At 68.7% G+C, this 55,740-nt stretch carries 50 protein-coding genes and 9 pseudogenes; 24 read left to right on the top strand and 35 right to left on the bottom strand.

The window, feature by feature from the left end:
• Positions 1–490 precede the first annotated feature (490 nt).
• The 8 genes and pseudogenes from AOK00_RS36935 to AOK00_RS10980 all read right to left on the bottom strand — a co-directional run.
• A pseudogene (locus AOK00_RS36935) lies at positions 491–939 on the bottom strand (IS5 family transposase); the annotation flags it as partial.
• A 544-nt stretch (positions 940–1,483) separates the two neighbouring features.
• Positions 1,484–1,813 (bottom strand): hypothetical protein, encoded by a 330-nt coding sequence (locus AOK00_RS11005; protein ID WP_055600123.1) that lies wholly within the window; start codon positions 1,811–1,813, stop codon positions 1,484–1,486.
• Positions 1,810–2,145: a helix-turn-helix domain-containing protein gene (locus AOK00_RS11000; RefSeq protein ID WP_055600122.1), complete on the bottom strand. Its 336-nt coding sequence runs from the start codon at positions 2,143–2,145 to the stop codon at positions 1,810–1,812. Before AOK00_RS11000 ends, AOK00_RS11005 begins: the two co-directional genes overlap by 4 nt.
• Complete coding sequence (locus tag AOK00_RS41370) at positions 2,139–2,666, bottom strand: tyrosine-type recombinase/integrase (RefSeq protein WP_367870030.1); 528 nt, start codon at positions 2,664–2,666, stop codon at positions 2,139–2,141. The genes AOK00_RS11000 and AOK00_RS41370 overlap by 7 nt, the downstream gene beginning before the upstream one ends.
• Before the next feature lie 185 nt (positions 2,667–2,851).
• Positions 2,852–3,298 (bottom strand): hypothetical protein, encoded by a 447-nt coding sequence (locus AOK00_RS41365; RefSeq protein WP_367870029.1) that lies wholly within the window; start codon positions 3,296–3,298, stop codon positions 2,852–2,854.
• A gap of 136 nt (positions 3,299–3,434) precedes the next feature.
• Positions 3,435–3,768: pseudogene (locus AOK00_RS40160) on the bottom strand (HNH endonuclease); the annotation flags it as partial.
• Positions 3,769–4,444: 676 nt separating this feature from the next.
• The gene (locus tag AOK00_RS10985) at positions 4,445–7,195 is read right to left on the bottom strand and encodes a hypothetical protein (protein WP_055600120.1); all 2,751 of its coding nucleotides are present in this window, start codon (positions 7,193–7,195) and stop codon (positions 4,445–4,447) included.
• A 794-nt stretch (positions 7,196–7,989) separates the two neighbouring features.
• Complete coding sequence (locus AOK00_RS10980) at positions 7,990–9,051, bottom strand: Lrp/AsnC family transcriptional regulator (protein ID WP_055600119.1); 1,062 nt, start codon at positions 9,049–9,051, stop codon at positions 7,990–7,992.
• Between the two features lie 104 nt (positions 9,052–9,155).
• On the opposite strand from AOK00_RS10980, the gene AOK00_RS10975 reads away from it, so the two are divergent.
• From AOK00_RS10975 to AOK00_RS36925, 3 genes and pseudogenes are all read left to right on the top strand, one after another.
• On the top strand, positions 9,156–10,358 hold the full coding sequence (locus AOK00_RS10975) for a M20 metallopeptidase family protein (RefSeq protein WP_055600118.1): 1,203 nt from the start codon (positions 9,156–9,158) through the stop codon (positions 10,356–10,358).
• Complete coding sequence (locus AOK00_RS10970; RefSeq protein WP_254047321.1) at positions 10,355–11,833, top strand: MFS transporter; 1,479 nt, start codon at positions 10,355–10,357, stop codon at positions 11,831–11,833. The genes AOK00_RS10975 and AOK00_RS10970 overlap by 4 nt, the downstream gene beginning before the upstream one ends.
• Before the next feature lie 363 nt (positions 11,834–12,196).
• A pseudogene (locus AOK00_RS36925) lies at positions 12,197–12,943 on the top strand (transposase family protein); the annotation flags it as partial.
• A 722-nt stretch (positions 12,944–13,665) separates the two neighbouring features.
• Here AOK00_RS36925 and AOK00_RS10955 read toward each other — a convergent pair.
• The 9 genes from AOK00_RS10955 to AOK00_RS10915 all read right to left on the bottom strand — a co-directional run bounded on the left by AOK00_RS10955 (position 13,666) and on the right by AOK00_RS10915 (position 23,171).
• The gene (locus AOK00_RS10955) at positions 13,666–14,319 is read right to left on the bottom strand and encodes a hypothetical protein (RefSeq protein ID WP_055600115.1); all 654 of its coding nucleotides are present in this window, start codon (positions 14,317–14,319) and stop codon (positions 13,666–13,668) included.
• On the bottom strand, positions 14,316–14,936 hold the full coding sequence (locus tag AOK00_RS10950) for a hypothetical protein (protein WP_079041930.1): 621 nt from the start codon (positions 14,934–14,936) through the stop codon (positions 14,316–14,318). The genes AOK00_RS10955 and AOK00_RS10950 overlap by 4 nt, the downstream gene beginning before the upstream one ends.
• An 81-nt stretch (positions 14,937–15,017) precedes the next feature.
• Complete coding sequence (locus AOK00_RS40150) at positions 15,018–15,419, bottom strand: hypothetical protein (protein WP_254047320.1); 402 nt, start codon at positions 15,417–15,419, stop codon at positions 15,018–15,020.
• Positions 15,420–15,521: 102 nt separating this feature from the next.
• On the bottom strand, positions 15,522–15,665 hold the full coding sequence (locus tag AOK00_RS10940) for a hypothetical protein (RefSeq protein WP_159041730.1): 144 nt from the start codon (positions 15,663–15,665) through the stop codon (positions 15,522–15,524).
• Between the two features lie 71 nt (positions 15,666–15,736).
• Positions 15,737–16,168, bottom strand: a complete 432-nt coding sequence (locus AOK00_RS10935) for a PASTA domain-containing protein (protein ID WP_055600112.1) — start codon at positions 16,166–16,168, stop codon at positions 15,737–15,739.
• Between the two features lie 229 nt (positions 16,169–16,397).
• Positions 16,398–16,985, bottom strand: a complete 588-nt coding sequence (locus tag AOK00_RS10930) for an SMI1/KNR4 family protein (protein ID WP_055600111.1) — start codon at positions 16,983–16,985, stop codon at positions 16,398–16,400.
• Positions 16,986–17,028: 43 nt separating this feature from the next.
• Positions 17,029–17,580: a transposase gene (locus AOK00_RS10925; RefSeq protein ID WP_254047319.1), complete on the bottom strand. Its 552-nt coding sequence runs from the start codon at positions 17,578–17,580 to the stop codon at positions 17,029–17,031.
• A gap of 1,155 nt (positions 17,581–18,735) precedes the next feature.
• Complete coding sequence (locus AOK00_RS10920) at positions 18,736–19,248, bottom strand: hypothetical protein (RefSeq protein ID WP_055600110.1); 513 nt, start codon at positions 19,246–19,248, stop codon at positions 18,736–18,738.
• Between the two features lie 8 nt (positions 19,249–19,256).
• A complete protein-coding gene (locus AOK00_RS10915; protein ID WP_055600109.1) occupies positions 19,257–23,171 on the bottom strand; it encodes a polymorphic toxin-type HINT domain-containing protein in 3,915 nt (1,304 codons plus the stop codon).
• A 529-nt stretch (positions 23,172–23,700) separates the two neighbouring features.
• Between AOK00_RS10915 and AOK00_RS10910 the strand changes: the two genes are divergently transcribed.
• On the top strand, positions 23,701–25,752 hold the full coding sequence (locus tag AOK00_RS10910) for a trypsin-like serine protease (RefSeq protein ID WP_055600108.1): 2,052 nt from the start codon (positions 23,701–23,703) through the stop codon (positions 25,750–25,752).
• A gap of 650 nt (positions 25,753–26,402) precedes the next feature.
• Here AOK00_RS10910 and AOK00_RS10905 read toward each other — a convergent pair.
• Together AOK00_RS10905 and AOK00_RS10900 are read right to left on the bottom strand one after the other, a co-directional pair.
• On the bottom strand, positions 26,403–26,705 hold the full coding sequence (locus tag AOK00_RS10905; protein WP_055600107.1) for a hypothetical protein: 303 nt from the start codon (positions 26,703–26,705) through the stop codon (positions 26,403–26,405).
• A 52-nt stretch (positions 26,706–26,757) separates the two neighbouring features.
• A pseudogene (locus AOK00_RS10900) lies at positions 26,758–27,997 on the bottom strand (IS110 family transposase).
• Positions 27,998–28,783: 786 nt separating this feature from the next.
• Here AOK00_RS10900 and AOK00_RS10895 point away from each other — a divergent pair.
• From AOK00_RS10895 to AOK00_RS38975, 3 genes are all read left to right on the top strand, one after another.
• Entirely contained in the window at positions 28,784–29,344 is a 561-nt protein-coding gene (locus AOK00_RS10895; RefSeq protein ID WP_055600106.1) for an SUKH-4 family immunity protein, read from the top strand.
• 78 nt (positions 29,345–29,422) lie between these two features.
• The gene (locus AOK00_RS10890; protein WP_107097358.1) at positions 29,423–30,193 is read left to right on the top strand and encodes a transposase; all 771 of its coding nucleotides are present in this window, start codon (positions 29,423–29,425) and stop codon (positions 30,191–30,193) included.
• 723 nt (positions 30,194–30,916) lie between these two features.
• On the top strand, positions 30,917–31,348 hold the full coding sequence (locus AOK00_RS38975) for a hypothetical protein (protein WP_159041729.1): 432 nt from the start codon (positions 30,917–30,919) through the stop codon (positions 31,346–31,348).
• A gap of 842 nt (positions 31,349–32,190) precedes the next feature.
• Here AOK00_RS38975 and AOK00_RS10885 read toward each other — a convergent pair.
• Together AOK00_RS10885 and AOK00_RS10880 are read right to left on the bottom strand one after the other, a co-directional pair.
• Positions 32,191–33,336, bottom strand: a complete 1,146-nt coding sequence (locus AOK00_RS10885) for an SMI1/KNR4 family protein (RefSeq protein ID WP_055600104.1) — start codon at positions 33,334–33,336, stop codon at positions 32,191–32,193.
• Between the two features lie 240 nt (positions 33,337–33,576).
• The gene (locus AOK00_RS10880) at positions 33,577–33,789 is read right to left on the bottom strand and encodes a hypothetical protein (protein WP_159041728.1); all 213 of its coding nucleotides are present in this window, start codon (positions 33,787–33,789) and stop codon (positions 33,577–33,579) included.
• Between the two features lie 209 nt (positions 33,790–33,998).
• On the opposite strand from AOK00_RS10880, the gene AOK00_RS10875 reads away from it, so the two are divergent.
• From AOK00_RS10875 to AOK00_RS10865, 3 genes are read left to right on the top strand one after another with little or no spacing between them, the layout of a single operon-like run.
• A complete protein-coding gene (locus tag AOK00_RS10875) occupies positions 33,999–34,403 on the top strand; it encodes a hypothetical protein (RefSeq protein WP_254047318.1) in 405 nt (134 codons plus the stop codon).
• 15 nt (positions 34,404–34,418) lie between these two features.
• Positions 34,419–34,919: a winged helix-turn-helix domain-containing protein gene (locus AOK00_RS10870; RefSeq protein ID WP_107097357.1), complete on the top strand. Its 501-nt coding sequence runs from the start codon at positions 34,419–34,421 to the stop codon at positions 34,917–34,919.
• Positions 34,916–35,491, top strand: a complete 576-nt coding sequence (locus AOK00_RS10865; protein WP_055600101.1) for an IS630 family transposase — start codon at positions 34,916–34,918, stop codon at positions 35,489–35,491. Before AOK00_RS10870 ends, AOK00_RS10865 begins: the two co-directional genes overlap by 4 nt.
• Before the next feature lie 73 nt (positions 35,492–35,564).
• Here the strand turns inward: AOK00_RS10865 and AOK00_RS10860 are convergent, their stop codons facing one another.
• Positions 35,565–36,335, bottom strand: coding sequence for an IS5/IS1182 family transposase (locus AOK00_RS10860; protein WP_055600100.1), 771 nt, complete (start codon positions 36,333–36,335; stop codon positions 35,565–35,567).
• Between the two features lie 484 nt (positions 36,336–36,819).
• Between AOK00_RS10860 and AOK00_RS10855 the strand changes: the two genes are divergently transcribed.
• Positions 36,820–37,251 (top strand): cupin domain-containing protein, encoded by a 432-nt coding sequence (locus tag AOK00_RS10855; protein ID WP_055600099.1) that lies wholly within the window; start codon positions 36,820–36,822, stop codon positions 37,249–37,251.
• Positions 37,252–37,845: 594 nt separating this feature from the next.
• On the opposite strand, the gene AOK00_RS10850 is transcribed toward AOK00_RS10855, so the two are convergent.
• The 4 genes and pseudogenes from AOK00_RS10850 to AOK00_RS10840 form a co-directional block, all read right to left on the bottom strand.
• A complete protein-coding gene (locus AOK00_RS10850; protein ID WP_055600098.1) occupies positions 37,846–38,319 on the bottom strand; it encodes a hypothetical protein in 474 nt (157 codons plus the stop codon).
• Positions 38,320–38,447: 128 nt separating this feature from the next.
• Positions 38,448–38,572: pseudogene (locus AOK00_RS38970) on the bottom strand (WhiB family transcriptional regulator); the annotation flags it as partial.
• A gap of 302 nt (positions 38,573–38,874) precedes the next feature.
• On the bottom strand, positions 38,875–40,104 hold the full coding sequence (locus tag AOK00_RS10845; RefSeq protein ID WP_055600097.1) for an MFS transporter: 1,230 nt from the start codon (positions 40,102–40,104) through the stop codon (positions 38,875–38,877).
• Positions 40,101–41,477 carry an NAD(P)-binding domain-containing protein gene (locus AOK00_RS10840; protein WP_055600096.1) on the bottom strand — a complete coding sequence of 459 codons (1,377 nt, stop codon included), beginning with the start codon at positions 41,475–41,477 and terminating at the stop codon, positions 40,101–40,103. Before AOK00_RS10840 ends, AOK00_RS10845 begins: the two co-directional genes overlap by 4 nt.
• A 107-nt stretch (positions 41,478–41,584) precedes the next feature.
• Here AOK00_RS10840 and AOK00_RS40140 point away from each other — a divergent pair, with 107 nt between their 5' ends.
• The 4 genes from AOK00_RS40140 (at position 41,585) to AOK00_RS10825 (ending at position 43,477) form a co-directional block, all read left to right on the top strand.
• Complete coding sequence (locus AOK00_RS40140) at positions 41,585–41,815, top strand: FAD-dependent oxidoreductase (protein WP_254047317.1); 231 nt, start codon at positions 41,585–41,587, stop codon at positions 41,813–41,815.
• Positions 41,707–42,687 carry an NAD(P)-binding domain-containing protein gene (locus AOK00_RS10835; RefSeq protein ID WP_254047316.1) on the top strand — a complete coding sequence of 327 codons (981 nt, stop codon included), beginning with the start codon at positions 41,707–41,709 and terminating at the stop codon, positions 42,685–42,687. Before AOK00_RS40140 ends, AOK00_RS10835 begins: the two co-directional genes overlap by 109 nt.
• Positions 42,675–43,037: an ArsR/SmtB family transcription factor gene (locus tag AOK00_RS10830; RefSeq protein ID WP_055600095.1), complete on the top strand. Its 363-nt coding sequence runs from the start codon at positions 42,675–42,677 to the stop codon at positions 43,035–43,037. The genes AOK00_RS10835 and AOK00_RS10830 overlap by 13 nt, the downstream gene beginning before the upstream one ends.
• A 101-nt stretch (positions 43,038–43,138) precedes the next feature.
• Entirely contained in the window at positions 43,139–43,477 is a 339-nt protein-coding gene (locus AOK00_RS10825; RefSeq protein ID WP_055600094.1) for a hypothetical protein, read from the top strand.
• A gap of 75 nt (positions 43,478–43,552) precedes the next feature.
• Here AOK00_RS10825 and AOK00_RS10820 read toward each other — a convergent pair whose 3' ends face one another.
• The 3 genes from AOK00_RS10820 to AOK00_RS10810 are packed head-to-tail and all read right to left on the bottom strand — an operon-like array spanning position 43,553 to position 45,723.
• On the bottom strand, positions 43,553–44,614 hold the full coding sequence (locus tag AOK00_RS10820) for an ArsO family NAD(P)H-dependent flavin-containing monooxygenase (RefSeq protein WP_055600093.1): 1,062 nt from the start codon (positions 44,612–44,614) through the stop codon (positions 43,553–43,555).
• A complete protein-coding gene (locus AOK00_RS10815; RefSeq protein WP_055600092.1) occupies positions 44,611–45,381 on the bottom strand; it encodes an aquaporin in 771 nt (256 codons plus the stop codon). The genes AOK00_RS10820 and AOK00_RS10815 overlap by 4 nt, the downstream gene beginning before the upstream one ends.
• 33 nt (positions 45,382–45,414) lie before the next feature.
• Positions 45,415–45,723, bottom strand: coding sequence for an ArsR/SmtB family transcription factor (locus AOK00_RS10810; RefSeq protein ID WP_055600091.1), 309 nt, complete (start codon positions 45,721–45,723; stop codon positions 45,415–45,417).
• 74 nt (positions 45,724–45,797) lie between these two features.
• On the opposite strand from AOK00_RS10810, the gene AOK00_RS41360 reads away from it, so the two are divergent.
• The 4 genes from AOK00_RS41360 to trxB are packed head-to-tail and all read left to right on the top strand — an operon-like array spanning position 45,798 to position 47,918.
• Positions 45,798–46,124: a three-helix bundle dimerization domain-containing protein gene (locus tag AOK00_RS41360; RefSeq protein ID WP_063886580.1), complete on the top strand. Its 327-nt coding sequence runs from the start codon at positions 45,798–45,800 to the stop codon at positions 46,122–46,124.
• A complete protein-coding gene (locus AOK00_RS39655) occupies positions 46,052–46,468 on the top strand; it encodes a low molecular weight phosphatase family protein (protein WP_254047315.1) in 417 nt (138 codons plus the stop codon). Before AOK00_RS41360 ends, AOK00_RS39655 begins: the two co-directional genes overlap by 73 nt.
• Positions 46,469–46,512: 44 nt before the next feature.
• Positions 46,513–46,929, top strand: coding sequence for an arsenate reductase ArsC (locus AOK00_RS10800; protein ID WP_055600090.1), 417 nt, complete (start codon positions 46,513–46,515; stop codon positions 46,927–46,929).
• Positions 46,926–47,918 (top strand): thioredoxin-disulfide reductase, encoded by a 993-nt coding sequence (trxB, locus tag AOK00_RS10795; protein ID WP_055600089.1) that lies wholly within the window; start codon positions 46,926–46,928, stop codon positions 47,916–47,918. Before AOK00_RS10800 ends, trxB begins: the two co-directional genes overlap by 4 nt.
• Before the next feature lie 106 nt (positions 47,919–48,024).
• Here the strand turns inward: trxB and AOK00_RS10790 are convergent, their stop codons facing one another.
• On the bottom strand, positions 48,025–48,303 hold the full coding sequence (locus tag AOK00_RS10790) for a hypothetical protein (protein WP_055600088.1): 279 nt from the start codon (positions 48,301–48,303) through the stop codon (positions 48,025–48,027).
• A 1,084-nt stretch (positions 48,304–49,387) separates the two neighbouring features.
• Here AOK00_RS10790 and AOK00_RS10780 point away from each other — a divergent pair.
• The 3 genes and pseudogenes from AOK00_RS10780 to AOK00_RS10770 all read left to right on the top strand — a co-directional run.
• Complete coding sequence (locus tag AOK00_RS10780; protein ID WP_254047325.1) at positions 49,388–49,972, top strand: hypothetical protein; 585 nt, start codon at positions 49,388–49,390, stop codon at positions 49,970–49,972.
• Positions 49,973–50,226: 254 nt separating this feature from the next.
• Positions 50,227–50,994 carry a glutaminyl-peptide cyclotransferase gene (locus AOK00_RS10775; RefSeq protein ID WP_055600085.1) on the top strand — a complete coding sequence of 256 codons (768 nt, stop codon included), beginning with the start codon at positions 50,227–50,229 and terminating at the stop codon, positions 50,992–50,994.
• A 337-nt stretch (positions 50,995–51,331) separates the two neighbouring features.
• A pseudogene (locus AOK00_RS10770) lies at positions 51,332–51,706 on the top strand (hypothetical protein); the annotation flags it as partial.
• Positions 51,707–51,711: 5 nt separating this feature from the next.
• Here AOK00_RS10770 and AOK00_RS39650 read toward each other — a convergent pair.
• Both AOK00_RS39650 and AOK00_RS40135 read right to left on the bottom strand, forming a co-directional pair.
• Positions 51,712–51,843, bottom strand: a pseudogene (locus AOK00_RS39650) (carbohydrate ABC transporter permease); the annotation flags it as partial.
• A gap of 54 nt (positions 51,844–51,897) precedes the next feature.
• Positions 51,898–52,056, bottom strand: a pseudogene (locus AOK00_RS40135) (DUF2716 domain-containing protein); the annotation flags it as partial.
• Between the two features lie 279 nt (positions 52,057–52,335).
• On the opposite strand from AOK00_RS40135, the gene AOK00_RS10760 reads away from it, so the two are divergent.
• Entirely contained in the window at positions 52,336–53,034 is a 699-nt protein-coding gene (locus AOK00_RS10760; protein WP_055600084.1) for a hypothetical protein, read from the top strand.
• A gap of 118 nt (positions 53,035–53,152) precedes the next feature.
• On the opposite strand, the pseudogene AOK00_RS36900 reads toward AOK00_RS10760, so the two are convergent.
• Positions 53,153–53,332: pseudogene (locus AOK00_RS36900) on the bottom strand (transposase); the annotation flags it as partial.
• Positions 53,333–53,503: 171 nt separating this feature from the next.
• Positions 53,504–54,298 (bottom strand): SMI1/KNR4 family protein, encoded by a 795-nt coding sequence (locus tag AOK00_RS10755; RefSeq protein ID WP_055600135.1) that lies wholly within the window; start codon positions 54,296–54,298, stop codon positions 53,504–53,506.
• 236 nt (positions 54,299–54,534) lie between these two features.
• On the opposite strand from AOK00_RS10755, the gene AOK00_RS10750 reads away from it, so the two are divergent.
• The gene (locus AOK00_RS10750) at positions 54,535–55,146 is read left to right on the top strand and encodes a hypothetical protein (RefSeq protein WP_055600083.1); all 612 of its coding nucleotides are present in this window, start codon (positions 54,535–54,537) and stop codon (positions 55,144–55,146) included.
• 53 nt (positions 55,147–55,199) lie between these two features.
• Here the strand turns inward: AOK00_RS10750 and AOK00_RS36895 are convergent, their stop codons facing one another.
• Positions 55,200–55,550, bottom strand: a complete 351-nt coding sequence (locus tag AOK00_RS36895) for a transposase (protein WP_254047314.1) — start codon at positions 55,548–55,550, stop codon at positions 55,200–55,202.
• Positions 55,551–55,740 lie beyond the last annotated feature (190 nt).

Below are 55,740 nucleotides of genomic sequence, written 5' to 3'. Positions count from 1 at the left end.
TCCCCACCCTGAAAAGACCGAGGAAAGGACCGGGAGAGGCCGAGAGGCGCGGAGATCACCGAACAGACGGCTCGGCAGGATGCGAATCGTGTCGAGGCACGGCCGTAGCGCATCTACACAGCCGCGATGACCGCGACCCAGGGGGCCGAAGCGAGACTCGCCAATGCCGGGCCCGCCTCGTAACGCGCGATGACTCAAACGCCGCCAACACCCCACACTCCCGCGCTCTTCACATTCGCCATGCTCACGCACTCCAGCCCACTCGAGAACCATCAAAGAACACCACAGACACACTCCAACACCGGAGGCCGGGGCCCTGACAGCTAACGCCCCGTGGAACTCCATCCACTCCCCATCAGCGGTGGAAGCAGCCCGGCCATTCCCCACAGGGCCCCGGTCACAGATCCGACAGGCTCGCCAACAAGGCGCTGGGGGCAAGCGGCCTGGCACGGCCCCCGCCTGAGTCGGGCGCTAGGGGGTGTCTCGGCGATCATGTGTCGAGCCGGATGAGGGTGCTGGCGAGGGTAATGGCGGCGAGGTAGCGGTCGGGGCGTTTGTCGTGCGGGTGGCGATGCCGCGCCATTGCTTGAGGCGGTGGAAGCAGCGCTCGACGACGTTGCGGCGCCGGTAAACAGTCTTGTCGAACCCGCAGGGCCGTTCACGACGCCGCTTCCGGCCGGCGAGTTGGTCGACGCGTTCGGGGATCGTCATCTTGATCCCGCGCCGGCGGAGGTAGGCCCGGAAGGTACGGGACGAGTAGCCCTTGTCCGCGACCACGTGGTCGGGCCGGGTCCGGGGTCGTCCGGAGCCCGGACCCGGGACACGGATCTTGCTGATGACGGCCTCGGCCTGGGTGCAGTCGTTGCGGTTGCCCGCGGTGATGAGGAAGGCCAGGGAGCGGCCTCGGCCGTCGCAGGCGAGGTGGATTTTGCTGGTCAGGTGTGGCGTTACGGTGCGGGGATGTCTGGCGTGGGACAGAAGGGCCGTCTCCGCGCGGGGGTCGCTCTGTTCTCCAAGAGCGACCAGCACCTCGGTGAGGACGGCGACGTCCGTCTCCGCGGCCGCCCAGTCGGTGAACAGGTCGAGAGCGGGACCAGCGAACGCGTCCTCATCGCTGTCGTCGAACAGATGAATAAGGCCTGCGCAGGGCCCGCAGACCCGGTGCCGGTCGACGCGGCCGATCAGTACCCGGGTCCGCTTGCAGACCGGGCAGGGCGGTCCGGTAGCAGGGGAGGCAGACCGGGCCGAGGGGCCATCGTGCGGTCGCGGGTGCGGTGGTGTGGCAGAGCGCGCATGCGATCACCGGCCGGGGGCGGCAGTTCGAGCAGGGGTCCAGTTCGGCCGGTTTGCCACAGGCCGAGCAGGTGCGGGTCGCCGCGGCCTGTCTGCGGCGGCAGGCCGCGCAGGTGTTCCGGCTCGGTCGTGGTCCGATGGTTCCGCAGACTGTGCAGGCGCCGATGTTGCCGCGGCTGGCGAGGATCCCTTAGCAGCCGAGACAGACCCGGCCGCCCGGGACGGCCCGGCGTAGCGGCCGGACGCGTCCGCAGCGCAGGCAGGCCGGGGCCCGCACTCCGGTGACCCCGTGGTTGGCCAGGGTGGTGATGAGGGCCTGGACGGACCGGGGTGCGGCGGATGCGCCGCTGACCAGGGCGTCGGGGTAGGCGGTGAGGTGGGCCCGGATGCGGCCGCGGGCGGCCGGGGTCAGGTCGGCGACGATCCGGGCCGCGTCCGGATCGGCAAGGTCGGGGAGGGATGCGGTCATCAGGCGGGCGAGTTCCCGCCAGGTGTCCGGGGCGGAGCCGGGGGCGGTCATCGGTCCCCGGGTCGGGTCAGGCGTACGCGGCGTGCCGGCGGGGCCTTCGCGGCGGTGGTGGTCTCGCCGGTCGCGGTCGGCTTGGCGACCTGGACGTGGGTCTCGGTGACGGTGATCAGGTCTGCCGGGGTGACGTGCAGGATCGAGCAGAGTGCGGCCAGCACGTCCATCGACAGCCTCTGCGGTACCTGGGCGACGAGGCGGTAGACCTGCTCGCGGGAGAGATGGACCCCGTGCTCGGCCAGGGCCGGGATCAGATCGGTGGTCTGGAACATGTCCCGCTCGGCCATCAGCCGGCGCAGGTTCCACACGATCCCCATACGCTTCACCACGACAGCGCCACCTCCTTCTTCGTGCCGGGCTCCAGCCGTCGCCGCAGTGCGCTCTCGATCAGCCGGTTGCGGTACTCATCAGACACCCACGTGTACAAGGCCGTCGTCGAGCCGTAGGCGTGTCCGACCTGCTGCTGCACGAACCGCTCCGGATACCCGAACTCGACGAGGTGCGTGATGTAGGTGTGCCGCAGGCAGTGCAGGTCCAGCTCACCCGGCAGCCCGGCGCGCTCGCGCACCGTGGCGAACTCCTCGTCCAGGCGCCGGACCCCGATCCGGCCGCACCGCTCCGTCACCCACAACGCCGGATGACGCCCAGGAGAGAAGCCGGGCCTCACCTCGGCCACCCACTCCTCGATGAGGCGGACGATCCACTCGGCCTCCGGGACCCTCAGCACCGTCCGCCGTTTCGGTGGGCTCCCCCACGACGCCTTCCCGAACCGCACCTCCACCGCACCCACCCGCCCGTACTGCGGCGCCCGCGGATTCCGCCGCAGGTCGGCCAGATCCAGCATCGCCATCTCTCGGCGCCGCGTCCCGGGCGTAGACCTGCTTGAGAAGGATCGCGTCCCGCCACGCCGCGAGCACCCCCTTGCGCTGCTTCCGGCGGGTCTCCTCGACCCGATCGTCTGCGGCATCGAAGAACGTCTGGAGCTCGTCGAACGTCAGCGCCGGCCGCCCGGGCCGGCCCTCGTACTCGACGACGTTAGCTGCGGTGTTCCAGTCGTGACACACCTGAACCGGGAACCGGCCGAACTCCTCCGAGCAGGCCGCAGCCCAGCCGTACCGCGCGTCGGTGATGAACGCACAGAACATCTCCAAGTCGCCCTGCTGCCCCCGAACCGTGGGCCACACCAGCTCGCCACGCGAGAGCCGGGCGGAGAAGTACGCCTCGACGTCCTCGGGGGGTCCAGTCCCACGGGTAGGTGCCGGTGAACTCGGCGAACCGCCGCACCAGACTGAGCCGGTCGGTGATCGTCTTCTTCGTCAGCAGCCGGCTGCGCTGCTGCTGTTCCCACCCGGTCAGCATCGCGGTGAACATCACTGCCTCCGGATCCAGCGCGGCCACATTCGCCGCCCGCACGAGCCGGATCGCCCCCGGCAAACTCGCCCCGCTCAACGCCACCTCCGAGGGTTGCATCAGATGCAACATCGTGGCGTTGACTGCCCCGCCGCAGGTCAGAACTCACCCACCGTCACCTCGACGAGCGACAACCCCCTCCCCCACCTGCCCCAAGCCGTCAGCACGCGGGAGCAGAGTGATGCATCGCGCCCAACTCCGCCTACTTGGAGTCCCACGCCTCGGCAAGCGGGACCATGTGGTCGATGTCGAGCTTCCCCGGGTCGGGTGACCTCCGCCGCGTCGTAGTAGCTGATCCAGCGGCCGCCGGAGAGCTTGCAGCCCGCCTCGACCGCCTCGGCCAGCCGGACCTCGGCGCGGGTGTTACAGCCGTCGGCGGGGTCGAGTCCCTAGTTCCAGTGCCTGAAGGAGTCACGGGTGTAGCCGGTGCGGGACTCGTCCGCGACCGGGAGGAGTTCGGCGGCATCAGCGAGCGGCAGGACCGCCGCGGCCGCCGGCGCAGCCTGAGCGGCCGCGGCCGGAGCGGCGACAGTGAGGAGAGCGAGGGGAGCGCGGCACTGCGGCGCGCAAAGTTCATGATCACGATCGCAGAGCCTGCCCGACCGGGAGCCTGCGGCGTACGGAAACGCACCGAATAGGTCCGTCATCTGGGTGGCGGGTTCACCGCCGAAACCACGACGCCAGGCTGCATAGCCTGGGGGCCGTAGGGTCTCGCTGCCTGTGGCGCAGGTCGTGCACGCTGACCAGCAGTTCTTCTGCTGTCCCAGCTCGATGGCACAGCTGGTCGGTCTCACGACCGTGGCACTTCCTCACGGTCCTGGCTGAACTGTGGCTGCCGTTCGACAGGCCGCACCATGTGCTCGCTCTCCCAGCGGGCCCTCCGTATGCGCTGGCGGCCATGAGCGGGGCGGCGCCGGCCGCGGGGGCTGCGCCAGAAACAGAGGGCGCTGAGCAGATGGGCCCGGCTTCTCGCGCAGACGTTCCCTTCGCTGACGACGTCCGGCGCCTTCACCCTCACAGCCCGCGGGAACGCTCCAGCCCGCGAGCGCGGTGCTCCTTACAGCACGGCCCGTGGGCTGGGGAGGAAGGGCTCGGGTCAGCCGGCCAGGATTGCCGGAGCCCCGGGGGGCCGCCGATTACGGCCAGGCTTGCGCAGTACGAGGGAAGCGCGTGGGACACGTCACGCCATTTCAGCCAGGGCTTGCCCGCAGCGCCGGGCTAGTTGATGATGCCTTCCTGTAGGGTGCCACCCGCGTAGGAGTTGCCGTCGTCCTTTGCTTTCACGAGGATGTAGCGGAGCTTGCCGTGGTCCAGCGCCTCCTCCAGGTCGTGCGCCAGCTCGCCGTCCCGCGGGGTCTTCGGCGCACGCTCCTTCATCGCCTCGATGATCGTCTCCACGTACTCCCTGGTCATCTGCTGGACCATCTTGTTCTTGTGTCGGCCCTTCCCCTGACGCCAGCCGAGGGCGCTCGATGGCGCCTTGGCCTCGACGATGAGCAGCGTGCCGTCCTTGAGCCGGTACAGCTGGTCGAACCTATCGGCACCATTGGGGGTTTTGGGCAGGGTGATCCACTGGGCTCCCGGGAATTGGTCCGGAATGACGTGGTAGCGTGCCGCGCTCTCGCCGAGCCGCTCGGGTATGGAGCTGTTGTTGGGCGTGACGCCTAGTTCCTTCCGGTAGTGCTGCAATGCCTTGTCGCGTGTCCGCCCATTGGCCACGCTCTGGGTCTTCTGGAACTTCCGCTCCGCGTTGGTGAGATCCACCGACGTCTTGCGATGGTCTGCGATCTTGTTGAGCAGGCTGCTCCGTTTTCTGTCACCGACCGAGACCGGGCCGACGAACTTCGCGGGGGACAGCTTCGCGCCGGGGGCCGAGGGCAGCTTGTCTTTGGAGATCCAGTGGTTCTCGTTGTCCTTGGCGAGTTTCGGCAGCGCGATGCCGTTCTCCGTGGTGGTCTCGCTCCTTCGGCGGCCGTCGCTGATGTAGTTGGCGGAGTACCAGACCGGGTCGTTGTTGGCCTTCCAGACCATCTCGTCCTGGATGTAATTGTGGTGGTCGACGGAACTGCTCAGTAGCTCGTTGCAGCTGAACACGCTGTTCGTACGCTGCGGGGTGCCGTCCGGGCCGGGCGGATAGGTGGTGAACACGGCCGTGTCGAAGGCGGGCCCGCCCGCGCCGTTGCAGTACTTCCCGAGCTTGAGCTTCTTGAACTCCTTCGCCAGTGCCTGCCGGTCACTTCCGGCCAGGACGGTGGAGGCGTTCGGGTCGATGTCGATCCAGGCGACCTTGTCGAAGCCGGGCGGGACCACCCCGGTACCGGAGAGTTCGTTGATCGCCGCCGCGAAGTCGTTCACGACCGCGTCCGTGCCGCCGGACACGGCCTTGCGCTGGATGGTCTGTTTGCCAGTCAGGTTCTGGAGGTCCGCCTTGTACCCGTCCGTGGAACCCTCGGGTTTGTAGGTGTTACCCCACACGACCTTGTTCCCCGCCCGCGCCAGATCGCTCGCATACTGCAGCGTCCGCCGGTCGGAGACGGAGAGCTGGGCTGTCTTGGCTGTCAGTTCGGCAATGCCGCTCTCGCCGGAAACGGTCAGGTTGTCGGTGTTCACGGCTAGGTCGTAGAACGGCTCGAACGCTCCCTGCTGCTTCAGATTGGCCACTGTCCTGCCGACATTGCTGAGCCGGCTCTTGCGGACCTCGGGGCTGGTCCGCGGGCCGATGTCGGGCGTCATGGCGTCGAGGAGCTGCAGGACGGGCTTACCCTTGCTGTCGTTGGCCCGCTGGTCGCCCAGTGGCTCATTGAGCTGGAAGCCGCGGCCCATCAGCCGTTTGACGAGCGCCAGGTCGTCGCCCATGACGCTCGCTTCGTAGAAGACCGCGGACCAGCTCACCCGGATCGTCTGGCCAGGCGGTGCCACGTTCCTCGCCGCCGTCGTCAGCGTGCGGCTTCCGCCGGGCGGCACGGAAACAGGACTGTTCAGGGGCGTCTGTCCGGCTACGGTCACTATCACCGTGCCGCTGGCCGGAGCGGTGCCCTGGTTGGTCACGTTCACGGTGGCCGGGCAGCTCGGGGTGCTGCAGAACGATGTCGAGAGCTGTACGGCCACATCCGCCTGGGCCGCCACACGTTGGCTCAGCGGTTCGGCCTGCTCGTGAGAGGCGCCGACCCGGCGTACGTTCTCCGTTGTGCTCTGGACCTGGGCCCTGTCGGGCTCGCTGACCGCGGACGACAGGGCCGGGGCGGGCGCGGGATCACCCACCGCCGCCGGCACCTGACCTGCGGACTGCACATGGCCCGCGGACCGTGCGGCACCGTCCTGCGGGCCGGAGCGGAAGACGGCCGTGCGCGCATCCGAGGCGTCCGGCGCAGGTTCGGGTGTGGCGGCTCCTTGAGATCCGGCAGAACTTGGCAGGCCGACCGAGAGCGGCTGGTACGGAGGGGACGCACTCACCACGATGCGCAGGGTGCCGTCGGTCAGTACCTTCGCCGGACGGCCGTTCACCGACGTGGCCCCGCTCTGGCGCCACGTGGACGGCCGCCCGGACGGACCGTCGGTGTCCTTACCCGAGAGGGCATCGGCGAGCGCCGTCGGAGTCATCCGGGACAGCTCGGCCAGGCCGATCACCCCCTGCGGCGGGTCGGCCACCCAGGTGTTGGCCAGCGCTTCGGCGCTGCCCGGCTCGTGCTCGAACCACCATTGGCTGTTGCCGCGCAGAAGGGTTCGCTTGGGGCTCACAGCGAGCTCCGCGTATGCCCCAGAGTCACGGCTCAGGGTTCCGTACGTAGTGCCGTCGCGAGCGACCGTCAGACGGAAGCCGATGATCGCGCCGTTGCCGTTCACCGTGGTCCCCGCATAGGTGACCCCGCGCCAGGCCCGCAGGCTCTTCGTTGCCGCCGAGGCCAGCTGCGGGGGCGTCTTCTCGCGTGGCCAGAGCACAAAGGTCATCAGACCGGCGGCAAGCACCATGACCAGCGCCAGGATTCCCCAACGCCAATACCAGCAACTGGACTTAATCAACCGGACAAGCGCTCCAGCCGTCCGGGACGCCCGACTGCCCGCTAGCGGCGGCGAGAGGTGCGGCGCCTGCGGGGGAAGTGGTGGGAACGAAGGGTACGGGGGAATCGGTCGTTGCGGAGGTGGCTGCTCGGACGGTACTGATAATCTGTCCCGTGCGTCCACATTTGCCCCCTGTTTCCGGGGCCGGGCGACCCCACCGGGTCGTGGCGTGATGGCCCCGATTCCCCATTCCTGATTTCCAGCCCAATCCCCCTGCCAAACAAGCTTGTTCGCGCCACGTGGCAGGTTCCCGTCGCTCCCTGAACCCCACGGTCGCTGATTACCTCACGGTCTCGGTCGGGTGTCACCCAACCCTGCAGCAGTCCCATATGTGGTCCGGGAATGCGATTGCCGCTGAGCATATGGCGCGGCTATTGAGAACCCACATCCGAGACGGCCACTGCAGTTCGTGTCCTTTGACAACGAAGTTAGTCCGAAGTCGCTGACCTGCGCGGACCAACTTCGCTGTCGACGCAGTCGCGTGACGCTGCTTTCGGGCCGGACCCTGTGGCCTGCGGCGACTTGACGTGGCCTGCGGGGTGACGCCGACAGATCGGCCGGGTGGCAACGGTGGCGAGCCAGTCGTCGACGTCGCGGGTGTACTCCACGGCAGGGCGGGCGCGTCTGTGGCCGATGGGCCACCGGGTGGCCATCGCCACCCGAGCCATGCGCTCCGCGGCCGCGGCCTTTTGTCAGGCAGGGCCTTAGGGCCGGGTGCTCGGTCCCGCCGTGCGGACGTCCAGGGGAACGCCGCCGATGCGGTAGCCCTGTTCGTCGAGGAGATGGCCGCTGAGCTTCAGCGGCCACAGCGCCACGGCCCGGTCGGTGATCTCCAGGCCGGGAACGCGCTGGGCGAGTCGTACCTCGAAGCGCTGCACGTCGGTGAGGGACTTCACCCAGGCGATGATGAGGACGTTGTTCCGGCCGGTGACGCCGGCGCACAGGCGTACCTCCCGGGCGCCGGTGACTCCGCGCGAGACGCGTTCCAGCTCCCCCGCGGCTGCCCGCCCCCATTGGATCACCGTGACCGGCCACTCCGACAGGGGGCGTGCGACCTCGCAGCGGGTCTGGAGCATGCCGGCGGCGAAGAGCCGGCCGAGCCGTCGGCGGACCGTGTCCGGGCTCGCCCCGCAGGCGTCGGCGAGTGCGCGGTAGGTGGCGCGGCCGTTCATGGAAAGGGCGGCGATGAGGGCGTGGTCCAGGTCGGTGAGCGGGAAGACGGGTGCCTCGGTGCGGGCGGTGTCGGTGTCGGTGAGGCGGGCGATCTGGGTGCGGTCGAGGGCGCGCAGCCGCCAGCGGCTGCCCTCTGTGTAGACGGTGCTCGCGAGGTGGGTGCGGCTGGCGACGACGCCCGGCATCGCGCCGATGCCGCGGGTCATCCAGTGGGTGAGTGCCGCGAGGTCCGGGGCCATCACGGTGAGCAGGAGGTCGCGGTCTCCGCTGACGTGTTCGACGGCAGTGACGTGGGGCAGCTGGGCGAGGGCCTGGGCCACGGTCAGCAGGCTGCCGCCGGCGCAGTCCACCTCGACGAAGGCGAGCAGTCCTTGTCCCGCCGAGGCGAGGGCGGGCGAGGGGGAGCAGCTGATCCAGGCGGCGCCGGCTTCGGTGAGCCGGTGCCAGCGGCGGGCCACGGTTACGGCGTCGAGGCTGAGTGCTGCGCCGATCTCGTTCCATCCGGCCCGGGGGGCGATCTGCAGTGCGTGCACCAGGGCCTGGTCGACGTCGTCGAGGGCCCTTACCTGACCATGCCCAGAATCCTGCGTCATGCGATGCCCCTTGCGTGTTTCCTGCGATTCAGAGCCGACGGGATGGTGAGTACTTCAGTCTTGCCCCATCGAAAGCCGGAACCGTACCAGGAGGTTGACGCAGCATGTCCGTACTGGAACGCGCCAGGGAACTCCAGCCCGATCTCGTGCGGCTGCGCCGCTTGCTCCACCGCGAACCGGAGCTGGGTCTGCGGCTGCCGCGTACGCAGGAGAAGGTCCTTGCCGCGCTCGACGGTCTCCCCCTCGACATCACGCTCGGCCGGGAGCTGACCTCCATCACGGCCGTGCTGCGGGGTGGCCGTCCCGGCGGGGCGGTCCTGCTGCGGGGCGACATGGACGCACTGCCGGTGGACGAACTCACCAGGGTGGAGTACGCCTCCGAGGTGCCGGGCCGGATGCACGGCTGCGGACACGATCTGCACACCGCCGGACTCGTCGGCGCGGCGACGCTGCTCGCGGACCGCAGGGAGAGCCTCCAGGGCGACGTGGTGTTCATGTTCCAGCCGGGCGAGGAGGGACACAACGGCGCGGGCGCGATGATCGACGAGGGTGTCCTGGACGCGGCCGGCAAGCCCCTCGACGCGGCCTTCGCGCTCCATGTGTCGGCCAACCGCCTGCCGGGCGGCTGGGTCGCGTCCCGGCCCGGCACCGTCATGACGGCATCCGACGTCCTGCGGGTGACGGTGCGGGGCGAGGGTGGGCACGGTTCGGCTCCGCACCACGCCAAGGACCCGGTGCCCGCGGTCTGCGAGATGGTGACCGCGCTGCAGAACTGGGTGACGCGCACTTTCGACATCTTCGACCCGGTGGTGGTGACCGTCGGACGGTTGCACGCCGGTACGCAGCACAACGTCATCCCGGACACGGCCGAGTTCGAGGCGACCGTACGCAGCTACTCGGAAGCCAACCATGAGCGGCTGGCCAAGGGGCTGCCCCGTCTGGTGCGCGGGATCGCGGCCGCGCACGGCCTGGAGGCGGAGGTGGAGTACGAGATGCTCTACCCGGTCACGGTCAACGAGCCGGCCGCGACGGAGTTCGCCCTGGAGACGGCGCGCGACCTGTTCGGCCCGGGCGAGGTGTGGCACGCCCCCCAGCCCGCGAGCGGTTCCGAGGACTTCTCCCTGGTGCTGAACAAGGTGCCCGGCGCGATGCTGCTGGTCGGCGCGGCGCCCGAGGGCGTGGACGTGGTGAAGGCGCCGCAGAACCACTCCCCGCGGGCCATGTTCGACGACCAGGTGCTCCACCGCCAGGCGGCGCTGCTCGCCGAGCTTGCGGAGCGGCGGCTCGCCACCGGGGCGTCCGCATGAGAGCGCCGAGCGGGACGGAGGGCATGGCGGCGCCCCGGGTCACGGCCGTCGTGGGTCTGCTGGTCGTCTTCGAGCTGGTCAGTGGCTTCCTCCAGGGGTCGGGCCCGGCGCTGGTGCCCGCCGTGCAGGACTGGCAGTCCATCAGCGCGTCGGAGGCGCAGTGGTACATGGCGGTCCAGTTCCTGGCCGCCGCGGTGGGGGTGCCGGTGCTGGGGCGGCTCGGTGATCTGTACGGGCACCGTCGACTGGTCCGGATCGCGCTGGTCTGTGTCGCGGCGGGCACCGTCCTGGTGGCCCTCGCACCGAATCTGACGGTGCTGCTGGTGGGCCGTGCCCTCATGGGTCCGCTGGCGGCGCTGCTGCCGCTGGAGATCGGTCTCGTACGGGACCGGCTCGACCTCGAGGGCGCGAGGCGGGCCGTAGGGCTCCTCGTCGGGGCGCTCACCTTCGGCTCGCTCCTCGGCCATGGCCTGGCGGGCCCCTTGCTCGAACTCACCGGTGGCGTCCAGGCGACGCTAGGCGTCCTCGCCGCGATCGCCTGCGCCTGTGTGGCCCTGTCGTACTGCGCGATCCCCGAGTCCCGGACGCGCGCGCCCGGCCGGATGGACTGGACGGGGGCACTGCTGCTCGGCCTGGCGCTGCTGCTGTTCCTCGGCACGACGGCGCGCGGCGCGACCTGGGGCTGGACCTCTCCGCTCACCCTGGGCGGCCTCGTGCTCTCCCTGACCCTGCTCGCCTGGTGGGTCCGGCTCGAACGGGACCGGACGCACGCCCTGGTCGACGTCCGGGCGGTGGCCCACCCCCGGTCCGCGCCGTACTACGTCTCCGGTTTCGTCTTCGGCGCCGTGATGCTGGGCGGGCAGGCAGTCGGCATCTCGTACATCGCCGCGTCGACGGACGACGAGGGATACGGGTTCGGGCTCACGACCTGGGAGATCAGCGCGTGGGGCGCGGTGCCCCACGTCCTGGCCTTCGCCGGGGCGAGCCTCGTGGCCCGAGTGGCGGCCCGCACCGGCTACCGTCGCGTCCTGCTGCTCGCCTTCGCGTTGATGGCCGCCGGCAACGTGGGGCTGATCGCCGGCCACACCACACTGCCGCTGTTCGCCCTGGCATCCGCAGTTTCCGGCTTCGGCATGGGCCTGGCCATGGGCGGTCTGCCCACCCTGATCGCGGAACGCAGCACCCCGGACCGCACGGCGAGCGCGACCGCCGTCTACAACAACCTCAAGACCCTGGGCGGCAGCCTCGCGGGCGCGGGCTCGGCCGTCGTCCTCGGCACCCTGGTCGTCAGGGACACGGACGTCCCAGCGCTCTCCGCCTATCTGACGATCTGGGGACTGGGCGCGCTGCTGTGCGTGGGCGCGCTCATACTCCAAACCCTGACCAACCGTGAGACGGATGACTCGGGTGCGGCAAAGAACCGCCGCTCAGATACTCGAACGCACAGCGACGCGGGCACGTCAGCCGGAGCGTAGCGGGCGATACCGGAGATCCATCCCGGCATCCGGAGGAACAACTGCCGGGTCAACAGCAGCGGCGGGCCCGACGACCACTGCGGGCAGAGCGAGGCCCACCTCACCTCGCCGCGGATGCGCCGACCTCAGCAAGTCGACGGCACGGTTGTTCATGGCAGGCCCTCGCCGACGGTGCCGTCTCGGAGATAAAGGCTGACTGCCACCGCGGGGCCGACCAAGGGAATGGTCCCGCTGAACGCGATCCAGGCGGTCAGTGAGAACTTTCCAACCTGGTTTCTTTGATGGCAAGTTGGGCTGACAGCGCAGTGGAGCCCCTGGTAGATGGGTTTCTAACCAAGAGAACCGTCTCCACCAGAGGCTTTCATGCTTGCCTACCCGTCAGGGATCGACGTGTCCAGTTCCGCTCTGCGCTTCCTGACCGCCCGCCTGCGTGCCCATCGCCGCCAGCGTGGCACCTGCTGGCGGCGGCTGACCACCGGCCGTCAGGCCCTGTTGGCCTTGGCTCACCTGCGGTGCGAACACGCCTATGCCCAGCTTGCGGCCGGCTTCAGCGTCGGCACCACCACCGCCTACCGGTACATCGCCGAGGCCGTCGAGATCCTGGCCGCACTCGCCCCGGACATGGCAAGTGCGGTCAAGGCCGCATCCCGCAAGGCGTTCGTGATCCTGGACGGGACGCTGCTGGCGATCGACCGGACCGCCGACCGCCCGTTCAACTCCGGGAAGCACAAGAAGCACGGCATGAACGTGCAGGTAATCTCCGACCCGTTCGGCCGCCTGCTGTGGGCCTCGCCCGCCCTGCCCGGCGCCGTCCACGACATCAAGGCGGCCCGCAGCCACGGCATCACCGATGCCCTTACCGACGTGGGCCTGGCCTGCTGGGCCGACAAGGGCCACCAGGGCGCCGGCGGCACCGTCCGGGTGCCCTTCCTCGGCCGGTGGGAGCGACTGTCCGCAGGACAGCAAGCCGTCAACATCGCCCACGCGCGCATCCGGGCCCTGGCCGAGCAGGCCATGGCCACCCTGAAGACCTGGCGCCTGCTACGCAAACTCCGCTGCAGCACCAATCGCATCACCAGGCTCGTCCAGGCCATCCTCACCCTGCACCTGAACTGCACAAACCGAGGTAGGCCGTCGTCCTGCACCACGCCTCGCCCTGAGGCTAGAAAGGACTCCATGAGTTTCGACATCTTCGTATGCCGGTTCGAGAACGGTGAGCCGACGCCGTTGGACATGAGTGCTGCGCACGAGGTCCTCGCCCCCCTATGCGGTGGCACGGGACCCCCGAACGAACTTCCTGCAGGTGCGTACGGCGGAGAGGGAGGAGGCTGGTGTGTTCTTCTCCAGTCCGGACAACATCACCTTCAACCGCTTCGGAGGCGGCGGAATCATGGACCTCCTGGCCGTCCTGCTGCGCCGACTGGATGCCGTGCTCGTCGTCCCGGGCGGACCAACCATGATTCAGCGGGACGAGGACCGTGACCTTCTGCCTGCCGCCCTCAGGAACGAGTGGCCCGTCGTCGTGGCCTGCACCGGCGCGGAGATCGATCGGGCGATCCGGGCTTCCTGAACGAACGGGCAGGGCCCATCCCTGGTGCGGGCCACCGGGAACGGCCTCGCTAAGCCCTCTCTCGTCCTTCACCACGCCTCGACCTGAGGTTGGAAAAGGCTCCCTGAGTGCTTCCACAGCGACCTCCCAGCAGCGTCCGCGATATCTCTTCACTACGAGGAGCGCCGGGCAACGATCACCTGCGCGGCGGGCAACGATCTGAAGAGCGCGCGCCACCCAGCTGATCGTCCACACCCAAGCCCCCCATGCCGCATCCAACCGGCTAGCCCGCAGGCCAATGTGGGTTCGGCATGCCGTCATCGCTCATGTGCGCCCGCTGCCAGATCCCTTTCCAGTTGAACGGCGTCTCCGGGACGAACCGGGGCCGCTGCCCGCACGGACATGGCGCCAGCACCCAGGCGCACCCACGGCACAGCTCCACCCAGCCGTGCCCGGTCGAGTTCGACACCAGCGGTCTCTCGTCCCCGCAGGCGGGGCAGCCGGGGAGGTCGGCGCCGTCCAGAATCGCATTCTGTCGCCGGACGTACTCAGGCAGCCGCAGCGACGGATGGCGCAACGGGTCTTCGTACCAGGCGCGGTTCGGGCCCTCCCACCAGCTCCGCAGCCACCACGGTCGCGGATTCTGTACAGGGCGCCGCCCCGCCCGCTTCTCCGCCCGGCGTTGCGCGGCGTACTCCTTCGCTCGCGCGAGCCACAGCACCCGCGCCTCATGCAGTTCCTCCACCGCCCGCACCAGCGCGTCCGGGTCCGCCTCCAGCCGCCGGGGGATCGCGGCGCTGAGCGTGAGGTGGTGGTACGTCGCCCGGAAGCCGTACGGAGCAAAGAGGGTGATGCAGGTCCGCAGCGCGCTGTGCCGGCGACGGAGGGAGAGACGGGCGTCGTGCACGTGCGCTCGGTGGGTCAGGAAGCTGGTCATTGTGTGGGCGCCAGGTCCAGTGCCCGTGCCAGGGCGGCAGTGATGGCGGCGGCGTCTGCTGGCAGGTGTTGTTCAGCCCAGATTCCGGCAAGACCGAGGAAGTCCTGCAAATCCTGCTGGGCGCCCGCGACAAGCCTGCGGGCCTGGTCCACCGACAGCTCGATCACCGGGCTGCCGTCCGACCCGTAAGCGTCGAACGTCAGCCGGACAATGTCGCCAACGCGTTCGGCCACCGACGACGGATCGTGGCCGAAGTAGGAGCAGCCGGTGCCGTCGAGCACCTCCAGCCAGTCCCGCCAGGTCTCCAGGCCGTTGCAGCAGCCCGGCTCGACGAAGACGGTGCCGGTGGCATTCTCGGTCACCCGGAACCCTCCGGCGGCGAACAGATCAGGCATGGTGAGCAGCCCGTGCAGGAATGTGCCGAGCGGGTCGGTCGGGCGCGGCCCGTGCTCCTCCTCCGGCTCGAAGTCGTTGCAGTCGGCGATCTGCATAACCGCCGTGCCGACCTCCGCCGGAGTGAGCTCCCCGTTCAGCACGAGGTAGCCATATGACTCGTGCTCGCCAACCGGCCAGAGCGCGAAGTCGTCAGCGGCGGAGATCTCCAGAACGGGCTGCATCACAATCACATGGGGATGATGCCGGACCCACTGCTACCCCGCCACGGGCTTTCAGCTGGCATCGGGCTCGGAGCGGGCCCGCTACCTGGGCAGTTTCGCGGTGCGCCCCGGGCAGGCGGCGCCGACATGGCACATGGCGGTCTGCGCGGTGATCCCGAAAAACCGCATCTGCTTGAGGGGATCACCGGTGGCAAACGCCTCGTTGAGCATGCGGTCCTGCCGCAGGCCGACGAGTGTGACGTTCTTGGGGAGGGTTCTGCGAAGCAATGTTCTGCTGACCACCGGATGATCTGGGTCGAGGGCTGTCCTCAGGCTGACGAGAAGGTAGGGATTCGCCGATGCCGGCCAGCGGTGGTGGCGATAGGCGAGCCACTCACTGGCGAGTCGGTGGGTAAATTCCTCCAGGTAGAGGGTGTGCCGCAGCAAGCCGCGGCGGACTTCGAGAGTGCCGCGAGCAAGGTTGAGGTCGTTCGTCGGAATCATGCGAAGCTCTTCACCAGGCAGCGCGTGAATGGCCACCAAGGCGATGACCAGGCGGCTGAGCGGAGACGGGAGACAGAGCCGGCACACGCTCGGCCCGACCTTTTACAGGTAGGGCGGCCAGTTCAGGCGCCGGGCGAACTCCTCGACCAGCACCCTCAGGTCGGGGTGCCGGGCGGCGACCGCTTCGAGCGACGCCCCAGAGGCCAGGTCGGTCTCGACCGGGTCCGTGAAGGGAAGGGCGGACATCAGGTACTCCTTGCGGCGGGTCAAGGGGGCGGGGCCGCCGCTGACGGGCACGACGGCCCCCGACTGTCACGTCAGCAGGACTCGTCGAGCTTGACCGAATAGATCGCGACACGCAGGGTGTCCTTCGCGCCCGGCTGCGGGTCCTGGCTGCACACCTTCCAGTTGGAGTTGTTCAGGATCATGCGGCCCTCCGGGCTGGCGTCCTCCTCGTTCACCATGAACCCCTTGCTGCGCAGCAGGCTCTGCGCCTCGGCGTGGTTCATGCCGACGACGTCGGGGACCTCGGCCGTCTCGGCGGCCGGGGCCTCCTCGGTCGCACCCTCGGTCGGCTCCGTGGTCTCCGGGGCCGGGGTGGGCTCGGTGGTCGGCGCGGCGGTCGTCGGCTGCGTGGTGGCCGACTGTGCCGGCGCCGAGTCAGACGACTCGGGGCTGCAGGCGGCGAGCGCGACGGCGGCGAGCACGGCCGTGGCGGCAGCCACGAGGGCGCGGCGGGTCACCTTCATGCGGGTATCTCCTTGGCGGGTTTTCTACTGCTGCGCACCGCAGTCGGTGCGCATGGCGCCTGCCCCCGGTGTGATCCCGTGGCCTCAACATCAGGCAGGGACAGGCTGGCTTCGTTCACGTGCAGAGCTGCGTTTGGTCAGTGTTTTGGGCAGCACTTGGCGATCTTGAGCGGTGCTGATGCTCACGAGAAATGGTTCTGGCTCACTTTCCGTGGAGCGATTACGGAGATTAGATCTTCGGAGCCAGGCGATGGCGGTTTGGATGAGCGCGAAGCCTTGGCGAAGTGAGTTCCAGGGCGCGGTTGTCGCGTCCGGCGCTCATGTGGTTGAGCCAGCGTTCGTACCAGTCGAGGAAGTCGGTGGCTGAGGAGACGTTAGGGCCCCAGTACCCGTCGCTGTTACCGATGAGGACGCGGCCAGTGAGGGGCCCGGTCACCGCGATGAGGCACACGTCGGTGCAGCCCATCTCGATGATGTGGAGGAAGAGGTCGCGTCCGTGGGCCCTGGGGTCTCTGCCGTCGAAGCCGCGGGGTGCCCCTGGTTCTCCGCGCGGATTCATGCCCCGCAGGGAACATCGCTCCAGCGGCACGAGGCCATAGAACGGCGCCGCGCCTGAGCCGCCGATGTGCGTCAGGAACTGCCGATAGGCGTCGGGCAGGACGATGTAGTGCTCGGCCTCGAAGGCAGCGACGCGTGCTTCCGCCAGCTTCGGACCGAGGCGGAACTTGTGTTGCTCTTCTCCGAAGGAGTGACTGCGCAGGGGTTGGAAAGGGATCGCGGCCAGCTTGCGACGCAGGCGGGGTATGCGGGGATCCATCGTGCTCTTCTCTGGTTCCCCGTCACCCTACGGGTGGCTGTGGTCAGCTGGCCAGAAGAACCCTCTTCTTCAGGAGAGCGAAGCCGGTCCGACCGAACATCTGGCGTTTGAGCATCTTGATCCGGTTGACGTGCCCCTCGACCACGCCGGAGTTCCAGGGCAGGGTGAGCCCGGCGATGACGGCATTGCGGTCACGTTCGATGCCCGCGGCAAGAGTGTGGAGGCTGGGGAGGCGGGTCTCGAGGCGCCGGAGGATCCAGCCGGCGACGACGCGGGGTGATGGTGGCCGAGCTGTGATCGGGTTGGGAGAGATCCGCTTCTTACGGAAGTAGGCGCGAACGCGCTGGTAGCTGCCCTGATAGCCAAGTGGCGCGATCTCTTCCCATACTGCCCAAGCGTTGGTGCAGCCCTGATTCCGGCGGTCATCCAGGTAGGGCTTGAACGCGTCCAGCTTGGATGGCCGGCCCTGCCACTGCCCGCGAAAGAGGTCCTCCGGGGTGGCTGCGTCGGCGAAGAGTTTGACGGTGCGCGAGGTCATGCGGAGTTGGCGGCCGATTGCCCTCCGGCTGAGTCCGCCCGCCAGCAGTTCGTGCATGGTCGCGTGGTTGGCCCGGGTCCGGTCGGCGAAACGGTGTCCCCGTGGCAGCCGCCGACCGTGCCGCCGGGCGACACCTGGTCTGCACGCTGCCGCTGGTCAACGGCGCGGCGCGCAGCGAGCGGTACCTCCTGCCGGAAGGCACCTACCAGCTCGTCTGGACGGTCCCATCCGGCCCCAAGAACAGAAGCTTCGAAATCGACTGTGACGGCCGTGCCGCGGGCCAGGGCCCGAACCCGTCCGGCCAGCCCGAGCAGCAGGCCTGCCGCGGAGATCAACGCCGGATCGGGCTACCAGCAGCCCTCCGGCGCCGTCCCCGCGGGCGGCGGCGGTGTCCCGGACCTTGAGACGCTCAGCGCCGAGGAGGAGTCGAACTTCGGGTCGAGTGCCGCGCTGACCGCCGGTGCGCTGGGCATCGCAGTGGTCGTGGTCCGCCGGTCCGCCGTGCGTCGTGCCCTCGGCAAGGCCAAGCAAGCACCGCCGACCCCCACGGCGGCGGGGGCCGAGTCGCGCCTGCCGACTCACGATGACCTTGTCGGTGACGTTCGCGTCGCTGGCAGGCCTCGTGTCGGCCTGCTCGGACTTGACCGACGAACTCGGCCCCCGGCCGTCGCCGTCCGTGCCGACGATGCCGCGGGCCGCGGCGCTCCACCGGTCTCGCCGGCCGCGCCCACGCCTCTTCAGCGCTCACGGCCGGTGGATGTCGCCATCCCCGCCATCTTCGTCGAGGAGCCCATCACCCCTCTCAGCCTCGACAAGCGTGGACGACTTGGGGCCCCACCACTGAACAGGCCGATGACGGCGGGCCGGCCCAAGGCAGGCCCCTCACCCGGTGAAACCGGCACGGCCGTCCTCGTCGGCCACCGTGACACCCTCGCCGGACCGGCGCTCCGATAAGTGCGGGAGCGCGGGCGTTCGGTGGACAGTACCGCCCACACCCGACGGCGGTCATCGGAGGCGTCCGTGCCTGTCCAGCCGATCATGCTGCTTGTGAGGGTGCTGGGGTGGCGAGGACGAGCCGGTCTGCCGGCGCCGACGGCTTAACCGTCGGCGCCGACACCGCCCCTTTACGTACGCTCAGCGCGAGCGATGCGCCCGAGCAGGCAAGGCCTCACCCGGGCTCAGCGCGAGCGATGCGCCCGAGCAGGCCAGGCCTCACCCGATTGCCTGCGGAAGAGTGCTTGATTGCAGCACCTCGCACTGCGAATCCCACGAGGGGAGGTCCGATCGCACGTGCTCGAGGCTTCGTTCGAGATAAAGAGGCGGGGCCTCCGGGATTCCCTCCACCTGGAGCAGGTAGAAGTCCGCGCAATCGCCGCTCACAGCAAGATTTCCATCGGGAAAGAAGTCCATCTCGAAAGAGATCTCACCCGTCGGCGCGACGCGCGGCCGGCTTGATGTCACCGTGAACGCCATCAGCTTAGAATCCTGCGGCATTCCGTCCCATCGCAGAGACCTGAGCCCCCGGAAGACGATCAGAGCGGCATTCCCCGACGGGAAGAACGATGCGGTTCTCATGTCGAAGAGAAGCGCCGCCTGATTGACTGTCGGACCTACCCTGGCTTCCAGCAGCTGCACATCATGCAGTGCGTCTGATCTCGTCAGCGGATCGCATTCGACGGTCTCGAGAGCGCGTCGATAGTGCTGCAGGCTGTAGAGGTCTTCCATAGTTGTCATCACAGAGATATATGCCAGTACTTGTCTGCTTTGCCAACGGTTTGACCTGTGTGCGGGTTGACGAACTGGCCGGCCTCGTTCACATACGTTATGTAACCGTTGGGGTACTTATGGGTCCCCTCGGTCACGGGATCCATGACGCGCACGTACCTGACGTCCTTGTGGAACCCGTTGGCTTTGGCCTCGGCGGCCTTGATCTCGTAGAACCAACCCTTGCCTGAATTGGCCGTGGAAATCGCCTTCCGGCCCTTGGGGAGCCAGAGTACTTCACCCTGCGGGCCGGTGGCGTCAGCGATCAGGCACCGGTTGTTGTGGACCAGAACCGGGGTGCTACCTGCCAGCACGTAGTACGTGCTGAGGTCGTTGACCGTCAGGTTGTAGGCGGGCTGGAGGCCCTTCCAGTGGTGGACCTTGGCGATCGGTGCCGTGTCACCGTCGGGGAGGCGTAGTTCGTCGCCCGGGTTGAGGCTGGCGGCTTCCGCCCACTTCCTGGACTTGTCCGACCAGAACGGGTGGTTCCCGGTCGCGGTGAGGCTGCCCCCGCCGACGGCCGCGTCCAGGGTGATGTCCGTGAAGTCGCGGTCCTCGGGAGTGTAGATGGTGGCGTCCACGCGCCGCGGTCCGGACTCCCCGGTCAGCGGATCGGTCGCCTGCACCGCGTCACCCGTGCGGACGTCCTCGATGGGGACGGCCGTGCCGTCACCCATGAGCACCCGGGTACCGGCCGGAAAACTGTTGCAGGGGGGGTCCCGCTTGAGGACGTTGCCGATCTTCTCGAAGATGTCGTCGAACTTGACGCCGAACTTCTTGCCCCAGCCCAGGCCCTTGAGGGCGGCGGCGGCCCAGCCCCCGAAAGGGATCATGGCGGCGCAGGACAGAACGGCGTCCTTGGCCGCGTCCTTGTTGCCCAACCCGTACTTGGACAGGTTGGATTCGACGGAGTAGGCAATGCAGTTGATGGCGTCAGCGGGCTCCCCGACGACGGGCAGAACCCCCATGATGTCCAGCTTGAAGTGGATGTACTCCTTGATGCTCATGCCGGGCGGGATCTGGTTGGTGGCCAGCGCCAGGATGAACTCGTTCCACTCAGAGGACCCCCCGCCGTCCGCCATCGCTTCCAGCTCTGCGGCGAACTTGTGCGCGGCCATGCGCTGGTCGAGGAGGCTCTGCTGTTCGGCGGTGTAGCGCTCGGTCTGGTAGCGGACGACCGTCGAGCGGAACGTGGCGTAGGCCTCGGTGGCACTCTGACCGGCGTTCAGGGCGGACTGCCGAGCTTGCTCGGCCGCCCGGAACGCACTGGCGGCATACCCCTGGGCGGCGCTGTAGCTGGCCTCGGCGGAGATGGCCGCGTTCCGGGCCTTGCGGGCGCTGGCGGCGGCCTCCGCTTCGGCCTTGCGGGCGGCTGCGGCGGAGGCCACCGCGGACTTCGCCGACGCGCTCGCGCGGTCGGCGGCCTGCTGGGCCCGGGCGGCGTGGCCCTGAGCCTCGGTGGCGAACGCGGTAGCGGTCCTGGCGTGACCGGCAGCGAGATCCGAATGGCCCTGGGCCGTTTCGGCAGCCGCGGCCGCATCGTAGGCCGACTTGTGGGCCAGCGCAGCGGTCTGGGCCGCGGTGGCGAGGATGGACGTGATCTGCTCGATGTGCGCGGCGTTGAGCTCGTCGCGACGGGTGGCCTTGTGACGGCCGGAGGTGATGAAGGCGGTCAGGTGGGTGTCGGGGCTGGCCAGAGCCACCTCCGCCGCCGCCTTGACCTCAGGTGTCCCGCCGGCGAGCCGGGCGGCCTCGATGCGGTAGTCCTCGATCCGTGCCTGGTGCTGGCCGTGGGTGAGGAACGTGTCGAGAGCCTTGGGGTCGGCGGCGTCCAGGGCGGCTTGCGCGTCCTCCTTGACGACGTCACCGCCGGCTTGGGCGACGCGGGCCACCTGCACACGGTTGTCGTCGGCGGCCACCTGGTACTGGCCGGCGATGAGGAACGCGTGGACCTGGTCCGGGGTGCCTGACAGGGCCGCGGTCGCGGCCGTGCGGACGTCCTCGTAGGGAGACTGCTCGGCAAGGACGTTGACGGCTTCGCGTTCGTCTTCCTCCTCTGCCTGCTTCCAGCCGGAGCGCGCGTAGGCGAGGACGGCGCTGTCGTCGCCGGTGAGCGCGACCTCGGCTGCCGCCCGGCTCCAGGGACCACGGATCTGCAGGGCCGTCATGGCCATGCGCCGGCCGTTGGCGGCGATCTGCGCAGGCTGCGCATCAGGCTTGGCCGCTTCAGTGGCGAGGGTGTCGAAATCGGCCTGCAGCTTGAGGGCCTCCTGCGCGACCTTGGCGATCTCCGCCTTGGCGACGTCGGTGACTTCCTTGGCGTCGCGGGCCTCGTTGACCAGCAGCGCCGTGCGGGCGGTGATCTCCTCGGCCTCGCCCTTGCGGGTGGCGGCCTGGACGTCCTGCGCCTTGGTGACCGCATCGGTGGCCGCCTGCGCGGCCTTCGCGGCCTCCGCGGCGTTGACCTTCGCCGCGTCAGCCGCGGCCTTGGCATCGCCCGCGTGTTCGCTCGCCTTGCGAGCCGCCTCCGCGGCCTTGCGTGCGTGGGCGGCGGAGGACAAAGCGGCGTCGCGGGCTTCGGTGGCGGCGGAGACGGCGTTGTCCGCGTGGCGCTGCGCCTCCTGGGAGGCACGCTTGGCTTCGGCGGCGTGCCGCTCCGCCGCTGCTGCCGCCGCCTTGGCCCTGCTCGCGTCGGCGCCTGCCTTGGCGGCATGTCCGGCTGCGGCATTCGCGCTGGCCGATGCATCCTTCATGTCCTCGATGGCCTCGAGCGCCGCGGTCAGCGAGTTCTTCGCCGCGATGGCCGTCTTGAGCATCGCCGTGAGGGTATTGGCGATCTTCTCGGCGTCCGTCGCGGCCTTCAGCGCGTCAGCCGCCGCCTTCTCGTTGACCTTTCCGGAAGCCGCGGCCGACCACGCGTCGCTGGCCGCCTGCGAGGCGCGTTGGGCCGCGGTCGCGGCGTTGGACGCCGCGGCGATCGCGGTCTGGGCTGCGGCGTTGGCGGCGCGGGCCGCCGAGATGGCGGTCTTCGCAGCTGCGGCGGCACGGCGGGCGGACTCCGCTGCCCGGCGTGCCGCGTCCTCGGCCTTGTCCGCGTCCTCCGCTGCGGCCAGGGTCTCGGCCGCGGCCGTCGCGGCTTCCTTCTTCGCCAGACCCGCCGCGACCTCAGCCTTCTTGGCCTGCTCCTCCGCACTGGCCTTGGCCTTCTCAGCGGCGACGGCCGCATCCGAGGTCTGCTTGGCCAGGTCGCTGATGCTCGCGTGTTCCTGGTCCTGGGCACGGGTGATGTACTGCCCGTAGGCGAGGAAATCCCGTACTTCCGTGATGCCCGCGTTCAGGGCGGCGGCCGCGGCACGCTTGGTGGCCGGACCTCCCGCCGTCTCGATCTGGGCGACGCGCAGACGGGCGTCCTCGTCACGGCTCGTGTGCTGGCCCTCGTTCAGGAAGGCACGGATGTCGTCGATGGTGCCGTTCATCGCCGCATCGCCGGCCTCGCGGCCCACGGGCCCGCCGGCCTCGGTCGCGCGTGCTGCGGCGACCCTCTGGTCCTCTTCCAGGGGCTGCTTCCAGCCGTCCTGCATGAAGGCGCTCAGCTGCTCCGAAGTGCCCTCGAGAGCCACGGCCGCAGCCGCACTCACCTCCGGTCCGGCCTCGGTGACGAGCGTGAGGGCAGCCTCACGCCGGTCGAGTTCCTCAGCGATTCTCTCACCGTCGGCCAGGTACTCCCTGACCTTCGCATCGGTGCCGGTGAGGGCCTCCTCCGCAGCCGCGCGAACGGCCGGGCTCGAGGTCTTCCAGGCCTGAAGCACCTTGGCCCGGTCGGAGAGCGGTGGCGCCACCGGTTCGGCGACGGCGGCCGGCGCCGCGGATATGAGGGTGGCCACAAGGGCCAGGGGCAGGAGTCCTCGGGCGGACCTGCCGGCCAACTGGAATCCCCTCCCCCGGGACCCAGAGCCTGCATGCTGACGCACTTCTTCTCTTCCTTCTACTGATCGCCGTGCACCAAGAAGTCCGCTCCGGCCGACGGCCGGACCGTTGCGTTGTGTTGCGGTGGAACACGCTGGAGGGGCCCTGTCGCCTCCTGTTGTTCGGCTTCCCCAGGCCGAAGGCGTTCGGGCCCCAGCAAACACACGGACCTCGTGCGGCGTTGCTGTGGTCGTCACGGATGGACGAGCGAGGTGGTGGGTCGCACCGACCCACCAGCCGCGATCCCGGAATATAACTGATGGTCAAACCATGGGCGACGAATAGGTCTTCGTCGGAACCTGTGCATATATTGTGCGGCGGCCCCCCAGGCGATCATGACGGCCCGCCGTTCACGGCGCGGTCTTCTCCACACTCCGTTGTCCCCCTCCGCCCGTGCGGAGGGGTTCTTCTTGGGAAGCGAACTCAGCAGTGCGCATACGCAGATGGATGCCCGTTACGACCGCGGCGCTCGCCGTCGCCCTGGGGACACCGACCACCCTGGCCAGCGCGGCCGGCGACCCGCCGACCGACCTGGGCTACGCAGTAGAAGACGGCCTGTACCCCGACCGCGCCAATGTCCTCGCGCTGACCGGAGCAGACCTCGTCGAAGGCGACGGCAACATCACCGTCACCCCCTGCGACGGCCCCTACCAGATCAAGGTCTGGGCCGTGAAGCTGAAGACCGGCGACTCCAGGATCTGCTTCGCAGCCCCCGGCCGCACCGGCTACCTCAAGGTCAACATCCCTCGCGCCTACCGCATCGAGACCGACGGCCGGGACGTCAAGGCGGGTGTGTCGATCGCCGGCACCACCGAGGAGCTGACCGTCGCCCGGGACACCTCGATGGGCTTCGGCGAAGCCGATGTCAGTGATCCCAAGCAGGCGGTGCTCCTGCAGATGCGCGTCACCGGCGCCTCTACACCCCCGGGCCTCTCGGCCGACATCACCGGTCTCTCCTTCAGCGGCCGTCTGAACATCGGCGACATCAAGCACTGTTCGGCCACGCTGGTCGATCCGCAGTGGGTTCTCTCCGCAAAGAGCTGCTTCGCAGACAAGCCCTCCGAGAGCAACACACTGCTCGCCGGGCCTCCGAAGGAGAAGACCACCGTCGCCCTGGGCCGACCGGCCATCAACCTGATGGGCGGCCACGCCAGCGACATCGTCGAGCTGGTGCCGCACCCCGACCGTGACCTCGTCATGGGCCGCCTCGCCACACCGGCCACGAACATCGCCCCGGCGGTCCTGTCCACCACGGGTCCCGTCGCCGGGCAGAAGCTCACCGTCCCGGCCTTCGGCCGTACACAGACCGCATGGGTCCCCACCACCCGCCACGACGGCGCCTTCACCACGGGAACGGTGGAGGCCACCGGGTTCCCCCTCACCCCGCAGAACCCGGACGAGACGACCGTCTGCCAGGGCGACGCCGGTGCACCGGCGGTCCGCCAGGTCGACTACCGCACGTTCACGCTCGTCGGCATCGTCAGCCGTTCGACGTTCGGGAACTGCCTGGGCAGCAGCGTCGAGACCCTCGGTGGCGCTCACAGCACCCGCGTCGACGACCTGCACAACTGGTTCCAGTTCGTCCGTGCCCAGAGCACCGGTTGGAAGACCCAAGCTCTGGTGCAGTCCGGCAGCGGCCTCTACCAGGCGACTCGCCTCAACGACGGATCCTGGACCGGCTTCCAGGACGTTCAGAACAAGGCGTCGTCCCTGAACGGTATCCGCGCCTCGGCAGCCACCGGCATGAACGGTGACACCCACGTCGTCGCGATCGGCACCAACGCACGGCTCTTCCACACCGTCCGCAAGCAGGACGGCACGTGGAGCCCCTTCGGCGACGTGTTCGACGTCGCCGGCGAGCTCGGCAGCCTGACCAGTGTCACCACTGCCGGCATCGGCTTCGACCTTCACCTCCTCGCCGTCGCAGACGGCAAGGCCTTCCACGCCGTCCGCAAGCAGGACGGCAGTTGGACGCGATTCCGCGACATCTCCAACGGTCGCACCAACATCACCGCCGCCGCCATGACCACCGTCAGCGGCGAACTCCACACCGCCGTCGTCAGCAACGGCAAGCTCTTCCACAGCGTCCGCAAGGCCAACGACACCTGGACCGCTTGGGGCGACGTTTCCGGGCAGGCCAGCCAGGCCAGCCCCATCGGCCCCATCACCTCGGTCAGCGCCGCCACCGGCAGCGACGACGCCCACTTCGTCATCGCCACCGACAACGGCACCCGCCAGTACCACACCATCCGCAGCGCCAACGGCAGCTGGGCCCCGTTCGGCGACCTCAAGTCCGTCCTGGGCACCGTGACCGCCAAGAGCGTCGCGGCCACCCACGTCAACGGAGAGGTGCAGGTGGCCGTCACCACCAGCGACAACAAGCTCCTCCACACCATCCGTCACACTGACCGGACCTGGGACACCCCCGTCCCGGTCGCACTCCAGGGTCTGCCCGCCGGCCCCGGTCAGCTCACCATCACCGCCACCTGGAACGGCTGACCAGCCACGTCGGACCAACCTGGGGCCACGGCCCGATAGGCCGTGGCCCCACCGCCCCGAGACCTCGTCGGCCGACCCGCCGACGACCGGCCACACGGGCGGTGGAACGGCCCGCCCTCCGGGATCCGGCGGGCCGTTGTCGGCCTACCCGTCTCTGTGCAGAGCTGCGTACGGATGAACGTGCAGAGCAAGGACCCCCGTGAAGCGCGAACGGCGTGATGCGCCTCGGCGTCGAGCCGCCACTCCCCCAGCGTCGCCGCATCGACTGGGACGCGCCCGGAGCCAGCCCTCACGCCTGACGTCCCCGCCCCCGGGCGGGGTCGTCAGGCGTTTCGGAGCACGAGCAGGCGTGCGCCGACCGATGCACACTCAACTCGCCTCTTGCATTGATCGCCGGTGCCAGTTCGTCGGTAGCCGCAAACACAGATCAAGAAGCTCCAGATGAGCGCCCTCACCCTCTGCTACAGGGCCCCCCTGTACCGCCGTATCAGGCAAGCTCAGCAGCCGCTTCGGCGTTCACGCGCGTGAGCGGCAGCGGTGAGCCTCGCCAGCCAGCTCCCGGAGGCTGGTTCCACCGGGAGGCCTGCCCGCCGCACGTGGCGCATCAAGCCTCTTCCTCCGAGTATCGCGGAGAAAGACACCTCATGCAGTTAAGGCGTCAAGCCGCCGCCCCATCGCCCCCGCAGAACCTCGGCCCAGTCGCCAGATTCCGGACCTGGATCTTGCCAGTGTGGCACCGGGCTGGGAGCCGTCTCGATCAGGTGCACGAGCGTCCAGGCGACGCCGTAGCAGTCGTCGGGACCGAAGCAGGTGGCCAGGGCGGCCGCCTCTTCGGATGTGACAGGGCGGGAGATCGTCCTCAGCTGGCGTTCACGCCGGTCGATCTCTTCCTCGCTCGCGTCCCAGTCGGGAAGCGGTCCGTCGGCAACGAACGTCTGTACTTCGGGTCTCATGGCCGAATGATCGTCTCCCCCGCCGCCCCTGGACAAGCCGCCCCGTTCTGCTTCACGCGGTGGCTGTTCCTGCTGGATGGGGCTGTGCGGGGAAGGCGATCGCTTCATCGAACGGGACCCGTGCCAAGAGGCAGTGACGGAGTTGGCCGAGCATCCGATTGAACAGGTGCCGCAGGGCCTGCATGTGCCAGTCCCCGCCGGTCCGTCGCCGCCGGTAGTGGGCGTCGGCACCGGCCGAGCCGCCGAGGGAAGCGAAGGCCCAGAGGTGGCCGACGTGGTTGAGCCGGTTGATCTTGACGAATCGGCGCCCGACGTAGTGCCGTTTGCCGGAGGCCCGGGTGATGGGGGCCGCGCCCGCGTATGCCTTCAGCCCTCCGGCGGTGGCGAACCGGGTGCGGTCGTCGCCGATCTCCGCGAGGATTCGCGCGCCGATCTGGGAGCCGATGCCGGGAAAGCTCAGCATGATCGAGGCGTCGGGTTGGGCTCGGAACGCTTCCTCTGTGGCCTGTCCAAGGTCGGCGACCGCTTCGCAGGCAGCGTCCAGCTGCAGCAGCAGGGCCCGGGCCTGCTTGCCCATCGCTTCTTCGACCAGCGGGACCTGGTGCGGGGCCTCGCGGCGGAAGAGCTCCTGCAGGCGCCAGTGTCAGCCTCGATGTTCCTGCGTCGGCCGGCCCGCTTCATCATGGCCGTCAGTCGCCAGAGCGGCAGCTTGGCGGCCAGCGCGGGCGTCGGTGCCACCGCCAGGATCCGGCGGGCGTCGGGACGGGCCAGACCGCCCTGCTTGTCCTTGAACGCCTCCAGAAACGCCGGGAAGTACTCGCGCAGCAGCGAGCGGATCTGGTTGCAGACCTGTTGCCGGTTCCAGACCGCGTCCTGCTGGGCTCGGGCCAGGACAGCCACCGCCTGGGCCAGGTCGGTGTCGGCAGCCAACGGCCGGTGCATCGGCATGTCCGTGCGGATGATGTTTGTGAGCACGAGTGCGTCGCCGGGGTCGGGCTTCTTACGGCTAACTCCGTGGCGGTCGCGGTAGCGGGAGGCCGCCATCGGGTTGACCGCGAAGATCTGCCGGGCACTCTGCCTCAGCGTGGCGACCAGCAGGCCGCGGCTGGTCTCGATCGCCACCGGGATCGGCGTCTCCGCGGTATCGCCGTGCTCAGCCAGGAGATCCAGCAGCAGGCGGTAGCCGTCCAGATCGTCGCCGATGCGGCACTTGGCAGCAACTTGCCGGTGTCGTCGACGAGCGCAACGTCATGGTGTCCCTCCGCCCAGTCGATCCCGCAGAACACGTCCATGGATCCCTTCTCCAGTGCCGTTCTCGAACACGAGCACGCGGGGCCGCACGGCGCACTAATTCCAGGGCTCCAAGGTCCGCCACCTCATCAGCCGTGCGCGGCACCGCCAGACCGCACGGGCGCACGCCGTGTCCAGAGCTCAAGGCTCGTGAGAAGGAACGCGTCACCGTGCGGCAGCTCATCCATCGTGGATCCCGAACCCGACGGGCCCGCGGGGGCAGAACGTGCGAGGACCGGCCGGCGCCCAGCACAACCGGTCTTTTGCAAGACCTCGCACGGTCGGAGGTGTCGTAGAGGTCACCACGGCACCGACCGGACCACACACGTCCTGCCCCAGGCTGGACAACCGCCCCGGGCCCCTCAGAGATCCAGAACCTCTATTTACTAACGAATTAGAGGTGTCGTCTCGACGACCTGGCTTGCCAACAAGGGGTTTCGGCAACTGCGGCAGGGGCTGGTTCGCGGGAGGAGCCTCTCCCAACGGACCGCTCGGCAACACCCACAGGCCCGCGAGACTCGCGACTCCTATCAGGCGGCCAGCCCCGACATAACTCAATCAAGTTCAGTTTCACGCGGTCACCGGGGCGGACATCAACCGGCTCGCTATGATCCGCGGAATCGACATCAACGAAAACAGCGACCGCCGTCAGAATCCACGACAGCACAGCCCCCCGCAGATGCCGGCTCTACGCCCTCCCTAAGGGATGTCCCGCAAGTGCGGCCGTGCCTTGGCCTGAGACCGGCTCGATAGGGTCAGGTCCGCAGCCGACGGAAGAGGATCGTTCGATGGCGACGTACGACCAGCTGACCGAGTGGGCCGGTCTGGGGCATGTCACGCGAGCCGGACAGGACGCTGTGGCCGGCTGGCGGATCCCGGGCTTCATGAAGGCACAGCTCGTCGAGGTGGGCATCCCGGTAGCTCCGCGCCTCATCGAACGAGTCGTGATGCAGAGCGAGGCTGAGCCAGCCCTGCTCGCGTCCCGGGGCCCGCTCTACCGTCTCACCGAGCAGGCGGACCCCGATGTTCAGGCCGAGCGGTCATCGTTCGGCGTCGAGCCGGAGACTGGGGCGGTCTACTTCGTCATGCCGGATGGGGAGGCATGGTTCGGCAACTCGGGTGTCGGCGTGTGGCTCGACGTCCTTCACTGTTACGGCAGTCGAGTCACAGCCTCTGAGCTTCTCAGTGAGCCGGACGGTCCCGAGGAGTACTTCTCTGAGGAGGAGGAAGAGCGGGCCTTCGCGGAGCTGAACCAGCTGGCCGAGGAGCTGAAGGAGATCGACCCGGCGGCCTTCAACGGCTACGAAGGCTTTCTCTGGCCAGGGCTCCTGGACCGCTGGCTCTACTGACTTCGGCCCGGCAAAGTCACGGGCCGTATGCCTCCGGGCGGGCAGGGATGTCAGGCCCGTCGCTGAGATGATCTTCTTGTGGGGGCTGTGATCACGGCGTCGGAGCCGTCATGGATAACGCCGTACTCCGGGCTGAGTCCGAAGCAGTTCGGGAAACTGATCACCATGCTGCGGCGCGGAGGCCCGCCCCTTGTTTGCAGGGGTCGTCCGTGGAGTCTGCCGCTGGAAGACCGGGTTCTGCTGGTTGCCGCGTACTGGCGGACGAACCTGACCTTGCGGCAGCTGGCTCCCCTGTTCGGGATCTCGAAGTCGGCCGCGGGCCGGATCGTGAGCCAGCTCGGGCCCTTGCTCGCGCTGCAGCCGCGGAGCCGCTTCCGCCGAGACACGGTGCTGATCGTGGACGGCACCCTGGTGCCGACACGGGACCACAGTGTGGCGGAGCAGTCCAAGAACTACCGCTACTCGACCAACCACCAGGTCGTCATCGATGCCGACTCACGCCTTGTCGTCTCCGTCGGCCGGCCCGTGCCCGGCAACCGCAACGACTGCAAGGCATGGGAACTATCCGGAGCCAAGAGCTCGGTCGGCAACACCACCGTGATCGCAGACGGTGGCTACCGCGGCACCGGTCTGATCATCCCGCACCGCCGAGAACCTGGCCAGACCGAACTACCGGCTTGGAAGGAAGCCCACAACACCTCCCACCGCAAAGTCCGCGCCCGAGTCGAGCACACGTTGGCCCGCATGAAGACCTCAAAGATCCTCCGCGACTGCCGCCTGAAAGGCGACGGCGTCCACCACGCCATGCTCGGCATCGCCCGCCTCCACAACCTCGCCCTGACCGGATAGTGGATCTATGCCGACGACTGCTGAGAAGCACGTCCGAGATCACTTGCGGGACAACCCTTACCTGGGCGCGCTGCCTCGTACGCGCTGCCGACGTCCACGGACAGCTCAAAGACCGTGCACCGGACAGCCCGGTCTTGCCTCTCATCACAGTCCAGGACGGCGAACAATTCCGCCTCACCGCAACGGGAATCCGCTACGCACTCAGCCATCACCGGTAGAACCCGACACCGGCGGGTCCCGTCCCAACTACCAGCACCCAGCCCCTTCCATCACAGCTCTGACCAGTGACAACACATCTCCCGACAATACCGACCGGCAACCAAATGACCCACACCATCAGCAAGGAAGTCAGCACCAAATCGGCATCCCTGGCAGCAGCCAAATCACCCACGAAAACCCACTGAACAGCAGAGAGTTCGAGACTCACCCACTGACATCACAATGCCGAACCACCACCGACAAACCCGCAGATCATCACCGCGCGCCCCACCCACGGGCCTGACGGCCCTGCCGTGGCAAGGCTAGCGTGGAGGACGGGTGGTGACGGGTCGTCGGGCGAGAACAGGATACGGAGGGCCGGTCACCCGGCCAAGGGCCGCTGGCCTGCGGTGGCTCTCCGGCTGCGTCAGGCTTGGGGCGGTCGGGTGGCTCGTTCATCAGTGAATCGTGGATCCATTCCGAGTAGGATCGGGGCGATCCCCGACCACGTGCAGGAGGGTTTGTATGACCTCAACAGGATTCTCGCGCCGCTGGATCCAGGGAATAGTCATCCTTGCCGCGGCCCTGGTAACGGCTTTCGGTGTTGGCCTTTTCATGCTTCTACGCGATTCCCTGGACCCCCTTGAGGAATCTGCCTCCAACTACCTTGGTCACCTCGGCAGAGAAGACGGTCAAGCTGCTTGCTCCGCTATGACCCGGACTGCCCGAGCCGAACTCACCGCCACTTACCGCGCCAAAGACTGTCCCGCAGCGATCCAAGCGATGATCGAGCCTCTGACCTCCGCTGAGAAAAGCGAACTCGCTGACACGGACACTCGATATCCCAAGGCGTCAGGACTCACTGGATACGTCGATCTTGGCAGCAATCCACTGGACCTGTCACAGCTGGTCCTCAAAGATGTCGATGGCACATGGCATATAACCGACCTTCGATGATATTCTATCGCGCGTCAAGTCGACATCCAACCTGAATTATGGGCGCTGCATCGTTTTAGAAATGATCGAAATGATTTGAGCTGCTTCAGATATCTCCCCTTCGGCTGAGTGTGTGCGTTGCTTCGTCACGGGGTGTACTTCACCGTAGTCAATCACGCCCCGTCCACGTGCAGGTTTCCCGTTCTCTGCCGCGTGAGACCGCTCGCCCGGCCCACAGGAGAAGGCAGATCGGAATGTCAGCGAAGGAAGGCCTGTTTGGACCTGCTCGCCCAGACCAGGGCCGCGTGGCGTGAGGGAGGCCGCCGGGGGTCGATGAGGCCACAGGACGTCGGGCCGGATCGGGAAGCCGTGGGCGGTCGTCCACGACAATCAGAAGATCCCTTCGTTGCGACGCCTGTACACGACGGCCACGCCCCGGCTGTGGCAACTCGGGGACGGGGACCAGGACGGCGCGCCCGGCGCGTTGGTCGCGAGCATGGAAGACGCCCCTAGGTCCCGTTCGGCAGGCAGGCGTTCACTTTGACGCTCTCGGACGCGATCGACAGAGGAATCTGTGCCCCTTACCAGGTCGTATGCATCGACGTGACCGACACGCAGGTCCAGGCCGCGCAGTTTCTGGGCGCGGGGGCCGGTCTGACGAGATGCGCGGGGCCCGGCTCGCGGCCCTGCAGACCGCGTTGGTGAAGGCGTCTGCGGAGGAGCACTTCCGCAGACGCCTGTGTTCCACCATGTCGTGAAGGAGGCCGAAGCCTTCGCGGCCGACCTCCGGACGTCGCCGCGCGGCTGCACGCCAGCGCCCCCGAGCGGTACCCGGCGCTCACGCGGAACCGGAGTCCCTGGGGTCAGACCTGATCTTGGGTGTACTGAGCTGCGTACCAACTGGAGTCGATGGCGGGGTTGCGCAGAGTCCCCCAGAAGCGCTCGTCAGGCAGCGGCGGCAGTGGAGGACTGCCCAGGTCCGCATGCAGATCCGCACGCCAGTCGACAGTGAAATGACTTCGGAGCTCCGCGCTCTCGCACACGGACCTGTAGGGGGACCCCCAGATCCCGAGGGCTATCTTCTCCGCGGCCCACCTGAGAGTGACGTCTCGGCCGGTGTTGGCCTGCACGAGCACCGCGCGGAGCCGCAAAGCGAGCGGCCCGGTCTGGTCCGGCTGCGGTGGAGCCACACCGCACTCCCACGCGTCCAGGGCTGCCTTGACCTCCGGGTACTTGTTCAGGCCCGATTCGACCGCCAGTCTGCGCAACTGCTTCCGTGCGGCCTCAACCACCTGCTCATACGGCAGGATCGCGATCAGTGCACCGAGTTCCTCATGCCCATCCAGGTAGCTCGCGTGGAAGAGGTCGGTGGGACTGTGGGACAGGTCCAGCTCCGGCAGCTTCTCATCCGGTGCGGGAAGGGGCTCGTCGGCACTGCACTCCGGTCTGGGAGCCAGAGGCCCCTCCCAGAACAGCCGGCCGTTGAACGTGACGGCACCACCGTCCTTGCCGCGCTCAAGCTTGCTGGCCAGTTCGGACAGATACCCACCCAGCGAGTCGGCCGCCCCGAAACGGGTACCGGTCTCGTCGAAGAACCGTCCGATCGCACCGAAGGAGTCCCGCCCAGTACGGCAATCCACCAGGAGACCGTCCGACGTCACGTCATAGGAACCGAACTTTACGTAGCTGCGAAGCCAGTAGCCCTCTGCCTCCCCGTCTATGCCTTGGTCAAAACCACGCATGCACCCGGTTTCCCCGAGGATCCCGCTCACTCCGAGCAGCCGGTCGCCCGTGCTGAACCGGAAAGCCTCAGGTCCCTCCAACGCCCCGTTGTGTCGGAGGAGTGAAGCGACCAGGTCCGGAGGAAAGGTGACCCCCAGTTCCTCTTGCGCTGCCGCGATCTCCTCGTCCCTGGCGGGCGGCCGAAGCGTGGCGAAAGTGCGGGGCGCGTGCTCGCGCAACCACGCGTCGATGCGAGTCCATGATGCCTGGACCAGGTCTGCTGTCATAGGGCCGAGCCTAGAGTCAGCCACTGACAACAGCTTGATCGTCGCTCATCGGCCTTGCCCGCCCTGTTTGCGTTGTGGCCGACAAATCCGAGTGGACCCATGGCCCGTCTCACCCAGCTTCCGGCACCGGACGCTGCAGCCGCCAACTCAAGCGCTCACTCGCCAAGTGAAGCGCTCAGTCACAGTCACCCGATCGGTGGCCAACTCGAAGAAGCTCAGTGTTCCGCGCACTACGACGGACTACTGCCCGAGGAGATTCCCGGGGGTTCCGATGATGCCTCCCTTTCCGTTGACGCCGAGGATGTCCGCGGCCAAAGCTATGGTCCCGGCGTCGAGGTCGAGGATGTCGCCGAAGTCGGGGGACGGCTTGGCTTCGGCGGCCTGGGCGGGAGTCGCCGGGAGCAGGGGGATGGTCGCGAGGGCGAGGGCCCCGAGTAAGGTGCGTGGCTTCATGCCGTGATCAACGGTCCAGGCGATCACCAGATACGCACGCCATCCAGATCGCCCGATGCACCGATCTAAGGCTTGTCCCGTATAAGGGCGTGAGCTGGGGCTCTGCCTGACGGTACGGTCGTTGGGTGGAGTCGATGAGGGTGAGCGGGTGCCCGTTGCACGGGGCTGGTGTGCGTCCTGATCACTTGGTCGGGCGTCGGCTTGAGCAAGTGGTGGCTTCGTGGCATCTGTTCGGCTCGGAGCCTCCGTCCGGCCCGCTGGACGTGTGGCTGATCGACAGTGAGGCGGTCGCCACGCGTATCACGACCGGTTCGGACTGGTGCCTGATCGTGGAGACGTCAACCCCCTTCGCGGGATACGACATGGCGGAGTCAGGTCGCGTCGAGGTGGCGCCGATGAGTGGCGAGACCGCGTTCGCGGATCACCTCGGCGAGACGGCACTGGCAGTCAGCGAAGAGAGTGCCCCGGACAGCGGGCGGCTCGCACTGGAGATCACCTTCGACTCCGGCCGTGTCCGGTGTGAGACCTGGTCCGGAGATCTCCGCCTGTCCAGCTTTACGGGACAAGCCTTACTGATCTTCTCGTTAGTCCAGTGGGTGCGGTGGAGTCGTTGATGGGATGCTGATGCGGTGTCTTTCAAGCCTTCGCCTGTTGTTCCTCCTTTGACGCGGCCGCAGTTGGCCGAGGCCCGGCGTGTGCGGGCGGCTGAGTTGTTCGATCAGGGACGTTCGGGTGCTGAAATCGCGCGGATGCTGGCGGTCAGCGAGGAGAGTGTGCGCCGCTGGAAACGGGTCTGGGAGAGGGACGGCACCGATGCTCTGCGTCGGCGTCCGGCCACCGGGCGTCCGCCCAAGCTGGACGATGACCAGGCCGAGCGGGTGCGGTCCGCGCTGGAACAAGGTGCCCAGGCGCACGGCTTCGAGGCCGACCTGTGGACCCTGGAACGGGTAGGCGCCGTCGTCGAGCGGGTAACGGGAGTTGCTCTGTCGCGGGCGTCGGTGTGGCGGCTGCTGACCGGCCGGCTGGGGTGGAGTCTGCAGCGGCCCGAGCGTCGGGCGGTGGAGCGGGATGAGTCCGAGATCGCCCGCTGGATCGCTCACGAGTGGCCGCGGATCAAAAAGGGGCGGTGAACACACGTGCCTGGATCGTCTTCCTCGACGAATCAGGAGTGTCGCTGCTGCCGCAGGTCCGCCGCACCTACGCGCCCCGCGGCCGCACCCCGCTCCTGCGACACCGCCTGAACTGGAAGCGTGCTTCGATGGCCGGGGCCCTGGGATACCACTCAACCGATCCCGATCGCGGGGCCCGCCTCTGTTTCCATCTCAAGCCCGGCAGCTACGACACCAACGCCCTCATCGAGGTTCTGGAGCAGATGAAGGTGTTCTACCGCGGCGAGCGGGTGGTGCTGGTCTGGGACGGACTGTCCGCCCACTGGAGCCAAGCCATGCGGGCCTGGGTCGCCGAGCAGGACTGGCTCACCCTCGAGCGATTACCCGCCTACGCGCCCGAGCTCAACCCGGTGGAACTTTTGTGGTCCTCGCTCAAGAAACGCGAACTCGCCAACCTCGCCGGCGACCACCTCGCCGACGTCGCAGACGCCACCGAGCAAGGCATCCACCGCATCAACGACAACCCACAACTGCCCTGGTCCTTCCTCACCCACACCGGACTCACCATCCACCCACAAACCCCACAGAACTAACGAGAAGATCAGTAAAGCGTGTTGCAGAAGGTTGTGTCTGGGCAGGTCAGGGTCGGTTTCGTGGCTGGCCTGCTCACGCGGCCATGGCGAGGTTGTGCATGTGGGCGACTGCTTGGACCGCGTGGTGGAGGCCGTTGCCGCGCTGGCGGCAGTCGCGCAGGATCTTGTAGTGCTTCATGCGGGCGAAGGCGTGCTCAACGCGGGCCCGCACTCTGCGGTGCTCGGCGTTGTCCTCCTCCTCACCGGGGAGGAGGGCTCGTCCGGGGCGTTTGCGGTGCGGGACGACGAGCCCGGTGTTGATGTACGCGCCGTCGGCCAGCACGGTCACGCCTTCGCAGTGCCGGGCCAGGCCGGAGTCCCGCCACGCTTTCGCATCCGCGGTGTTGCCGGGCACCGGCCGGGCCGCGGCGACCACCAACCTGGTGTCGGCATCGATGATGACCTGCACGTTCGCCGAGAACCGGTAGTTGCGCGAGGACGCTCCGACCTTCCGGTCACGGACCGGGACGAGGGTGCCGTCCACGATCCACAACCGTTCCACCGCGTCGGCGGGACGGGTGGCCGGCTCGATCGCGAGCAGCGGCCGCAGCCGCTGGATCACCCGGCACACCGTCGCCGGCGAGCAGCCGAACAGTGGCGCGAGCTGCCGCATGGTGAGGTTCGTGCGGTAGTAGACGGCCAGCGGCAGCACCCGGTCGGCCAGCGGCAGACACCACGGCCGACCACCACCGGGCCCGTTCCCGCCCCGCTCGCGAACCACCTTCACCAGCCGCTCGAACTGCCGCATCCGCAGACCCGTGAACGTCTCCACCCACAACGACTCGGCCCTCAACACCCCACGCATGCAAGGGAAATGCCCGCTCCGCAGCGTTCTGCAACACGCTTTAGACACCTCGGTGTCTCTTGCCGAAAGCAGCGACGCTGCCCACTGCCTCGCGGTCTCGTCAACCGCTCGACCCCGGGCCGCCGGAGGGCCGAGCGCTTCACCCGCCGGCATCCGGCGTGGCGTGCCGCCGTGCTCCGACAGGCGCTGTCGTCCAGACGGCACAACGAGCCCGCACCCGACCCGTCACCACCCCTGTCCCAGGCGCGGCAGAACGACCTGGGCCGGCCGCGTGGCACAGCGGCCGCCCCGCCGACCTGACCACCCACGCACGCGATGAACCCCGCCCCCGCAGCAGGCGGGGCAGGCCCAACCCGCACACACGAGGAAGTCGGCCTCCTCGAAGGCGGTCAGCCCCAGTCCCGCCTTCGGGCTCGGCGGCAGCCTGCGGTCGCCGGTGGCGGGAACTGCTCGCACAGGGCGGGGCGGCTGGTGTACTGCGCGCATGGGAGATCAAAAGCAGTGCACCGTCGTACGGACCGGCACGTATGAAGGGATCCAGGGCGGCAGTTTCGGGGCGGGAATCAGCGCCCAGTCAGCCGGCGCGGAACGGCTGTGCCTGCACCGGCTGGTGATGCCCGCCGGCACCCGGGGCCGCCCTCACCTGCACGAGGGACACGAGTCGGCCATTTTCATCCAGTCCGGACAGGTCGAGGTCTGGCACGGACCCGATCTCGCCGAACACGTCGTGTTGCGCGCTGGGGACTACATCCACATCCCCGCCGACACCCCCCACATGCCGGTCAACACCGGAGGCGAAGACATGGTGTGCCTGGTCGCCCGGACCGACCCCGAGGAACAGGAAGGCGTCCGGCTGCTCGACCTCCCCTCCTGGCTGGAGACCCGAGTCGCTCCCCTGCCCGTCGGCGCCGGCTGAACCAGACCACGACACGCCCTCACCCGGCGATGAGGGGCTGGGTAAGACGCCCCGGGCACCGGGGCAGGCGCCGCGTCCCCGGGCGACAGCGAGACCCTCGGCCGCATCCTCGCCCTCGGTGTCCTGAGTTCCTGCAGCGGGCCAGCCCCAGGCCGCGTGGGGGGCGTCCACGGCCGCCCACATCTGCCGGTACTCCGGCACGGATACGAGCAGTACGGGCAGCGCGGCCGGGGCATTAGAGCGGTCAGGCTGCGGGGCGGGGGAATCGGGTGCTCGCGTCGCATCGAGGCCCCGGCCTGCACCCCCTTGCCGCCTGCGCATCGTGCCTCCGCCCTGCGAGGGCCTGGCCCAAGCGGTCGGCCCAAGCGGCCGGTTGCTCAGGCGCTTGTGCGACGGCAGAACCGAAAACGTCGTCGAAAGGGTGAGCACGGTGGGTGCTGACGAGATGACAGGCGCCGCTTACGAACAGCTCGCTCGATGTCCGTGAGAAGAAGCGGTCTCCGCGTCCGCGGCTTGTTGACGGAGGCAGTCCTGTCACCTCGCGCTGCCGAGACGGTAGGAGTGGATGCCGAACTCGGTGACGCCCCGCAGACGTCAGGGGGTGAGGCGGTCCAGCTCATCAGTGATCGCCTCGCGCACCGCGTCGTGCTGCGGGCCGAGCGCATACTGCTTGTCATGCCACCGCTCACGCGGATACAGCCACACCGGTCTGCCCACAAGATCGGCGGGCTCCCATTCGAACCGCGGCCACACATGCGCATGCAGAAACGGATCGGTATTCCCAAGGATCTCCAGGTTGACCCGCCGGAAAGCCGGGTCCAGCCGCCTGCAAGCGTGTTCCACTGCCTCACCCAGCTTGTCCATGTCGGAGAGAAACGTCAGGCGCTTGCCCTTCGAAAGCTCCGACAGCCGCTCCACCGATGGATCGTCCACCAGGAGCACCGAGTATCCCGGCAGGAACTGGACGTCCCCGATCACCGCGAATCCCGCCCCCAACTTCCGCAGCACCGCAGGGTTCTCACCCCGAAGGGCACTGCCGATCCGGTCCTTCCGCCACTCATCACTCATGATCGGTGACCCTACACAACATCAAGTAGCGCCACAGGTGTTGCACACGACAGGGTCGATCACACCGGCGCTGAGCTGCACAAAGCGGTCTCCACTCGCCTCGCGCCACACGGTCACCCCCAGAGAAGGCGGCAGACGGCCTTGGCCTCCTCGATCTGCAGCAGCGCCGGACCGGTGTCGCCGATGGGGAGGACAGCTCGGGGTTCTCCTCACGGCATGCGCTGCGGTCCCGGCAGTTCGTATCGACCTTCAGCACTGCTGCTTCGTGCGGTTGTTGTAGGCGTCCTGGAGGCGGGCGGAGCGCTCGTGGATCGGCGCACCTCTCGCTGATGTTCCTGGCACAGCGGGTTCTCTGGGACTGAACGGGTGGCGCGATCGTCCTGCAGAGGGTTCTCTCGGCTCAGCACCGGTGCCGCTGACCGTACCGGGTGCAACAGCTGTGGCGCGATCACTGAATCGAGGGAATTCACGGCGGCTCCGACTGCCGTGCCTGCAGCGACGATTGCCGACATCAGGCCAGAGCAGGGCGCTGCACACCTGACGGCTCCCCTGGAGCTATGCCCCTACTGCCTTGCGGATCGAGGTTCCGGTGGCAATTACCGCGGCCGCGAGGGCGAGGGCGGCGAGCACGCCGAAGAGCTGGGGTGTGCCGCCGAGGGGCGCGGCGAGGAGCGCGGCAGCGAACGGGGCGAGGGCGGATGCGGTCATCGCCGGTGCGCTGAGGATGCCCGAGAGGCGGCCGTAGTGGGTGGTGCCCCATCGGTCTGTGATGGCAGTGGCCTGGAGAAGAGTGAGGTTGCCGCGGACCACGCCCGCGACGACCGACACCGCGATCAGCAGACCGTACGGGCCGGGGACGACGGCGAACGCGGCGGTGGTTAGGGCGCCGAGGACGATGAGGACGACGGTGCGGGTGGTGGTGCCGGTGCGTTGGGCGAGGCCGGCGTAGAGGGTGCGTCCGAGGGTCTGGCCGGCGCCGCCGAGACCGAGGACCCAGGCGGCCTGGCTGGTGGTGTAGCCGCGCTCGATCAGGAGCGGGACGAGGGAGACGACGACCGCGAACATCGCGAACGACGAGAGCGTGAACGCCAGCGAGAGCAGCAAGAACGGGCGACTGCGCACGACGTCCCGCGGGGTCGAAGCGACGTCGGCGGGCGCGGGCATCGCCGGCGGCCAGGGCGCGCGCAGAGCGAGAGCATGCGCCGGGATCGTGACCACGGCCAGGGTGCCCGCGAGGACGAGGAAGGTGGTGCGCCAGGTGAAGTGGTCGGCGAGGACGGCGGTGAGGGGCGCGAAGACGGTGGAGGCGAGACCGCCGGCGAGGGTGACGATGGTCAGGGCGCGGACGTGGTCGGGGGCGAACCAGCGGGTGAGGGCGGCGAAGGCGGGCTGGTAGAACGTGGCCGCCATCGCGAACCCCGCCAGGACCCAGCCCGCGAAGAACACTGCCGGATTCGGCGCCAGCGCGACAATCACCATGCTCGCCGCGCCCGCAGCAGATCCGGCGGTCATGACGGTGCGGGGCCCGCGGTGATCGATGATCCTGCCGACCCGTATCCCGGCAATGCCGGAGACGAGCAGGGCAAGAGAGAACGCGGCCGTCGTGGCGGTGCTCGACCACCCGGTGGCGGCGGTGATCTCGGGGTTGAGGACGGGGAAGGCGTAGTAGACGATTCCCCAGCTCGTGATCTGCGTGGCGCACAGCGCGGGCAGCACGGCGCGGGGCCGCGACCAGACCCCCGTCCCGGTCGCAGCCCCGCTCGCACGGGTGTTGAGGTCGGTCACGAGCCGCAGGAAGGCGCCGGAGCCGCAGTGCCGAGCTGGATCAGGTCCGGCGCGGGCGCACAGCAGCCACCACCGTCCGTCGCGTCGTCGGCGGCCGGCTGGTCGAAGAGGCCGGCGCCCCCGCACACCCCGGTCTCCGGGAGAACGAGCTCGACGCGCTCGGCGGACTCGTGGTCGCCCGAGATCGCCGCGACGACGGAGCGGACCTGCTCGTAGCCGGTCAGGGCGAGGAACGTCGGCGCGCGGCCGTAGGACTTCATCCTGACAAGGTAAACACCCTCCTCCGGGTGCGACAGCTCCTTCACGCCGTGCGGGTAGACGGTGCCGCAGGAGTGCTGGTTCGGGTCGATCAGCGGAGCCAGGTCCACCGGGGCCTGGAGGCGCTCGTCGAGGCCGAGACGGAGCTCGTCCAGGAACGACAGGTCGGGCCGGAAGCCGGTGAGGACGATGACCTCGTCGACCGCGTCGAGGCGGCGGCCGTCCTCCGCGACCAGGACCAGGCGGCCTTCGTCGTCGCGCTCGAACGCGTCGGTACGGAAGCCGGTGACGGCATCGGCGTGGCCGTCGTCGACGGCGGCCTTGGCGGCGAGGCCGAGGGCGCCGCGGGCGGGGAGCTGGTCGGCGGTGCCGCCACCGAACGTGGAGCCGGAGATGCCGCGACGCAGGATCCACGTGGCGTGGGTGCCGGTGCCGTCGTCGGACTTCGCGAGGTCGGCGAGCAGGGCGAGGGCGGTGAAGGCGGAGGCGCCAGATCCGATGACGGCCGTACGCTTCCCGGCGTAACGGGAGCGGGCGGCGGCGTCGTTGAGGTCGGGGACGCGGTAGGAGATGCGGTCGGCTGCCGCGCGCTCACCGAGCGCGGCCAGGCCGTCGCCGCCGGCGGGGCTCGGGATGGACCAGGTACCGGAGGCGTCGATGACGGCGCGGGCCAAGAGGCGCTCCTCACGCCCGTCGGCGTACTGGACGTACACGGTGAAGGGCTGGGTGGCGCGGTCGGCGTCGACGATCCGGTCCCGGCCCGAGCGGGAGACTCCGGTGACCCGGGCGCCGACGCGGACCTTGTCGCCGAGGACGTCGGCGAGCGGCTGCAGGTACCTCTCCGCCCAGTCACCGCCGGTGGGGTAGGTGCTCGCGTCGGGCTTCACCCAGCCGGTGGGGGCGAGGAGCTTCTCGGCCGCGGGGTCGGTGACCTCGCCCCAGGTGGAGAAGAGTCGCACGTGAGACCACTCACGCACCGCGGCACCCGCCTGTACCCCGGCCTCCAGGACCAGCGGCTCGATGCTGCGGCCGGCCAGGTGGGCGGCGGCGGCCAGACCGGCCGGGCCGGCTCCGATGACCACGACGGGCAGCTGCTCGGTGGCGGTGGCGTTCATGACGAGTCTCCTCATATTTCGACGTCCATCGATCTCTTGCGCCTTCAGCATGGCACCTGTATCGATAGACGTCAACATAGACATTCATCGAAACGGGGTGGTGACCCGTGGATCGCGTCGAAGTCGCGGTGATCGGGGGCGGTCAGTCCGGCCTGTCCGCCGCGTACAGCCTGTTGGAGGAGGGGCTTCGGCCTGTGATTCTGGAAGCGTCGGAGCGGGCGGTGGGGTCGTGGCCGCAGTACTACGACAGCCTCACCCTCTTCTCCCCGGCCCGCTACAGCTCGCTGCCGGGAGTGTCGTTCGGCGGCGACCTGGACCGCTACCCGCACCGGGGCTAGGTCGTCGACTACCTGACCCGGTACGCCGGCGCCTGGACGCCGACATCCGCACCGGGCATCGCGTCGTGGCGGTACGGCCGACAGTTGGGGGCTTCGCGCTCGACCTCGCGGACGGACGGACGCTGGGCGCCCGGGCGGTGGTCGCGGCCACGGGAGGCTTCGGCCAGCCGAACCGTCCCGCGCTTTCCGGGCTCGACACCTTCACCGGCACGCCCTTGCACGTCTCGCAGTACCGAAACCCGGACCCGTTCAAGGGGCAGCGGATCGCGGTGGTCGGGGCGGGGAACTCGGCGGTGCAGGTCGCGGCAGAGCTCGCGGACACCGCGCGCGCGAGCCTGGCGTCCTGGGCCCCCGTGCGGTGGTTCCCGCAGCGGCCACTCGGGAGGGGCCTGCACTTCCGGCTCACCGTCACCGGCCTGGACACCGCCCCGCCGGCCCGCTTCCAGGCATCCGGCATCGATGGCGATCATCGGCGACGGCCGCTAGCGCGCCGCCCTTGCCGCCGGACGGCCGGACAGGCGTCCGGTGTTCATGCGCGCGGACGACCCCTCGGCCACCTGGGTCGACGGCACGGTGGAGGACGTCGACGCGATCATCCCGGCCTCCGGCTACCGTCCCGACCTCGGCTACCTCCCCCCGCCCGGAGCCCTCGACGAGTCGGGCCAGCCTCGACACCGGGACGGCGCCTCGCCTGCTCATCCCCGCCTGGCGTACGTCGGGCTGGAGTGGCAGCGCAGCCTGTCGTCCGCGTCCTTGCGTGGCGTCGGCCGCGACGCTCGACGTGCCGCGCGACGGCCGGCCGGGCCTGCGCCAGCTGTGCCCTCTGGGCGTCTGCTTCGACATGTGTCAACATAGACGTATGTCGAATGTGAAGGTGCTGCCGCTGCTGGAACCCGCCGTCGAGCCATGCTGCCCGCCTCTCACGGAGCGGCCGCTGACGGCGGAGGAGGCCGAGCGGACCGCGGTCATGTTCAAGGCCCTCGGGGACCCGGTCCGGCTGCGGCTCTTCTCCGCCGTGGCCTCGCACGAGGGCGGCGAGGCGTGCGTCTGCGACATCTCCGACGTCGGCGTCTCGCAGCCGACCGTCTCCCACCATCTGAAGAAGCTGAAGGAAGCCGGGCTGCTCTCCTCTGAGCGGCGCGGGACCTGGGTGTACTACCGCGTCGAGCCTGCCGTTCTCGCGGCGATGGGCGCACTGCTGACCAAGGCCGCCGCGGCCTGACCCCGGACGGTCTCCCGGAAGGCCGGGTTGCAGTCTGTCCCCGGGTGCAGGCCTACCGTCGGAGATGCCACCCGGCCCGACAAGAGGACGGAGTGGTCACGATGAGAACCTGTGTACCAGCGTCCTGGACGCTGCCCACCGTCGAGCAGCCGCTGCGGGTCGCGGAGTTCGACACGCTGTTCGCCGAGCGGCTGACCGGTTCGGCCCGGCCGGACCCGCTGAGGCTGGAGCTGGTGTTCGCCGGTGGTGAGAGCTGGGAGGACGCGGTGGGCAACCTGGCGGCCCGCGAGAGCGGCTGCTGCTCGTTCTTCGCCTTCACCCCCATCCCCTCGCCGGGGCACATCCGTCTGGTGATCGAGGTCGACAGCGCACATGAGGCCGTCCTGGGCATCCTGCAGGCGCGGGCCACAGAGGCCGCGGCCTGCCCGGGTCCGTCGTGAGTGGCGTGGGCAGGCGGCAGAGGCGGCAGGGCAACGGTGAACGTGCAGCCGCCCCTTCCTCAGAATGCGGCCGACTCACTCGCCTTGCAGCAGGCCGGAAATCGCGCGGGCAGCGTCCCGGGCCGGGCGGCCGACGCCGATAAGGGTGGCGGAAGCGGGTCCGGTCCAGTCGCCGTAGCCGAGGAGGTGCAGGCGGGGTTCGGCGAGGACCTGGGTGCCCTGGGTGGCGATGTGGCCGCGGGGGCCGCGCAGGCCGAGGGGCGCGAGGTGGGCGAGGGCCGGGCGGAAGCCGGTGCACCAGATGATCGCGTCGGCTTCCGCGCTTGTGCCGTCGGCCCACTCGACACCGGTTGCTGTGATCCGGTCGAACATCGGCTGGGCCTTGAGGAGTCCGGCGTCGCGTGCTTCGCGTACGGGCGGGACGGCGACGATGTCGCCGAGGGAGGCGACGCCGCCGGTGTCCGTGCGGCCTTCGTCGAGGGCGCGGCGGCGGGCGGTGGCGTGGTCGAAGAGGGCGCGGCCGTCGATGTCGTCGGCGAGGTAGCGCGGTTCGCGCAGGGTGACCCAGGTCAGGTCGGTCTCGTACGCGAGGTCGGCGGCGATCTGGGCGCCGGAATTCCCTCCGCCCACCACCACGACTCGCCGCCCGGCGAAGTCGGCCGGGCGGCGGTACTCGACCGTGTGGAGCTGGGTGCCCTTGAACTCCGTACGCCCCAGGGCGGCGGGGACGAAGGGGCGCCACCAAGTGCCGGTCGCACTGATGACCGTACGGGCCCGCCAGGTGTCGGCGGTGGTCTCGACGCGCAGGAACTCGCCGTCGCGGTGGACCGCTTCGACACGGACCGGCCGCACGACGGGGAGCTCGTACCGCTGCTCGTAGTCGGAGAGGTACGAGACGACGTGCGCCGCCCCCGGGTACGTCTCCCCTGGCTGGGGCGGCATGAGCCGGCCGGGGAGCGAGGAGTACGCGGCCGGGGAGAAGAGGTGGAGTGAGTCCCAGGTGTACTGCCACGCACCGCCCGGGCTCGGCTGGGCGTCGAGTATGACGAAGTCCAGGCCGAGGCGGCGCAGGTGGTAGCCGGCGGCGAGCCCGGCCTGGCCGCCGCCGATCACCACCACGTCCACGACCTGGGTCACTCGGCTCCCGTCTTCCCGCGCAGGAAGATGACCGCGACCAGAGCCAGACCCACGACCGCGCCGATGATCTGCATGCCGATGAACGCCGGGACGGAGGCGGGGGCGATGCCGGCGAAGGTGTCCGTGAAGGCGCGGCCGATCGTCACCGCCGGGTTGGCGAAGGACGTGGAGGAGGTGAACCAGTAGGCGGCGCCGATGTACGAGGCCACAGCGACGGGCGCGAAGCGGAGGCGGTCGGTGCGGGCAAGGCCGAAGATCAGCAGGATGAGGCCCGCGGTGGCGACGACCTCGCCGAGGAGCAGATTGCCTGCCGAGCGGTCGTGCGTGGACCACTTCACCAGCGGTTCGCCGAACATCGCGTCCGCCAGGATCGCGCCCGCGATCGCGCCCGCGATTTGGGAGGGCACGTAGACGGCGAGCTCGCGCGCATTCACGCCCGCACCGCCGCGCCGGGCGGTCCACCACTCGGCCAGGGTGACGACCGGGTTGAAGTGCGCGCCGGAAACCGGCCCGAGCAGGGCGATGAGGACGCCGAGGCCGAAGACGGTGGCGGTGGAGTTGGCGAGGAGCTGCAGCGCGACGTCGTCGGTGAGCTGGGTGGCCTGGATGCCCGAGCCTACGACGATCGCCACAAGGGCGGCGGTGCCGACGAGCTCGGCCGCAGCACGTGCGGCGAGCGGGGTACGGGGCGGGGTGGCGCCGGGTGCGGGCTGCGGCGACGGGTCGGTGACTATGGCGTCGCTCGCAGCGGGCTCGGTGGCGGTCACGGGCAGGTACTCCTCGGCAGGTGAGTCGAGAGACTACGGGCAGGCTCTCTTGGTGTCGGCGTTGGCGCGCGCGGCTGCGGCCAGGGCGGCGAACTGCCCCGCGAGCTGCTCGATGACGTCCGGCTTGAGCCGGTAGTAGGTGAACCGGCCGCATGGCTCCGTCTCCACGACCCCGGCCTCGCGCAGCACCTTCAGATGGTTGGAGAGGTTGGTCTGCTTGGCACCGGTCTCCTCCACGAGATGAGTGGTGCACAGCGTCTCGCGGGCGAGCAGGGTCACGATCTGCAGGCGCAGGGGATCACCCAGAACCCGGATCAGATCAGTATCGACTGACGTCATCATGTGCTGATACTCTCACATCACCCGGAGCTGATACCAGCCTGGGCTGACCTCTTTGAACCCAGGGGGTTCTCGCCATGACCGCGTACTCGTACCCGGTCCTTCCCGACGAACGCCTCGCGCCCGGTGTCGCCCGCCTAGCCGTGCGCCTCCAGGGCCGGTACTCCGTGGAGACGGTCCAGCGGCTGGTCGCCGACTCCTACGAGCAGCTTGCCGCGAACGCACACGTCAGTACGCACCTGGGGGTGCTGGCCGAGCGGTTCGCCGCAGAGCGCGTGGACGCGCCGGCGCATGTCGAGTACCGACCGGCGAACGGCCGCGGGTGCTGTTCGTGTGCAGCCACAACGCCGGCCGCTCGCAGCTGGCGGCAGCTCTCCTCACGCACCGGGCAGGGGACGACGTGATCGTCTCCTCCGCTGCCACGCACCCTTCCCGAGCCGTCGACCCGCATGTGGTCCAGGCCCTCACCGAGGCGGGCATCGCAGTCGACGAGGTCTACCCCAGGCCGCTGACCGACGAGGTCGTCCAGGCCGCCGATATCGTGCTCACCATGGGTTGCGGCGACGCGTGCCCGGTGGTGCCCGGCCATCGCTACTTGGACTGGCCCGTACCCGATCCCGATGGCGCCCCTATCGCCGTCGTGCGCTCGATCCGCGACGCCACCGACGCCACCGACGCCACCGACGCCACCGACGCCACCGACGCCAGGATCACCACCCTGCTGGACACCCTGCAGTCCGGCTCCTGAGTTCTCCGTCTCTTCGCACCATCCCTGCCTCCAAGGAAGAACCGATGACCGCTCCGCTCGCCTCCGTGCTCTTCGTCTGCGTCCACAACGCCGGCCGCTCCCAGATGGCCGCTGGATTCCTCAACCACCTCGCCGGCGACCGCATCGAGGTCCGCTCCGCCGGATCCGTCCCGGGCGACCAGGTCAACCCCGCCGCCGTCGAGGCCATGGCCGAGGTCGGCGTCGACATCTCCGACCAGAAGCCGAAGGTCCTCACCACCGAGGCGGTCCAGGCGTCGGACTACGTCATCACCATGGGCTGCGGCGATGCCTGCCCGATCTTCCCGGGCAAGAAGTACCTCGACTGGGCCCTGGAGGACCCGGCCGGTCAGGGCGTCGATGCCGTCCGTCCCATCCGCGACGAGATCAAGGTCCTGATCGAGGGCCTCATCGCCGAGATCGACGCGAAGCAGGAGGCATGACCGAAGTGACCGAGCCCATCACCGACGACGTCCGTGAGGTCATCGTCATAGGCTCCGGCCCCGCCGGATACACCGCCGCCCTCTATACCGCCCGCGCCCAGCTCAAGCCCCTGCTCTTCGGCAGCTCGATCTTCGTCGGCGGCTCGCTGACCACCACGACCGAGGTCGAGAACTTCCCCGGCTTCCCCACCGGGATCGACGGACCTGACCTCATGGACAACATGCGGGCTCAGGCCGAACGCTTCGGCGCCGAGATGATCGACGACGACATCATCTCCGTCGACCTCGCCGGCGACATCAAGGAAGTCACCGACAGCGAGGGAACAGTCCATCGCGCCAAGGCCGTGATCATCACGACCGGCTCCGGCTACCGCAAGCTCGGCCTCCCGAACGAGGACGAGCTCTCCGGCCGCGGCGTCTCCTGGTGCGCCACCTGCGACGGCTTCTTCTTCCGCGACCGCGACATCGTTGTGGTCGGCGGCGGCGACACCGCCATGGAGGAAGCCACCTTCCTCACCCGCTTCGCCCGCTCGGTCACCGTCGTCCACCGCCGCTCCACCCTGCGTGCCTCCAAGGCCATGCAGAACCGGGCGTTCGCCAACGACAAGATCTCCTTCGCCTTCGACAGCGAGATCGCCGAGATCAAGTCCGAGAACGGCATGCTCGCCGGCGTCGTCCTGCGCGACACCTTCACCGGCAAGACCCGCGACCTCGACGCCACCGGTCTGTTCATCGCCATCGGCCACGACCCGCGCACCGACCTCTTCACCGGCCAAGTCGACCTCGACGACGAGGGCTACATCAAGGTGGAGTCCCCCTCTACCCGCACCAACATTCCCGGCGTCTTCGCCGCCGGCGACGTCGTCGACCACACCTACCGCCAGGCCATCACGGCTGCGGGCTCCGGCTGCCAGGCCGCACTCGACGCCGAGCGACACCTCGCCGCCCTCGCAGACCGGCGTAAGGCCGCCGCGAGCGTCACGACCTGAGGCGGCACCCGGGCGCCCGTTGTCGGCCCTTCCCAAGAACACCAGCTCCTGCCCGTCGCCTTGGCGGACCCGACGGGCAGGAGCCGGCTGGTGAACCCGCGACTCCTCACCCCCGTTGGTTGAGGACTCGGGTCAGATCACGATTCGCGGCCCTCGCGGCGTCTAGTTCCTCCTGGATCTCTTCCAGGCGCCGCTTGAGCTCGACGTTCTGCTGTTCCAGGTTGGTGTTGATGCCCTGAAGCCCGGCGATGCCGGCCGCTGCACCGAGCCCTGATTCCCGCCATGCCCTGTCCCCTAGCTGCCGGGACAGATGCGCTTCCAGCTGCTGGACGCGGGGGCGCCGGTCGGTGCCGGCTTGGCGGCCGTCGGTCATCTGGTCGGTCATGCCAGGTTCCTTGCAGGCCGGACGTCGGGCAGGGGTTGGCGGACGCGTGGCATGCCGAGCAGGACGGTGCGGCTGCGGCGGACGAGGGTTACGGCCACCGAACATCGCGACCAGCTCCGCGTCCAGCGCCCGGTCGGCCTCTGCCCCCGGCTCGCGAAGCCGGTGCACCGGCGCAGCCGGTAGAACAACCCGCCGTCCTCACCCTGCGCATGCGCAGGCAGGTCACGGCGGTCAGCGAGCTCGTAGATCTGGCCGAGCAGCGACCGCGGCGCCTCGCTCACCGACACCGCGTACGACAGCAGGCCACGCACCGCGAGAGCCCCCGGGTGATCCGCCGCTCACCCCTCACCGGCGTGGCGCCCGGCCCCGACCGCCCACCGGCGCCACTCCGTCCCGACCCTCGGGGGTGTACTTCAGCCAGACCATGAACAGACCGAGATCACGGCCGCCGGCCTCCCACTCCCGATCTGTCGACCCACACGACCGCAGGTAGAGCGCGACGCCGCGGGCGTACGCCTTCGTGGTCAGCTCTGCCCGGTCACGCCCGAACCGAAGATTCCGAAGCCAACGATCGGCAACGGGGAAACCTCCACGTCGTCATCAAGGACCGTCCATTACTTCTGCCGGGACAGCATCACCACCGGGAAACGCGCGCATCGCATACTCCTGCCACGAGTCGTGGAACAACCCGCCGCAGAGCCACACCCCCCGAGAACGAGTCCCAGAGGCTCAACGAAGACCCCTCACCCCACGTCACACCACACGCGATCCACCCCCAGAGACAGCGGGTTGCCGCCGAACCCGTACCGGTGGGACGGGTCCTGGCTTCTCTGCACGTCCGCTGAATTAGGGCCTGACCGGGGATACCGCTGTGGCGATCAGGTGAGGCAGGCGTTTCACGCGTATCCAGCTTCATCCCGCGACGTTGTCCGTTCGGCATGTCCCGAAGCCAGCCTGCACTGCCGTTCGTCAACGATCCCAGCGGCAACACGGCGGCGTTCGACAGAACTGGAGAAACACCATGCTTACTCAAGGTCTCAAGCGACGTACGTCGTCCCTCCTCACCGTCATGGGGTTGGGCATCGTGCTGCCGCTGGCCACGGGAATCACCCCGGCCCACGCGCAAGGGGCGCAGCTGGAGGTCGGCAAGACCGGGGGGAGCTTCGTCCGGGGCGGGGCGGGCCAGTACACCGTCACCGTGTCCAACACGGGTACGGAGCAGTGGACGGCCCCTGCCTCCGTGAGCGACATCCTGCCCACGGGACTCACTCCTGTAAGCGTCACAGCCTCCGACCCTGCTCAGTGGGCGTGCGGCTTGGACGCTGGCGGGTTCACGTGCGACAGCCAGGGTCCCCTTCCAGCTCCTTCGAATTACACCTTCACCTTCAACGTCTCCGTGGCCGCGGATGCCCCATGCACCGTCACCAACGAGGCGCTGATCCGCAGCGGAGCGTCAATTGTCGACTCGGTTCAGGTCACCACGACCATCCCCGGCGGCACCTGCGGTGGAGGCGGAGGCAATGGAGGCAACGGAGGAGGCGGATCGCTACTCCCCATCAACCTCAACGGCATCTTCACGATGTTCAACAACATCAGCACCAACAACAACATCAATAGCCCTGGGGGCGGCAACGCCACCACCCAGCACTTCACGAAGACGACCAACTGACATCGACACTGCCGACCGGGCCACCTCCCAGCTGGACGGCCCGGTTGCGCGGTGGCCGTATGAAGCCCCTGACTTGCGCCGCCCGCCCGCAACGGGCCCCACTGGCCAGCCCTTCACGGACGATCACGGCAGCAGTACTGGCCGGCGCCCTGCTCTCGAGCGTTGCCGCGGCGCCGGCCCCCGGCCACACCAACAGGGCGATGCGAACAGCCGCCCTGTCGACCGGCCGTGACCACGGACAGGCCGACAGTCGTGTGGCAGCATCCGCTCGCGAGCCAGCCAGCAGCCCAGCGGCTCCTGGGCCCAGTGCCCACCGGGCCCAGGCACTGCGAGCCGCAGTACGAGAGGTCCTGCCCCACGATCCACGTGCTTCAACTCAGGGTCTGGAGATGCGCGGCGGCATCCTCTACGAAAGCACGGGTCTGGTAGGCCGGTCTTCCGTGCGCGCCGGACCGCCGGGGAAGCCGCCTTCCGCGTACGCCGAACTACCGGCGCCCTTGTTCGGCGAGGGCATCACCCTTACCGGCTCCAGGCTCTGGCAACTCACCTGGCGCGACGGCATCGCCATCGAACGTCACCCCACCACCCTTGTGGAACGCCGAAGGGTCACCTACCGGGGCGAGGGATGGGGCCTGTGCCACCAACGGGTTGCCGGACGGGAGCGACTGGTGATGAGCGACGGAACAGGCCGACTCACCTTCCGCGACCCCAACACCTTCACGGCAACGGGCGGCATCAACGTTCACCAGGACGGCCAACCCGTCACGCGGCTCAACGAGCTGGAATGCGCACCCGACGGCTTCGTCTACGCCAACGTGTACGCGACGGACACGATCCTACGCATCGACCCGCACACCGGTGCCGTCACCGCGAACATCGACGCAGCCGGACTTCTGACCGCATCCGAACGCCGCAAAGCCAAGCAACTGAACGGCATCGCCGCCGTACCCGGAACCGACAGGTTTTTGATCACCGGCAAACTCTGGCCTCACATGTTCCAAGTCACCTTCATCTCCAGGTGAGCCATCCCGGCCGCTCGCCCGACCGCCAGCTTCCATGAGATCAGCTCTCGGTGAAGCTCCCGCAACACAAAGTGCAGTTGCTGAGGTTTTCGGGTTGTCGCCGGGTAGTGACGGTTGATGATCCCTCCGATATGCCGGTGAGGTGAGGTATCCGGCGGGGTTGGGGGGCCTGACCGCTGAGCGTCGGGCGTTTCGCCAGGGAACCCGGCTTCAGCCGGCGAGCCGAGGCCGCTGGAACCTGCTCCCCGCGCACGCGGGGATGACCCCGCCCTCGCCGCTCGGGCCCGGGATGTAGGCCCCTTGATCCGCAGGAGCCCCAGCCGCTCGCGGTCGCGCCCCCGACGAGCACGGCTCGACCCCGGCCGCCCACGCCCGCCATGACGTCGTCCCTGCCGGCCGCAGCGCCGACAACCCGGTCACCGTCAGGCTCAGCCCCGACCACGGCCGCCTGCTCATGGACGTCATCCGTACCGGCCTGGTCGCCCCCGTCTGGTGCACCAGCTGGCGGCAGGCCCCCCTCATCGGGCCCCTTCTCGACCTCCCGGCCCTGCCGCACGTCGGCCTGCCACGTCCCCAGATCACCAGGAGCCACCCCAACGGCTACCTCTGGAACCGCAACCACGTCGACGCCTGACTCGGCGACGTCCCCGCCGTCCGGATCGACGACGACTTCACCAGCCTCGACCACCCTGGGCGGCGGAGCGCAACAGGAGCCCGGCGCTCGCCGCTGTGCGAGGCGGCGACCACGTTCCAGTACAACGGGAAGAGCGAGACGAACCCGGCGACGACGAGCAGCACATAGGCGAGCGGTCCCGCGTGGTGCTGGCGGCCGGCCGTCTGCGGGCTCAAGGGCCATGCCGGCTGCCCGGGGCCACCGACGCCCTGCGGTGTGAAGCGATATGACGTGTGCTGCCAGTCGAGCGCGAGCAGCGTTCCGCTCGGGCCAATGCAGGAAGTCAGCCCCTGCTCGACCACCTCGACCAGGCGGTCCAAACGCTCGTGTTCAAGGTCGTCGTCAAGCGCGGCAAGGCTCCGGGTAACCGATGCGACGGGCTCCTTGATGGCTGGCCACTTGAAAGAACTCGTACTCGGCTAGAACTTGGACTCGTCGTAGAAGCGGTCCCCAACGCGTCGGTACTCGGCCTAAGGCAGCTCGACCACGGGACTCTCCATCATGGCCCGATCCTTTCGCGTCGCCCGTGTGAGGATCAGAGATAGATTCTTCACGGAACCTCGGCCCCCTCCACTCGGACCACCAAGGCATTGCGCGAGAGGTGGGGGACGGCCTGATAGCCTGCGATCTTCGCCGGTCACCCGGACGGAGTCCCCCGGCAGGTCTTCATGCCTTGCTCTGAGCAGCTCATGACAGCTCTCGATGCCCTGGACCACGCCTTCGCCTCAGAGGATCCCTTCCTCGTCACAGGGTGCACCTCCTGCTACGGCGAGCAAGACTTCGCCGAACTCTCCGGGCCACTGCACCTCATAGCCGACGGCCTGATCTCCTCGGTTGCCGCAGAGGTACCTGATCATTGGGAGGACTTCCCCCGTCTCTATCGCCGCCTCGTCCCGCGCATCATCCGCCCACTCGTCACCGGCCAGCTCCACGTCGACGAGGAGCTCATCGCTTCCCGCCTGGTTCAGGCGGGCTGGACCACCTGGGACTTGCCCTTGACCGAGGCTCTACGGGACGTCTGGTCCGCTTGGTGGCAGAGCACGCTGCATACCCACCCCAGCCCCGTGCCCGTCAGGGATTCCCTCAGCCTCATCACCGTGGCCACCAACAGCCTGCGTCCTTGGCTGAACACATGGACCACGACCAATACCCCAGCCGCCGACGCGCACTTGGCAGACCTTGTCAACGACGTGATGTTCGAGTTCGAGATCACCGACTTGCGCATGGGCTTTTATGGTGAGTACGACGCCACTCCCGAGCTGCTGGGCTGGCTTCTCACCGACGTGCGCAATCGTGTCATCGACACACGTCTCGACGACCCGTTCCTCTATGAGCACCTTCGGGCCACCGCTCAGCGCCCCAGCTGATCTGGTACGCCACCGGCAACTGAACGGAAAGCCCTGCCTCCGCAGGATCAAGCGTTCCCCGAGGGAACACTTCCGATGCTCCCTCGGGGAACGTGTCGCACCGGGGGTTGTGCCGGACCGCTGCCCGGCAGCGGTCCGGGGCGCTTGTCCAAGAGCGCGGGATGTACAGCTCCCGGTCCACCGCCGCGTGTCCCCGCTCGCCGGCGTAGACGAGGTAGACGGCGACCTGGGAGTTCTCGATCCGTCCGGTTGTTCCGGTGTACTGGCGCCGGACCCCGACCGTGTGGGTGCCCTTCTGTCTTCACGCAACGGTGATCAACGGTGGCCGTACCCGTTCCTGCAGCGACCTCGCCAGCAAGATCATGAATTGGCGAGTCTGCCGTGGCAGGTGAGTGCTTCCGCCCTGTTCCCCGAAGGCACCGCCAACCGCGATGTGGATGCCGTTGACAGCAGGGCTCGGTCAGTCGCTTTACCCGTAGTTCATGAACCAGTGAGTATCGAAGAAGCTGGCCATCGTGAACGGGTGATGCGGATCGGTGAGGATGCGGCAGACGAACTCAGCGGCTTGGCAGTCGAAGGCGACGTCCTCACCGTCGAAGGACCGGACCACGACAGGCCAGCGGTCGGGGTCGCCGCCGTCAGCCCTCCAGCCATACAGGTTCTCGTGCTCCGTGCCTGCCCAGATGAGCAGGCCGTCCTCCCTGAGATCCGTCCACGGCTCTTGGTTCAGGTCCAGGAATCCGTCGAAGGCGCCCTTGCCGAACGTCTCGACCATGCGCTTGTAGTCGCTCGGCAGCGCAGTGCCCAGGCGGGACTCCATCTCCGCCCAGTCCATCTCCGGCCGCTGGTCGGACTGCGTCCAGCCGGTGATAAGTCTGAGCCGCTCCATCCAGTCGATGTCCTCGTCCTCGTCCGGAGCGACCACCAAGGGTTCGGGCACCTCTCTGGGAGCGATGACCAGCACCGACCGCTCGGTCCCCTCGGAGTCCCGCGCCGTCCCCGTGCCAACCCACTGATCCCCGTACGCCCACGCCCGTAGCATCACAGCTCGGCCCTCGAAGGGGATGATGAGAGCCGCCCCCCTGGAATCGTCGACCGTCGGATCGGTGAAGCCATCGAGGATGAGGGTGCGCGGTGCGCCATACCTGCCTTCGAGTCGGTCGGTCAGGTCCTGCAGGTCCAGATCGCCGGGCAGGTACATGTAGCTGTTCCCGGGGCCGAGTCGGGCCAGCAGATCGCTGACGTCCGCTTGTGTGAGCTTCATGGCGGACAGTGAAGCGCACCGCACTGACAATGCGGCCCTTCAAGCCTTCGCATGTTTCCTGCCAGCGGGCAGGGTCCACGCCGTGCTCTGCGGCCACCACCTGATCTTCTGTCTTCACGCGACGATGATCAACGGTGGCCGTACGCGGCCCCGCAGCGGCCCCGTCGGCAGGATCACGATGTACAGCTGGAGCATTGGGGTCCGGGGCGGTCGAACGGAGCTGTCAGGATGGGCCCGTGACGATCACTGCGGACATACGCGCGGACCGCCCGCGGCACCGGACCCTCGGGCGGGTGTTGCTGGCCGGCGGAGTGGCGACGGGAGTCGGCTGCCTGGTGGGCCCCCACCTCGCCGAGTCGACGGGGCTGCTCGTACTGACCGGCGCCTTCGAGTACCGGTGGCAGAGCTTCCTGGTGGCGGTCGCGCTGTTCGGCGCGGCAACCCGGCTGCTGGCCCGCGGCGCGGTCCGGAGGCGGGTGCTTGCGGTGTGCGCGTTCGCGGCCGTGACTGCCGTCTGGTTCCGGATGGTCCTCTTCCCGATGCTGAGCACCGACTGGGAGGAGACGGGCCGAACGGCCGCCCCGGACGGCGCGGATCGGTACGTCGTGGTGGAGGAGGGCTCGGACATGATCGACCCGCTGTGGCGGGTGTCGGTCGTGGACGGGTCGGGGCTCACCGCGCGCCACTGGACCGTCGCCACCTTCAACGGTGACGCCGGCGGCGTACTGGCGAAGCTGGCCTGGTCGGGGCCGGACACCCTGGCCCTCACGACCGGGGAGGGCCAGGTGACAACCGTGCGCCTCGATCCGGGCACCGGGAAGCCGGACCGCGAGCTGTCCGTCCCGTAGGGCCCGGTCCGCCGCCCGCACGGGCGGCGTGCTCCCAGGACGCGTCCGGCCGATCATGTGACTAAAGGGTGTTGCAGAAGGCTCACTTCTGGGCATTTCCCCTGTATGGGTGGGGTGTTGCGGCTGAGCCGGTGTGGGTGGAGACGTTCACGGGCTTGCGGATCGACCGGTCCCTTCGCCTCGGCCAGGGCCCGGAGTCGGCTGAGGATCCGGTGCCAGGTGCCGTTCCGCTGCCATCGGCGGAACAGGTCGTAGATCCGGCCCCACGGTCCGTACTCGACGGGGACGTCCCGCCACGGCACACCGGTACGGACCCGAAACCGTATGCCGTCGATCAACCGCCGCCGGGGCCAGACGGGCGGCCGCCCCGCCCTGGCGCCCTTGGGCAACAACGGCTCCAGCACCGACCACTGCTCGTCCGTGAGATCTCCCCGACCCACGAACCGTGATCATCCACAGCCCAAGATCCACTTTTGCCACACGGCCTAGGGCCTGTCCGATGGGTCGTGTGACGCTCCCGCTGGGAACTCGTTCCGTGGGACATGGGGCGGGGAGATCTTTCGGATGAAGAGTGGGCTCGGCTGGAGCCGCACT

The sequence above is a fragment of the Streptomyces aureus genome (assembly GCF_001418135.1).
Taxonomy (GTDB): Bacteria; Actinomycetota; Actinomycetes; order Streptomycetales; family Streptomycetaceae; genus Streptomyces; species Streptomyces aureus_A.
The sequence above is the reverse complement of the archived record's forward strand: the minus strand, read 5'-3'. Positions and strand labels throughout refer to the sequence as shown.

Excerpts from the sequence above, each read along its gene's own strand:
- AOK00_RS10970 (WP_254047321.1), top strand. The coding sequence starts at position 10,355 with ATGAGAGCGCCGAGCGGGACGGAGGGCATGGCGGCGCCCCGGGTCACG.
- AOK00_RS11005 (WP_055600123.1), bottom strand. The coding sequence starts at position 1,813 with ATGACCGCCCCCGGCTCCGCCCCGGACACCTGGCGGGAACTCGCCCGC.
- AOK00_RS10790 (WP_055600088.1), bottom strand. The coding sequence starts at position 48,303 with ATGACCGACCAGATGACCGACGGCCGCCAAGCCGGCACCGACCGGCGC.
- AOK00_RS10880 (WP_159041728.1), bottom strand. The coding sequence starts at position 33,789 with ATGAAGCCACGCACCTTACTCGGGGCCCTCGCCCTCGCGACCATCCCC.
- AOK00_RS10910 (WP_055600108.1), top strand. The coding sequence starts at position 23,701 with ATGCCCGTTACGACCGCGGCGCTCGCCGTCGCCCTGGGGACACCGACC.
- AOK00_RS10930 (WP_055600111.1), bottom strand. The coding sequence starts at position 16,985 with ATGGATCCCCGCATACCCCGCCTGCGTCGCAAGCTGGCCGCGATCCCT.
- AOK00_RS40150 (WP_254047320.1), bottom strand. The coding sequence starts at position 15,419 with ATGATTCCGACGAACGACCTCAACCTTGCTCGCGGCACTCTCGAAGTC.
- AOK00_RS10895 (WP_055600106.1), top strand. The coding sequence starts at position 28,784 with ATGGCGACGTACGACCAGCTGACCGAGTGGGCCGGTCTGGGGCATGTC.
- AOK00_RS10975 (WP_055600118.1), top strand. The coding sequence starts at position 9,156 with ATGTCCGTACTGGAACGCGCCAGGGAACTCCAGCCCGATCTCGTGCGG.
- AOK00_RS10860 (WP_055600100.1), bottom strand. The coding sequence starts at position 36,335 with ATGCGTGGGGTGTTGAGGGCCGAGTCGTTGTGGGTGGAGACGTTCACG.
- AOK00_RS10980 (WP_055600119.1), bottom strand. The coding sequence starts at position 9,051 with ATGACGCAGGATTCTGGGCATGGTCAGGTAAGGGCCCTCGACGACGTC.
- AOK00_RS41365 (WP_367870029.1), bottom strand. The coding sequence starts at position 3,298 with ATGTTGCATCTGATGCAACCCTCGGAGGTGGCGTTGAGCGGGGCGAGT.
- AOK00_RS38975 (WP_159041729.1), top strand. The coding sequence starts at position 30,917 with ATGACCTCAACAGGATTCTCGCGCCGCTGGATCCAGGGAATAGTCATC.
- AOK00_RS10755 (WP_055600135.1), bottom strand. The coding sequence starts at position 54,298 with ATGAAGCTCACACAAGCGGACGTCAGCGATCTGCTGGCCCGACTCGGC.
- AOK00_RS10840 (WP_055600096.1), bottom strand. The coding sequence starts at position 41,477 with ATGAACGCCACCGCCACCGAGCAGCTGCCCGTCGTGGTCATCGGAGCC.
- AOK00_RS41370 (WP_367870030.1), bottom strand. The coding sequence starts at position 2,666 with ATGGCGATGCTGGATCTGGCCGACCTGCGGCGGAATCCGCGGGCGCCG.
- AOK00_RS10830 (WP_055600095.1), top strand. The coding sequence starts at position 42,675 with ATGTCGAATGTGAAGGTGCTGCCGCTGCTGGAACCCGCCGTCGAGCCA.
- AOK00_RS10800 (WP_055600090.1), top strand. The coding sequence starts at position 46,513 with ATGACCGCTCCGCTCGCCTCCGTGCTCTTCGTCTGCGTCCACAACGCC.
- AOK00_RS10810 (WP_055600091.1), bottom strand. The coding sequence starts at position 45,723 with ATGATGACGTCAGTCGATACTGATCTGATCCGGGTTCTGGGTGATCCC.
- trxB (WP_055600089.1), top strand. The coding sequence starts at position 46,926 with ATGACCGAAGTGACCGAGCCCATCACCGACGACGTCCGTGAGGTCATC.
- AOK00_RS10925 (WP_254047319.1), bottom strand. The coding sequence starts at position 17,580 with ATGCACGAACTGCTGGCGGGCGGACTCAGCCGGAGGGCAATCGGCCGC.
- AOK00_RS10885 (WP_055600104.1), bottom strand. The coding sequence starts at position 33,336 with ATGACAGCAGACCTGGTCCAGGCATCATGGACTCGCATCGACGCGTGG.
- AOK00_RS10920 (WP_055600110.1), bottom strand. The coding sequence starts at position 19,248 with ATGGAAGACCTCTACAGCCTGCAGCACTATCGACGCGCTCTCGAGACC.
- AOK00_RS10935 (WP_055600112.1), bottom strand. The coding sequence starts at position 16,168 with ATGAAGGTGACCCGCCGCGCCCTCGTGGCTGCCGCCACGGCCGTGCTC.
- AOK00_RS41360 (WP_063886580.1), top strand. The coding sequence starts at position 45,798 with ATGACCGCGTACTCGTACCCGGTCCTTCCCGACGAACGCCTCGCGCCC.
- AOK00_RS10950 (WP_079041930.1), bottom strand. The coding sequence starts at position 14,936 with ATGCAGCCCGTTCTGGAGATCTCCGCCGCTGACGACTTCGCGCTCTGG.
- AOK00_RS10955 (WP_055600115.1), bottom strand. The coding sequence starts at position 14,319 with ATGACCAGCTTCCTGACCCACCGAGCGCACGTGCACGACGCCCGTCTC.
- AOK00_RS10855 (WP_055600099.1), top strand. The coding sequence starts at position 36,820 with ATGGGAGATCAAAAGCAGTGCACCGTCGTACGGACCGGCACGTATGAA.
- AOK00_RS10825 (WP_055600094.1), top strand. The coding sequence starts at position 43,139 with ATGAGAACCTGTGTACCAGCGTCCTGGACGCTGCCCACCGTCGAGCAG.
- AOK00_RS10940 (WP_159041730.1), bottom strand. The coding sequence starts at position 15,665 with ATGTCCGCCCTTCCCTTCACGGACCCGGTCGAGACCGACCTGGCCTCT.
- AOK00_RS10905 (WP_055600107.1), bottom strand. The coding sequence starts at position 26,705 with ATGAGACCCGAAGTACAGACGTTCGTTGCCGACGGACCGCTTCCCGAC.
- AOK00_RS10985 (WP_055600120.1), bottom strand. The coding sequence starts at position 7,195 with ATGGTGCTTGCCGCCGGTCTGATGACCTTTGTGCTCTGGCCACGCGAG.
- AOK00_RS10850 (WP_055600098.1), bottom strand. The coding sequence starts at position 38,319 with ATGAGTGATGAGTGGCGGAAGGACCGGATCGGCAGTGCCCTTCGGGGT.
- AOK00_RS10760 (WP_055600084.1), top strand. The coding sequence starts at position 52,336 with ATGCCTTGCTCTGAGCAGCTCATGACAGCTCTCGATGCCCTGGACCAC.